The sequence below is a fragment of the Actinoplanes sp. G11-F43 genome (assembly GCF_050589265.1).
Classification (GTDB): Bacteria; Actinomycetota; Actinomycetes; order Mycobacteriales; family Micromonosporaceae; genus Actinoplanes.
Map to the genome: position 1 here is coordinate 255781 of NZ_JBNZCE010000015.1, position 56791 is coordinate 312571.

55 protein-coding genes and 1 other RNA gene (1 of these 56 cut by a window edge) are annotated in these 56791 nt (G+C 70.3%); 20 read left to right on the forward strand and 36 right to left on the reverse strand.

Going from position 1 to position 56791, the window contains the following annotated elements; translation table 11 throughout:
- Nucleotides 1–433: the start of a GspE/PulE family protein gene (locus ACQ0O7_RS17720; protein WP_430783196.1), read on the reverse strand. 1232 nt of this gene lie to the left of the window's left edge; only the first 433 of its 1665 coding nucleotides appear in the window; its start codon is at nt 431–433; the stop codon falls past the left edge of the window.
- 30 nt (nt 434–463) lie between these two features.
- The gene (locus ACQ0O7_RS17725; RefSeq protein ID WP_430783197.1) at nt 464–1480 is read right to left on the reverse strand and encodes a GlxA family transcriptional regulator; all 1017 of its coding nucleotides are present in this window, start codon (nt 1478–1480) and stop codon (nt 464–466) included.
- 53 nt (nt 1481–1533) lie between these two features.
- Here ACQ0O7_RS17725 and ACQ0O7_RS17730 point away from each other — a divergent pair, with 53 nt between their 5' ends.
- Nucleotides 1534–2799, forward strand: coding sequence for an MFS transporter (locus ACQ0O7_RS17730; RefSeq protein ID WP_430783198.1), 1266 nt, complete (start codon nt 1534–1536; stop codon nt 2797–2799).
- A gap of 117 nt (nt 2800–2916) precedes the next feature.
- On the opposite strand, the gene ACQ0O7_RS17735 is transcribed toward ACQ0O7_RS17730, so the two are convergent.
- From ACQ0O7_RS17735 to ACQ0O7_RS17770, 8 genes are all read right to left on the reverse strand, one after another.
- Nucleotides 2917–3336 (reverse strand): hypothetical protein, encoded by a 420-nt coding sequence (locus tag ACQ0O7_RS17735; protein ID WP_430783199.1) that lies wholly within the window; start codon nt 3334–3336, stop codon nt 2917–2919.
- 63 nt (nt 3337–3399) lie between these two features.
- A complete protein-coding gene (locus tag ACQ0O7_RS17740) occupies nt 3400–3879 on the reverse strand; it encodes a hypothetical protein (RefSeq protein ID WP_430783200.1) in 480 nt (159 codons plus the stop codon).
- Nucleotides 3876–5924, reverse strand: a complete 2049-nt coding sequence (locus ACQ0O7_RS17745) for a galactose oxidase-like domain-containing protein (protein WP_430783201.1) — start codon at nt 5922–5924, stop codon at nt 3876–3878. Before ACQ0O7_RS17745 ends, ACQ0O7_RS17740 begins: the two co-directional genes overlap by 4 nt.
- Nucleotides 5921–7102, reverse strand: coding sequence for a glycosyltransferase (locus ACQ0O7_RS17750; RefSeq protein ID WP_430783202.1), 1182 nt, complete (start codon nt 7100–7102; stop codon nt 5921–5923). Before ACQ0O7_RS17750 ends, ACQ0O7_RS17745 begins: the two co-directional genes overlap by 4 nt.
- Entirely contained in the window at nt 7099–8649 is a 1551-nt protein-coding gene (locus tag ACQ0O7_RS17755) for an ArnT family glycosyltransferase (protein ID WP_430783203.1), read from the reverse strand. The genes ACQ0O7_RS17750 and ACQ0O7_RS17755 overlap by 4 nt, the downstream gene beginning before the upstream one ends.
- Nucleotides 8646–9911 (reverse strand): glycosyltransferase, encoded by a 1266-nt coding sequence (locus tag ACQ0O7_RS17760; RefSeq protein WP_430783204.1) that lies wholly within the window; start codon nt 9909–9911, stop codon nt 8646–8648. The genes ACQ0O7_RS17755 and ACQ0O7_RS17760 overlap by 4 nt, the downstream gene beginning before the upstream one ends.
- A gap of 353 nt (nt 9912–10264) precedes the next feature.
- Complete coding sequence (locus ACQ0O7_RS17765; protein WP_430783205.1) at nt 10265–10879, reverse strand: LytR C-terminal domain-containing protein; 615 nt, start codon at nt 10877–10879, stop codon at nt 10265–10267.
- A complete protein-coding gene (locus ACQ0O7_RS17770; RefSeq protein WP_430783206.1) occupies nt 10860–11369 on the reverse strand; it encodes an RNA polymerase sigma factor in 510 nt (169 codons plus the stop codon). The genes ACQ0O7_RS17765 and ACQ0O7_RS17770 overlap by 20 nt, the downstream gene beginning before the upstream one ends.
- Before the next feature lie 145 nt (nt 11370–11514).
- Here ACQ0O7_RS17770 and ACQ0O7_RS17775 point away from each other — a divergent pair, with 145 nt between their 5' ends.
- The 3 genes from ACQ0O7_RS17775 to ACQ0O7_RS17785 all read left to right on the forward strand — a co-directional run bounded on the left by ACQ0O7_RS17775 (nt 11515) and on the right by ACQ0O7_RS17785 (nt 13566).
- The gene (locus tag ACQ0O7_RS17775) at nt 11515–12798 is read left to right on the forward strand and encodes a hypothetical protein (protein WP_430783207.1); all 1284 of its coding nucleotides are present in this window, start codon (nt 11515–11517) and stop codon (nt 12796–12798) included.
- Nucleotides 12799–12943: 145 nt separating this feature from the next.
- Nucleotides 12944–13195 (forward strand): type II toxin-antitoxin system Phd/YefM family antitoxin, encoded by a 252-nt coding sequence (locus ACQ0O7_RS17780; protein ID WP_430783208.1) that lies wholly within the window; start codon nt 12944–12946, stop codon nt 13193–13195.
- Nucleotides 13192–13566, forward strand: coding sequence for a type II toxin-antitoxin system VapC family toxin (locus ACQ0O7_RS17785; RefSeq protein WP_430783209.1), 375 nt, complete (start codon nt 13192–13194; stop codon nt 13564–13566). The genes ACQ0O7_RS17780 and ACQ0O7_RS17785 overlap by 4 nt, the downstream gene beginning before the upstream one ends.
- Nucleotides 13567–13737: 171 nt before the next feature.
- Here the strand turns inward: ACQ0O7_RS17785 and ssrA are convergent.
- The 8 genes from ssrA to ACQ0O7_RS17825 form a co-directional block, all read right to left on the reverse strand.
- Nucleotides 13738–14119, reverse strand: a transfer-messenger RNA (tmRNA) gene (gene ssrA / locus ACQ0O7_RS17790).
- Nucleotides 14120–14146: 27 nt separating this feature from the next.
- Entirely contained in the window at nt 14147–14851 is a 705-nt protein-coding gene (locus ACQ0O7_RS17795; RefSeq protein ID WP_430783210.1) for a cellulose binding domain-containing protein, read from the reverse strand.
- 59 nt (nt 14852–14910) lie between these two features.
- Complete coding sequence (gene smpB, locus ACQ0O7_RS17800) at nt 14911–15387, reverse strand: SsrA-binding protein SmpB (protein WP_430783211.1); 477 nt, start codon at nt 15385–15387, stop codon at nt 14911–14913.
- 22 nt (nt 15388–15409) lie between these two features.
- Complete coding sequence (locus ACQ0O7_RS17805; protein WP_430783212.1) at nt 15410–16633, reverse strand: M23 family metallopeptidase; 1224 nt, start codon at nt 16631–16633, stop codon at nt 15410–15412.
- Nucleotides 16634–16726: 93 nt separating this feature from the next.
- Nucleotides 16727–17602, reverse strand: a complete 876-nt coding sequence (ftsX, locus tag ACQ0O7_RS17810) for a permease-like cell division protein FtsX (RefSeq protein ID WP_430783213.1) — start codon at nt 17600–17602, stop codon at nt 16727–16729.
- A gap of 66 nt (nt 17603–17668) precedes the next feature.
- Entirely contained in the window at nt 17669–18349 is a 681-nt protein-coding gene (gene ftsE, locus ACQ0O7_RS17815; RefSeq protein ID WP_430783214.1) for a cell division ATP-binding protein FtsE, read from the reverse strand.
- 141 nt (nt 18350–18490) lie between these two features.
- The gene (prfB, locus tag ACQ0O7_RS17820) at nt 18491–19603 is read right to left on the reverse strand and encodes a peptide chain release factor 2 (protein ID WP_430783215.1); all 1113 of its coding nucleotides are present in this window, start codon (nt 19601–19603) and stop codon (nt 18491–18493) included.
- 50 nt (nt 19604–19653) lie between these two features.
- Nucleotides 19654–20169, reverse strand: a complete 516-nt coding sequence (locus ACQ0O7_RS17825) for a PadR family transcriptional regulator (RefSeq protein ID WP_430783216.1) — start codon at nt 20167–20169, stop codon at nt 19654–19656.
- A gap of 376 nt (nt 20170–20545) precedes the next feature.
- Between ACQ0O7_RS17825 and ACQ0O7_RS17830 the strand changes: the two genes are divergently transcribed.
- On the forward strand, nt 20546–21511 hold the full coding sequence (locus tag ACQ0O7_RS17830; RefSeq protein ID WP_430783217.1) for a hypothetical protein: 966 nt from the start codon (nt 20546–20548) through the stop codon (nt 21509–21511).
- Between the two features lie 32 nt (nt 21512–21543).
- Here ACQ0O7_RS17830 and ACQ0O7_RS17835 read toward each other — a convergent pair whose 3' ends face one another.
- Entirely contained in the window at nt 21544–22044 is a 501-nt protein-coding gene (locus ACQ0O7_RS17835) for a DUF6912 family protein (protein ID WP_430783322.1), read from the reverse strand.
- 172 nt (nt 22045–22216) lie between these two features.
- Between ACQ0O7_RS17835 and ACQ0O7_RS17840 the strand changes: the two genes are divergently transcribed.
- Entirely contained in the window at nt 22217–22447 is a 231-nt protein-coding gene (locus tag ACQ0O7_RS17840; RefSeq protein WP_430783218.1) for a helix-turn-helix transcriptional regulator, read from the forward strand.
- Nucleotides 22448–23105: 658 nt separating this feature from the next.
- Nucleotides 23106–23504 carry an Rv3235 family protein gene (locus ACQ0O7_RS17845; RefSeq protein WP_430783219.1) on the forward strand — a complete coding sequence of 133 codons (399 nt, stop codon included), beginning with the start codon at nt 23106–23108 and terminating at the stop codon, nt 23502–23504.
- Nucleotides 23505–23856: 352 nt separating this feature from the next.
- On the opposite strand, the gene secA is transcribed toward ACQ0O7_RS17845, so the two are convergent.
- A complete protein-coding gene (secA, locus tag ACQ0O7_RS17850; RefSeq protein ID WP_430783220.1) occupies nt 23857–26781 on the reverse strand; it encodes a preprotein translocase subunit SecA in 2925 nt (974 codons plus the stop codon).
- Between the two features lie 186 nt (nt 26782–26967).
- Between secA and ACQ0O7_RS17855 the strand changes: the two genes are divergently transcribed.
- Nucleotides 26968–27930: a GNAT family N-acetyltransferase gene (locus ACQ0O7_RS17855; protein WP_430783221.1), complete on the forward strand. Its 963-nt coding sequence runs from the start codon at nt 26968–26970 to the stop codon at nt 27928–27930.
- Here ACQ0O7_RS17855 and hpf read toward each other — a convergent pair.
- From hpf to nfi, 12 genes are all read right to left on the reverse strand, one after another.
- Nucleotides 27919–28539 (reverse strand): ribosome hibernation-promoting factor, HPF/YfiA family, encoded by a 621-nt coding sequence (gene hpf, locus ACQ0O7_RS17860; protein ID WP_430783323.1) that lies wholly within the window; start codon nt 28537–28539, stop codon nt 27919–27921. The two genes, ACQ0O7_RS17855 and hpf, sit on opposite strands and share 12 nt — an antisense overlap.
- 272 nt (nt 28540–28811) lie before the next feature.
- Complete coding sequence (locus tag ACQ0O7_RS17865; RefSeq protein WP_430783222.1) at nt 28812–29528, reverse strand: ComF family protein; 717 nt, start codon at nt 29526–29528, stop codon at nt 28812–28814.
- A 4-nt stretch (nt 29529–29532) separates the two neighbouring features.
- Complete coding sequence (locus tag ACQ0O7_RS17870) at nt 29533–31350, reverse strand: LpqB family beta-propeller domain-containing protein (RefSeq protein ID WP_430783223.1); 1818 nt, start codon at nt 31348–31350, stop codon at nt 29533–29535.
- 2 nt (nt 31351–31352) lie between these two features.
- Nucleotides 31353–33002, reverse strand: coding sequence for an MtrAB system histidine kinase MtrB (gene mtrB / locus ACQ0O7_RS17875; RefSeq protein WP_430783224.1), 1650 nt, complete (start codon nt 33000–33002; stop codon nt 31353–31355).
- A gap of 29 nt (nt 33003–33031) precedes the next feature.
- Nucleotides 33032–33721 carry an MtrAB system response regulator MtrA gene (gene mtrA / locus ACQ0O7_RS17880; RefSeq protein WP_014688036.1) on the reverse strand — a complete coding sequence of 230 codons (690 nt, stop codon included), beginning with the start codon at nt 33719–33721 and terminating at the stop codon, nt 33032–33034.
- Nucleotides 33722–33875: 154 nt separating this feature from the next.
- A complete protein-coding gene (locus tag ACQ0O7_RS17885; RefSeq protein WP_430783225.1) occupies nt 33876–34079 on the reverse strand; it encodes a DUF397 domain-containing protein in 204 nt (67 codons plus the stop codon).
- A 51-nt stretch (nt 34080–34130) separates the two neighbouring features.
- Nucleotides 34131–34979: a helix-turn-helix domain-containing protein gene (locus ACQ0O7_RS17890; RefSeq protein ID WP_430783226.1), complete on the reverse strand. Its 849-nt coding sequence runs from the start codon at nt 34977–34979 to the stop codon at nt 34131–34133.
- Nucleotides 34980–35532: 553 nt separating this feature from the next.
- On the reverse strand, nt 35533–36711 hold the full coding sequence (manA, locus tag ACQ0O7_RS17895; protein ID WP_430783227.1) for a mannose-6-phosphate isomerase, class I: 1179 nt from the start codon (nt 36709–36711) through the stop codon (nt 35533–35535).
- A 96-nt stretch (nt 36712–36807) separates the two neighbouring features.
- Entirely contained in the window at nt 36808–38031 is a 1224-nt protein-coding gene (locus ACQ0O7_RS17900) for an SIS domain-containing protein (protein WP_430783228.1), read from the reverse strand.
- Nucleotides 38031–38270, reverse strand: coding sequence for a Trm112 family protein (locus ACQ0O7_RS17905; RefSeq protein WP_430783229.1), 240 nt, complete (start codon nt 38268–38270; stop codon nt 38031–38033). The genes ACQ0O7_RS17900 and ACQ0O7_RS17905 overlap by 1 nt, the downstream gene beginning before the upstream one ends.
- 43 nt (nt 38271–38313) lie before the next feature.
- Nucleotides 38314–39693 carry a phosphomannomutase/phosphoglucomutase gene (locus ACQ0O7_RS17910; protein ID WP_430783230.1) on the reverse strand — a complete coding sequence of 460 codons (1380 nt, stop codon included), beginning with the start codon at nt 39691–39693 and terminating at the stop codon, nt 38314–38316.
- 85 nt (nt 39694–39778) lie between these two features.
- Nucleotides 39779–40432, reverse strand: a complete 654-nt coding sequence (gene nfi / locus ACQ0O7_RS17915; protein ID WP_430783231.1) for a deoxyribonuclease V — start codon at nt 40430–40432, stop codon at nt 39779–39781.
- A gap of 69 nt (nt 40433–40501) precedes the next feature.
- On the opposite strand from nfi, the gene ACQ0O7_RS17920 reads away from it, so the two are divergent.
- The 4 genes from ACQ0O7_RS17920 (at nt 40502) to ACQ0O7_RS17935 (ending at nt 44757) form a co-directional block, all read left to right on the forward strand.
- Nucleotides 40502–41755 (forward strand): GAF domain-containing protein, encoded by a 1254-nt coding sequence (locus ACQ0O7_RS17920; RefSeq protein WP_430783232.1) that lies wholly within the window; start codon nt 40502–40504, stop codon nt 41753–41755.
- Nucleotides 41756–41787: 32 nt separating this feature from the next.
- A complete protein-coding gene (gene exaC / locus ACQ0O7_RS17925; protein WP_430783233.1) occupies nt 41788–43311 on the forward strand; it encodes an acetaldehyde dehydrogenase ExaC in 1524 nt (507 codons plus the stop codon).
- A 62-nt stretch (nt 43312–43373) separates the two neighbouring features.
- Nucleotides 43374–43748, forward strand: coding sequence for a DUF779 domain-containing protein (locus ACQ0O7_RS17930; RefSeq protein ID WP_430783234.1), 375 nt, complete (start codon nt 43374–43376; stop codon nt 43746–43748).
- A 157-nt stretch (nt 43749–43905) separates the two neighbouring features.
- The gene (locus ACQ0O7_RS17935) at nt 43906–44757 is read left to right on the forward strand and encodes a polysaccharide deacetylase family protein (RefSeq protein WP_430783235.1); all 852 of its coding nucleotides are present in this window, start codon (nt 43906–43908) and stop codon (nt 44755–44757) included.
- 73 nt (nt 44758–44830) lie between these two features.
- Here the strand turns inward: ACQ0O7_RS17935 and ACQ0O7_RS17940 are convergent, their stop codons facing one another.
- Nucleotides 44831–45193, reverse strand: a complete 363-nt coding sequence (locus tag ACQ0O7_RS17940) for a DUF3499 domain-containing protein (protein WP_430783236.1) — start codon at nt 45191–45193, stop codon at nt 44831–44833.
- Between the two features lie 187 nt (nt 45194–45380).
- On the opposite strand from ACQ0O7_RS17940, the gene ACQ0O7_RS17945 reads away from it, so the two are divergent.
- Nucleotides 45381–45857 carry a metallopeptidase family protein gene (locus ACQ0O7_RS17945; protein ID WP_430783237.1) on the forward strand — a complete coding sequence of 159 codons (477 nt, stop codon included), beginning with the start codon at nt 45381–45383 and terminating at the stop codon, nt 45855–45857.
- A gap of 4 nt (nt 45858–45861) precedes the next feature.
- Here ACQ0O7_RS17945 and ACQ0O7_RS17950 read toward each other — a convergent pair whose 3' ends face one another.
- From ACQ0O7_RS17950 to ACQ0O7_RS17960, 3 genes are all read right to left on the reverse strand, one after another.
- Nucleotides 45862–46119, reverse strand: a complete 258-nt coding sequence (locus ACQ0O7_RS17950) for a WhiB family transcriptional regulator (protein WP_015619224.1) — start codon at nt 46117–46119, stop codon at nt 45862–45864.
- A 372-nt stretch (nt 46120–46491) separates the two neighbouring features.
- Complete coding sequence (locus tag ACQ0O7_RS17955) at nt 46492–48996, reverse strand: bifunctional FO biosynthesis protein CofGH (RefSeq protein WP_430783238.1); 2505 nt, start codon at nt 48994–48996, stop codon at nt 46492–46494.
- An 89-nt stretch (nt 48997–49085) separates the two neighbouring features.
- Nucleotides 49086–49931, reverse strand: coding sequence for a hypothetical protein (locus ACQ0O7_RS17960; RefSeq protein WP_430783239.1), 846 nt, complete (start codon nt 49929–49931; stop codon nt 49086–49088).
- Nucleotides 49932–50021: 90 nt separating this feature from the next.
- Here ACQ0O7_RS17960 and cofD point away from each other — a divergent pair, with 90 nt between their 5' ends.
- The 7 genes from cofD to ACQ0O7_RS17995 all read left to right on the forward strand — a co-directional run bounded on the left by cofD (nt 50022) and on the right by ACQ0O7_RS17995 (nt 56786).
- Nucleotides 50022–50972, forward strand: coding sequence for a 2-phospho-L-lactate transferase (gene cofD, locus ACQ0O7_RS17965; protein WP_430783240.1), 951 nt, complete (start codon nt 50022–50024; stop codon nt 50970–50972).
- Entirely contained in the window at nt 50969–51970 is a 1002-nt protein-coding gene (locus tag ACQ0O7_RS17970; RefSeq protein WP_430783241.1) for a coenzyme F420-0:L-glutamate ligase, read from the forward strand. Before cofD ends, ACQ0O7_RS17970 begins: the two co-directional genes overlap by 4 nt.
- Nucleotides 51967–52524 carry an NUDIX hydrolase gene (locus ACQ0O7_RS17975; RefSeq protein WP_430783242.1) on the forward strand — a complete coding sequence of 186 codons (558 nt, stop codon included), beginning with the start codon at nt 51967–51969 and terminating at the stop codon, nt 52522–52524. The genes ACQ0O7_RS17970 and ACQ0O7_RS17975 overlap by 4 nt, the downstream gene beginning before the upstream one ends.
- Nucleotides 52525–52593: 69 nt before the next feature.
- Nucleotides 52594–53169: a DUF4232 domain-containing protein gene (locus tag ACQ0O7_RS17980; protein WP_430783243.1), complete on the forward strand. Its 576-nt coding sequence runs from the start codon at nt 52594–52596 to the stop codon at nt 53167–53169.
- 1273 nt (nt 53170–54442) lie between these two features.
- Entirely contained in the window at nt 54443–55000 is a 558-nt protein-coding gene (locus tag ACQ0O7_RS17985; protein ID WP_430783244.1) for a hypothetical protein, read from the forward strand.
- A 1-nt stretch (nt 55001) separates the two neighbouring features.
- The gene (locus ACQ0O7_RS17990) at nt 55002–56438 is read left to right on the forward strand and encodes a dihydrolipoyl dehydrogenase family protein (protein WP_430783245.1); all 1437 of its coding nucleotides are present in this window, start codon (nt 55002–55004) and stop codon (nt 56436–56438) included.
- Between the two features lie 42 nt (nt 56439–56480).
- The gene (locus tag ACQ0O7_RS17995) at nt 56481–56786 is read left to right on the forward strand and encodes a hypothetical protein (protein ID WP_430783246.1); all 306 of its coding nucleotides are present in this window, start codon (nt 56481–56483) and stop codon (nt 56784–56786) included.
- Nucleotides 56787–56791 lie beyond the last annotated feature (5 nt).

Below are 56791 nucleotides of genomic sequence, written 5' to 3' on the forward strand. Positions count from 1 at the left end.
CGCCCTCCCGCTGGAGCTTCTCGATGATCCGGCGGACCTCGCTGCGGGCCACCACCACCGGGCGGACCGTCATGCCGGTGGCGGCCCGGACGTCGTCCAGCGCCACCACGTCGGCCGGGTCGGTCACCCCGACCACCAGCTCGCCCTCGTTGATCGCCAGACCCAGAACCCGATGCCTGAGTACGACCGGCAGCGGGATCCGCTTCAGCGCGGTCGGATCGGGGGTGAAGCCGACCAGGTCGAGGGTGTTGATCCCGAACGCGGCGGCGGCCGCCTTGGTCAGCTGTTCCTCGGTGACCACCTGGTCGTTGATCAGGACGGCACGCACCGACCGGCCGCTCTTCTGGGCCTCGGCGGCGGCCCGGTCGACCGCCTCGGGGTCCACCCCGATCTGTTTCAAGGCGTCGAGCAGCGGGCGGAAGGTCTGATCCATGGCTTCCTCAGCGGGGGCGGAAAAGAGGACTCAAAGGTCCATCGGAAGTTCCCGCGCGGAACTGAGCGCCGGAAGATCAGGACGAAAGGTCCGCCGGTACGCCGTAGGGGCCACGCCGATCGTCGCGTGCATGTGCTGGCGCAGTGCGGTCGCGCTGCCCAGCCCGGCCCGCCGGGCCACCGCTTCCACCGCCAGGTCGGTCGACTCCAGCAGGATCCGGGCGTGCTCCACCCGCTGCCGCAGCAGCCACTGCCGCGGGCTGAGCCCGGTCTCCTCCCGGAACCGGCGGGTGAACGTCCGCACACTCATCCGGGCGTGCCCGGCCATCGCCTCCAGGCTGACCGGCTCGGCCAGCCGGTCCAGCACCCACGCCCGGGTCGGCTCGGTGCCCGGCCCGGCCGCCGAGGGCACCGGCCGCTCGATGAACTGCGCCTGGCCGCCGTCCCGCCACGGCGGCACCACACAGCGGCGGGCCGCCCGGTTCGCCACCCCGGCGCCGTGATCGGTGCGGATGATGTGCAGGCAGAGGTCCACCCCGGCGCCCACCCCGGCCGAGGTCAGCACGTCCCCGTCGTCGACGAACAGCACGTCGAAGTCCCACGCTACCCGCGGATACAGACCGCCGATCCGGTCCGCCCAGGCCCAGTGGGTGGCGGCCGGGCGGCCGTCCAGCAGACCGGCGGCGGCCAGCACCGACGCCCCGGTGCAGATCGAGACGATCCGGGCGCCGCGGGCGGCGGCGGCCAGCAGCGCGGACCGGACGTCGCCGGGCAGGGTGCCGTCGGTGACCGGTCCACCCGCGTGGATCCCGGGAACGATCACGGTGTCCGCGATCGCCAGCTCGGACAGCTCATGATCGGGGACCACGGTGAATCCGACCTCGGTGGTGACCGGCCCGCTGCCGCAGACCCGGACGTCATAGAGCCTGGTCAGGGCCGCGTCGCGGGCGGAGAGGAACACCTGGGTGGCGGTGCCGAGATCGAACGGGACCAGACCGTCGAGCACCAGGACGGCGACCACATGCGTCATGGCCCGATTCTTGCGCATGATGGCCTCCCGGCCACTCGTCCCGGGCGGTGAAAGGCAGCAGGATCTCCACCGTGAGACGACTCCATCCCGCCTGGGCCGTGGCCGCGGTGACCTTCGTGGCCCTGCTCGGCGCCGCCGGATTCCGGGCCACCCCCTCCGTCATGCTCCAGCCGCTGCACGACGAGTTCGGCTGGTCGCTCGGCACCATCTCCGCCGCCGTCTCGGTGAACCTGCTGCTCTACGGCCTGACCGCACCGTTCGCCGCGGCACTGATGGACCGCTTCGGGATCCGCCGGGTGGCGATGGGCGCGCTGCTGCTGGTCTCGGCCGGCTCCGGGCTCACCCTGCTGATGACCCGGAGCTGGCAGCTGATGCTCTGCTGGGGAGTGCTGGTCGGGCTGGGCACCGGCTCACTGGCGCTCGGTTTCGTGGCCACCATCGCCAACCGGTGGTTCGTCAGGCACCGCGGCGTCGTCATCGGCGTCCTCACCGCGGCCGGCGCCACCGGCAACCTGATCTTCCTGCCGGTGCTGTCCCGGATCGTCGAGTCGGACGGCTGGCGCACCGCCGCGATCACCGTGTCGGTGGCCGCACTGGCCGTCGTACCGCTGATCGCCTGGCGCCTCCGCGACCATCCGGCCGACCTGAACGTGCCCGCCCTCGGCGCCACCGAGATCGTGATGCCGGCGTCGCCGGCCGGAGGCGCCGCCGGCAACGCCCTGCGGGCCCTCCGCGACGCCGCCCGGACCCGGCCGTTCTGGCTGCTCGCCGGTGGTTTCGCGATCTGCGGCGCGACCACCAACGGGCTGGTCGGCACCCACTTCATCCCGGCCGCGCACGACCACGGCATGCCGCAGACCACGGCGGCCGGCCTGCTCGCCCTGGTCGGGCTCTTCGACATCGCCGGCACGATCGCCTCCGGCTGGCTGACCGACCGGGTGGACAGCCGCGTCCTGCTCGGCGCCTACTACGCCCTGCGCGGCCTGTCCCTGCTGGTGCTGCCGTCGCTGTTCGCCGCCACCGCCTACCCCAGCATGCTGATCTTCATCCTGTTCTACGGCCTGGACTGGGTGGCCACCGTGCCACCGACGGTGGTCCTCTGCCGCGAGTACTTCGGTGACCGGGGCCCGATCGTCTTCGGCTGGGTCTTCGCCTCCCACCAGTTCGGCGCGGCGGTCGCGGCCACCGGAGCCGGCCTGGTCCGCGACCAGCTGGGCACCTACACCATGGCCTGGTACGTCGCGGGCGGCCTGGCCATCCTGGGCGCCGTCCTCAGCCTGATGCTCTACGCCGCCAAACGTCTCCCGGCCCTGGAGGAACTCCGGGCCCCCGCCTGATCCCGGTGTTCGGGCCGACGCCCGGAGGAGTCAGGAGTCGTCGTGCTGGAATTCTTTCCGGTGAAACTCAACAACTCACGTTGCCATCGTCAAATCTGCTGAGTCTCGAACAACCCGTCAGGAGGCGACGGCCAGGAGTGCGGTGGCGAAGTCGTGGCCGCCGCAGTACTCCTGGTAGGTGACCGGGAAGCCGCGGGACAGCAGGGCGTCGCGCATCTCGCGGCAGGCGGTGAGCTGGGTGGGGGCGCCGCCCGGCCCGTCCATCGTCTCCAGCAGGCCGACGTCGAGGAAGAAGTGCGCGCCGCCGGGGCCGGAGCGGGCCACGTCGCGGATCAGGCGGCCGGGCTCACCGTCCTCCGGGGACGGCCACCAGAAGCTGCCGGAGTGGGCGATCACCGCCCGGAACGGGTCCGGCCGGGTGCGGGTCCACGGTGAGGGCGGGGCGTCCGGCAGTTCGAGCACCGATCCCCAGGTGTCGGCGTCGGTGGGGTCGGCGAGGAGGGCGGCGATCCGCGGGCTCGGCCCTGACTCCACCACAGCACTCGCCCGCACCTCTCGCGCTCGGATAGCTACCGAGCGCGCCAAGGGCGGGGGCGATGGTCAAGAGCAGGCGAAGCCGTTCCGGTCCGGGTCGAGGCGGTGCCGGTCGGCGCCGCGCACGGTGAGCGGGGTGTCCAGGAAGCCGCGTTCGCGCAGCCAGCCGCACCCGTCGGTGACGCCGGGCGGGAAGCGCCACGGTACGCATTGGGAGCGCGTCCCGTACGACCGGTCACAACCGTCCACGTTGACCGGCATCGACAGGGCGGCGGTCGGGGACGGCAACCGTGGCAGTGGGCTGGCACTGGACCGGCCGCCGAAGGTCGGCACGAACGGCGCCACAGTGGAGGTCGGCGGCGCGGCGGTGACCGTGGGACCGGTGGTGACGGCGACCGGGACGGCCAGTGGCCAGGTGCTGTCGGTGGGCCGCGGCGCCGGCGGTGGCGGTGCCGCCCGTGGTGGCGGGGTGGCCACCCGGTACAGCAGGACCAGCACCACCGCGGGCAGCGCGGCGACGGCCAGGATCAGCAGGGTCCGCCTCATCCCACGCGCACCCATTCGGCGACGGTCGGCACGCCGTTGGTGCCGAGCAGGAACAGCATGTACCAGCCGGGTGGCGCCAGGTTCGGGTTGCTGGTCAGGTTGAGCCCGATCTCGTCGCCGTCGACACTCATCGGCAGGTCCACGAAACGCTGGTTCGGGTCGCTGGAGTGGGTCACCGCAGCCGGCCGGATCAGGGCGGCCCGCAGGATCGGGCCGTCGACGGTGACGGTGTGGCTGGACCCGTACGCCCATGCGGTGTCCACCCCGCCGAGGATCTGCGGGCGGGCCCCGTGGAACAGGTACGGCGGCGTGTAGACCGAGATCCGCATGTCGAACGATCCGTCACCGGGGTTGTCGCCGACCGCCATCACCCGCCCGTCCGGCAGCAGGAACGCCGACGAGTGGTAGCCGCGCGGCACCGGGTCGACGGCCATCCCGGGGGTGAACGTGTTGGTGACCGGGTCGAACATCGAGGCCTCGAAGACCGGGTCGGCGCGGTTGTGCAGGGCCCCACCGGTCTCGAACACCCGCCCGTCCGGCAGGAGCACCGCGGACACGTACATCTTGGCGGCCGGTAGCGGCGGTCCCGGGGTGTGTGCCGGGGACGGCTGTCTGAGGTCGATGATGTCGGTGAGCGCGTTGGCGTCCGGGTTGGTGTCGATGTTGCCGCCGCCGAGGGTGAGCACCCGCTGGTCCTGGGCCGGGGGCAGCAGGACGCTCATCGACTGGTCGCGTTCGTCCTTGTTCTGCAGTCCGGGCACCGGGGTGATGGTCCCGGCCTGGTAGTCGTAGATGGACGAACCGGTGCCGGGCAGTCCGTTGCCGAAGACGTGGCTGCCGCTGTAGAACAGGCGCCCGTCCCGCATCAGGATCATCGACGGGTAGAGGCCCCAGAAACTCCACGTCTGGTTGGCCTCGCCGATGCCGAGCCAGCGTTCCTCGGAGTAGTCGAAGTACTGGGTGGCGACGGTGCCGGAGGAGTCCTCACCGAGGCCGCCGAGGGCGATCACGTCCCCGTTGCCCATGATCGTCGCCGAGGGGTACCAGGAGCCGCCGCTCATGTCGTTGACCCGCTCGTACGACATGGTCGCCGGGTCGAAGACGTACGAGTCCCGCAGTCCTTTGTAGCCGTGGCTGAGATCGGCGGCCGGGTAGTCCTTGTTCCCGCCCATGATCAGGACCCGTCCGTCGGGCAGTTGGACGTGCCCGGCGCAGAACAGGTCGGCCGGGGTGGGCACGTCGGTGAAGGTGCCGGTCCGCGGATGGTAGATCGCGGTGGTGAAGGCGCCGGCCTCGAACGTCTCCTCGCTGTTGCCGGAGCCGGCGACCAGCAGCACGTCCCCGTCGTGCAGCACCACCGCGTGGATGCCGCGTACCGGGGCCTCGAAGGGCATCACCTTCCAGGCACCCTTGGCGCAGGCCTCGCCGGCGCTGCAGGACAGATCCGGGGTGGGCTGGGTGGCGTCGACCATCGCGTAGTCGTCGGTCCGCAGCACCCCGGTGCCGTAGACGGTCACCCCCCAGACGACCTGTTCGGTGCCGGGCGGGACCGGTGGGGTGCGGACCGACACCTCGGTCCAGGCGGTGACCGGGGCGAGCGAGACCAGGTCGGTCCAGTAGACCCAGCCCTGGGCGACGTCCCGGCGGAACGCGGTCACCACCGTGTTCGGGGTGGTGCTGGTGTACCAGGCGGACAGGTCGTACTGGTGGCCGGGTGTGACGTTGGGCGCGCAGGACGGGTTCTCCAGCATCATCGCCTTACGGTCGCCACCGCCGGTCGCCGACACGGTGATCCGCATGGCGTTGGCGCCGGTCCGCCCGGGGTGATCGACATCGAAGGTGTACGTGTTGTCACCCCAGCCGGACCGCTCCCAGCAGAGCGGGAAGCCGGTGCTGTCCAGGGTCTCAAAACCCGCGTTGACCAGCAGGTTCACCGAGGCGGACGCGGGCCGGACCGGCGACAGCAGGACCAGGAGCAGGGTGAGCACCAGCGCCTGGGCGATGCCGCGCCGGTCGCGCCGGCTGATCCAGGGGCGGGGTGTCATATCGCGACGCGCCGTGGCCGGACCAGATAGATGACCCGGTCGAGGATGAGGAACCGGATCGCGAACGAGATCACCAGCGTGATCAGGTTGGCGGTCAGGACTCCGGCGCCCACCCCGTCCACCAGCAGCGCCAGCAACGGCACCCGCACCACCAGGTCGGCGTTGCCGAGCCCGAAGAACCGCAGGAAACGGCTGGTCAGGGTCCGGCGGTGCCGGTGGTTGCGGTAGAGCAGGCTGTCGATGAGCGCGAAGTTCCAGGTGACGGCGAGCATGTTGGCCAGCACCGCGGCCGGCGCGTAGTGCATGCCGAGGACCGAGACCATCAGCCAGAGCGCCAGCTGGTTCGGGATCAGGCCGGACAGCCCGATCAGCCCGAAACCGATCATCCGGCCGCGTTGTGCGCCGAAGCGCAGCAGGGACAGGTGTTTGAGGAACCGCAGCCCCTCCCGCAGAGTGGACTTGGACTCGCCTGCGTGCCGGGGCTGGAAGGCGTACGGGATCTCGACGATCCGCCCCGGCCGGTTCCGGATGATCAGTTCGAGCAGGATCTTGTAGCCGAGCGGGCGCAGCTCCCCCACGTCGAGCGAGCTGGCCCGGACCGCGAAGAGCCCGCTCATCGGGTCGCTGACCCGCAGCAGCGCGTTCCGGAAGACCACTTTGGTGGTCACGGTGGAGCCACCGGAGACCAGTCGGCGATAGCCGTTCTCCAGGCCGTCGTCGGTGCCGCCACCGGTCTTCCGGCTGCCCACCACCAGGTCGGCGCCGTCCCGCACGCCGGCCGCGACGAGTTGCGGCACGATCTCCGGCGGGTGTTGCAGGTCGGCGTCCATCACCACGATCCAGGCGCCGCGGGCCAGCCGCATGCCCTCCACCACGGCACCGCCGAGGCCACCGACCGGATCGGTGCGATGGTGCACGGTGACCGGAACGGGACAGTTGGCGGCCTCGGCCCGGATCACCTCCGGGGTGTCGTCGGTGCTGTCGTCGACGAAGACGATCTCGGTCTCGTCCGCCGGGAGCGCCGCGGCCAGCCGGCGCAGCAGCGTCGGGATGTTGTCGCGCTCGTTGAAGGTCGGCACCACGACGGTCTGCCGCAGCGAGACGTCGAGGGCGAGTTCACCGATCCGGCCGCGGAGCACGGCCCGTCGGGCCGGCTGGAGTTCAGTGGTGACCGTCATGGCGTGTTCTCCTTGTCGACCTTGCGGATCTCGATGCGGCCGTCCGGCGAACCGAAGGTGGCGACGACCGTGGAGTTGGTGAGCAGCGCGGCGACGGTGGGCAGCCCGGACGGGTCCTGCCGCAGCGCCGGGCTCGACACGACGTAGTCGACGTCACGCCAGCCGTTCGGCAGGCGCTCGGCGACGGCCGAGTCGAGATCCAGCTTGTAGAACCAGATCACCCGGTCGGGCTGGTAGCCGGCCTCGACGCAGTCCAGCCAGAGGACGTCGTCGACGACCACCGTGGTCTCGGCCCGGTCCGGAATCGCGGCGGACAGATAGGCCGCAGCCCGCTCGTACGGCAAATTGTCCTGATTTGTTAGGGCGCGCTCCGCGCCGACAAACCAGCGGGGTACGACGAACGACAGCGCCACCACCGCCACCACCGCCACGGCCACCGCCCGGCGTCGGTCCCGCCGCGGCTCCAGCCAAGTCACCGCGGTGGCGATCACCCCGGCCAGCGCCAGCGCGAAGAAGGGCAGCACCTGCACCACGTACATGGCCGGCATGTATCCGCCGGGACGCAGCGCGACAACCGTCAGGATCGCCGCCGCCACCCCGATCGGGCGCAACCGGCGGACCGCCAGCGCCAGCACCGTCGCCACCAGCCCGCCGACCAGGATCACCTGGTCGTAGTAGAGCCACGAGTGGAGCAGCGCGTTGGTGCCCGACGAGGTGTCGAAGACGCTGCCCGAGCCGGACCGGTTCATCAGCTGGAACTGCCAGGCCCCGATCAGCGACACGTGGTCCTCTCCGGGGAACAGCTCCCCGCGCAGCACCGCGTAGAGCGGATAGAAGCCGCCCACCAGGACCAGGCCGGTGACGAACGAGCCGACCGCCCACGGCCGGGTGCTGGTGCGGGCCGAGTTCTGCCAGAGCGCGAGCACCACCGCGGGCAGCACCAGCAGGATGGTCTCCTTGGACAGCACGGCGATCGCGGTGGCGGCGCCGGCCGCGGCGTAGTGCCACAGGTGCCGGCGGGTGGACAGGGCCAGGGCGAAGGCGCCGAGGATCCACGCGACGGCGAAGCTGTCCAGGTAGATCTGCCGGCCCATGGTCAGCAACAGCGGCGACAGCCCACAGGTGAGCAGGGCCAGCGACGCGCCCCAGCGCGGCATCCCGGACCGGCGGCCGACCAGGTAGATCAGCAGCAGGGTGGCGGCCTGCACGGGCAGCATCGCGATCCGGCCGGCGGCCACCGTGATCAGCCCGGGAGCGAGCAGGCTCGGCAGCCAGGCCAGCCCGGCCAGCTGGATCCAGCCGAGCGGCGGGTGGTCGTACCAGTAGGTGTAGTGCGCCAGGCCCCGGCCCTCCTGCACCGCCCAGGCCTGCGCGAGATAGGTGCCCTCGTCGTCGCTGGCGGTCGGGAAACCGTCGATGTTCCAGGACAGAAGGACCAGGACCAGACTGGTGAGTACGCCGGCGATCAGCCACTCCGGGACCTGTCCGCGGGGGCTCGGACGGGGTGCCGCGTCGATCCGGACCGGCACCGGCAGGGTGGTGGTCATGCGGTCACCTCCGCGACCGGCTCGCGCAGGTGCGCGCCGATGTGTGCGGTCAGTTCCCAGTTGCGCTGACCGGTGTACTCGCGCCAGATCGCCCGGAGCGCGGCGACCGACAGCACCACCCCGAACGGGAACAACCCGATGATCAGCCGGGCGTAGTCCTGGGCCCGGATCCGCAGCCCGTACTGGATGCCGAAGTCACGCAGGCCGATCACCTGGAACACCAGGTTGGCGGCCATCGGCAGGACCGGCAGGAAGGTGATCAGCGCGACCCCGACCGGCAGTTCGGCGACCAGCGCGACGCCGATCCCGAGCGGGATGGCCAGGCCGGCGAAGGCCTGCAGGAACGGCCCGGTGAGGGTGTACCGCGCGAGCATCCGCTGCCCGAAGGCGGGCAGCCGGCGCCACTCCCCCTTGCGGAGCACCTGGAGGAAGCCCTGGTTCCAGCGGGTGCGCTGCTTGAGCATCGCGGACAGCGAGTCCGGGGTCTCCTCCCGGGTGACGATCGTGGAGTCGTAGGCGACCACCACCTTGGCGCCCCGGCTGGACAGCCGGACCCCCAGGTCGCAGTCCTCGGCCAGGCAGGTGCCGTCCCAGCCGTTGGCCCGGCGCAGCACGTCGGTCCGGACGAACACGGTGTTTCCGCCGAGCGGGATGAATCCTTTGTCCGCGTGCAGGTGCAATCGGCTGCGGAACCAGAAGAAATACTCCAGGCAGTTGTGCAGGCTGTACCAGCTGGAATGGAAGTTGATCAGTTGTACGCCGCCCTGCACCACATCCGCCCCGGTCGCCCGGAATGCGTGATCGACATGTTCCAGCAGTTCCGGATGGACCTCGTCCTCAGCGTCGAAGACACCCACCACATCACCCCGGGCGTACGGCAGTGCGGTGTTCAGCGCCCGCGGCTTGTTCTTCACCTCGTTGTGGTCGGTGACCACCAGGATCCGCCCGGGAGAGGTGCCCGCCACCCGTGCGGCGACCTCGGCGGTCTCCGGGTCGTCGTGCCCGACGATGATGATGATCTCGTATCCCTCGTGCGTCGACTCCAGGAGCCGCCGCACCGTTCGCTCCAGCACCGCCTGCTCGTGCCGGGCCGGGACGAGCAGCGAGAACGTCAGATGCTGCTCACCGTCCGGCGCCGCGAACCGGGTCGCCGCAAGGGTCTCCGGGGTCCGCCAGGCGTGCATGGTCCACCACAGGGTCACTGCCGCGAAGACGAAGAGAATTACCGAGACGAGAACCACGATAATGGCGACCAACTTCAATGCCCCTCTTGATGCGGACCTCCATCTGCGCATCGATGCTATCGATGATTCACGGGTGTCCATCAAGAGTGGAGTCGGGTTCTTAACCGCCCATCAGGAATGCTTTTCGATGCGGAAACCCGACCGTAACCAGAGTCCACACAGGTGCGATTTGTACGTCCTAAACGGACAATGGCGATACCATTCTTGATCTTTCCGAACGGCCGAAAACGCCATTGACCAGCGACTGGACATTCGATCAATTATGCGGGCGTCACCGCATTGATTCCAGCGCGTTTCCGCCGGACATTTCCAAGGTGAACGGCAAACGTCCCGCACCACCGGGCGGCGATGCGGGACGTGGCCGGTAACGGTCAGCGGCACCCCGGTGGCGGCGCCGGGTTCCCGGCCATCACCAGGTTCCGGTTGATCTCGGTGGTGGTGGCGAGCCGGTCGAAGGCCGGGCCCAGCACCAGATCCACCGTCGCGTCCGGGCGCTCCGGTTCGAACCGCAGCGCCGGCGTCTCCGGCAGCAGGGCACTCGCCAGCGTGGCCATGCCGACCGACGCCGGACCGTACCGCAACTCGGTCTCCTTCACCGGTGACCCGGCGGCCGGATCGCCCACCACCGAGAACCGGCGGGTCCGCAGCTCGTCCGCCACCGCGGCAGCGCGCCCCTCGGCCGCTCCCCCGCCGAGAACCCGGATCCGGACGTCGGCCGGGCTGTCCGGCAGCTCGACCACGCAGTCGATCATGGGAGCCGCCGACGGCCCGGCGGGGGCGATCGCGGTGCCACCCGGCCGGGCGCCCGGCCAGGCCACCGCGACCCCGGCGGTCACCGCCACCACGGCGCCCGCCACCGAGGCCACCGCCCACTGCCGGCGGGCCCGCTGCCGCCCCCGGGCCCGGACCGCGGCGGCCGGCGCCACCTCCAGATTCCGCACGTCCGTCTCCAGTTCCCGAATCCGCTCATGCACGGGTCGTGACATCACTGATCTCCTGATCCTCCAGCAGGCGGCCCAGGGCGGCCCGCGCCCTGGAGAGCCGCGCCTTGATCGTCCCCACCGGCACGCCGAGCGTCGCGGCGACCTCCTGCACCGGCATGTCCAACAGGTAGTGCAGTGCGACGGCCTGCCGCTGCGCCGCCGGGATCCGCTGCAACGCGCCGACCACCGCCACCCGGTCCGGGGACGGCGCGCCGGTGGTCTCCGGCGAACCCAGCCGGGACCGGGCGGCCAGCCACCGGCGCAGACCACGCCACCGGTTGAGCATCAGCCGCCAGGCGACCGTACGAACCCAGGCCTCCGGATCCTCGTACGCGCTCACCCGGCCCCAGTGCTGCCAGGCCCGCGCGAAGGCCTCCTGCGCGATGTCCTGCGCCTCGCTCCGATCGCCGCAGGCCGCGTAGAGGTAGAGCACCACCCTCCGCACCGCCGCCGCGTAGAAGGCGTCGAAGTCGGCGCTGTCGCCGCCTGCCATGGTTCCGCTCCCGATCATTGACCGCACACCAGAGAACACACCGCGCCCGGCCACCGGGTTGCGTCCGGATCAACGGATTTTTGTGAACCGCATCCGTCCGATTAGGGTCCTGATCATCAATGTCGTCGATCTACGGGGAGCAACCTTGAGACGTATCGCCCTGGGAGCAGTCCTGCTCCTGGCCGGGGTTCTGCTGACGCCGGCCACACCGGCGATGGCCGCGGTCAGCTCGTCGCCGGTGGCCGCCGCCACCGTCGCGGACTTCAAGCTTCGCACCGACCCGGCCATCTGGCAGCAGTACGCCGCCGACATCGCGGGCGTGCAGAACGGCGGCGCGGTCCAGAACGTGACCGCCACCGATGTGGCGATCTCCGGCGAGCGCACCGGCCGCAACGGCCTCTGCCACGCCACCCCGTTCGTGACCTCGCTGGTCCCGGACGGATTCTGCTGGGACCACGCCGACGACACCAGCAACTCGTATAACCCCACCGACGGCGGCTGGACCCCGCAGGGCCTGACCTCCTCGCACGACTCCGACAACATCGACGGCACCATCAACGGCCGGCACCTCTACATGGCCAGCTGGCACTTCGGCATCAACGGCCCCGCGCAGGCCAACCTGCTCACCCGGGTCTCCATCGTGCACAACACGGCCACCAGCACCCAGTACGGGCACGTCCTGCTGGTCCGCCCGGCCGGTGACAGCTTCACGGCGGTCACCGGCAACCACGGCGACGGCCTCGTCTGGTACGGCAACCGGCTGTTCGTCGCCAACGGCCGCGAACTACAGGTGTACGACACCCGGCACATCTGGCGGATGACCGACCTGAACAGCTCCGTCGGGATCACCGAGGGCCGCTCCTCGGCGAAGGGGCACCGCTGGGTGATGCCGATGATCGGCCGGTACTGGACCGGGGCCACCCCCGACATCGCCTGCTCGGCACGGACCGGCACCACCCCGTGCCTGAACTCGCTGAGCCTGGACCGCTCCGGCGCCGACGGCCTGGTCTCCACCGAATACACCGCCACCGGCGCGGCGACCGGCGCCCGGGTCATCCGCTGGCCACTCAACCACATCCCGGCCCTGCCCCGAACCGACGACGGCTCCGACATCGGCACGGTCACCGCGGTCTCCGCCCTGACCACGAACACCACGGCCAACCAGGGCGCCGCCACCTACAACGGGGTGCTGTACCTGAGCGCCCAGTGCGAGACCAGCACCGACGTCCCGAACCCGACCAGCTCGGACTCATGGACCTGCATCTACAAGGGCAGCACCAGCGGCGGCACCCTGACCCGCTGGACCAGAGCCCCCCGCCTGACCCAGAACCTGTCGTTCTCCCAGTTCTCCAAGCGCCTGTGGGGAATCAACGAACGAATCAACACCGGTGACGGCGTACGCATGGTCTTCTCCCTGAAGACCAACTGACCCCGACCCAGCCGGAGGCTCGGCCCCAGTCCCCCAAAACGGACCAAAGCCGAGCCTCCCAGGCAACAAGACCAGCGACATATAACCGACCGGATCTCACCCAGCACTCCGACACCGGGCTAACCTCTTAGCTAAGGAGGTCGCCATGTCCGAGGCACCCGCGCAGTTCAACATCCATGACGCGAAAACGAACCTCTCGCGGATCATCGACCGCGTCGAGCACGGCGAAGAGATCATCATCAGCCGGGCCGGCACACCCGTCGCCAAGGTGATCCCGCTCAACCGCAGGGTCGACAGGGTCGGAAGAGGATCCCTCGCAGGTCAACTTGCTCTCGCGGACGACTGGGACTCCGCCGAGGTCAACGAGTCGATCGCACGAGATTTCGGCCTCGCATGAGCCTGCTCCTCGACACGCACGTCGTGCTGTGGTGGCTCATGGACGACTCCACGCTCGCCACCGATATCAAGGAGCGGCTCGATCATGAACCGGACGTCTACATCAGCCCGGTGACGGGCTGGGAAGTGGCCATCAAGCAGTCGCTCGGCAAACTGGAGAGTCCGGCCGATCTCGCTGAACGCATCCGCGACAGCGGCTTCCGGCACCTGAACATCACCGTCGAGCACGGCATCGTCGCAGGACGGCTCCCGCTGATCCATCGAGACCCGTTCGATCGGATGCTCATAGCCCAGGCAAAGGTGGAACACCTGACTCTGGTGACTCGCGACGCGCACATCCAGAAATACGACGTGCCCGTTCTACCCGCCTGACGCGCCACACCGAACAACCCCACCCACCGCGCCCACCACCAAGCCGGGGTGACCGCGACACGACCGCTCACCGTGCCCACCGGGATGCGGGGCTTCCGGGGGCTCGGCCCCCGGAGCGGAAAGCCGAAACGGCCCCCGGTTCGCGCTTTCCGCGAACCGGGGGCCGCCACACCGTGGAGGTGCCGGGAATCGAACCCGGGTCCTTCGTTGCTTTGTCAGGGCTTCTCCGAGCGCAGCTCACTATGTCCCTACTCGGCCCTCCGACTCACGTGAGCAAGTTCGGACGACGGGCCCAGTCACTGATTGATCTCGCCGTAAGGTCCCCGTGACCGGGACCCATTGGCCAGCCTCCTAGCTGATGCCGGCAGCTGGGACGGAGGCGCTCCCAGACCGACAGACCACGCTACTTGCCTCAGGCGGCGAGAGCGTACTGGTCAGCGTCAAACTTTTCGTTGGCGCTTATAAGTTTCCGACGACCGATTCTCGAGACGACGTCGGCTTCCTCGGCTCGCTTCCCCTGTCTCCACGTACGAAGTCGAAACCAGTCACCCCCATGTCTGCATTACACAGCACGGCAATCTTAGCTCACCTTGCAAGATCCGCCACCGACGGCACAGGACACCGGCTTGACCGGGTCGCGGGTCTCCTTGTCGGCCTGGAAACCGGCGGTGATCGACTGGCCGGCGGCGAGGGACCGCCCGCGCAGGGTGACCGTGTCGCCGCTGCGGCTGACGCTGGCGTTCCAGGCCCCGCGGACCTCGACGTCGGCGCTGGACGGGAAGGTCAGCGTGACGGTCCACTCGCGGGCCTCGGAGCCGCTGTTGGACACCCGGACGGCGGCGATGAACCCCTCCCGCCACGACGCGCTGGTGCCGTAGCTGGCGGCGAACGCGTCCGGTGCGGGCGTCGGGCTCGCCGAGCGGGACGGACTCGTACCGGCGCTGGGTCTGACCGCGCTCTTGGAGGGTTTGGGGCTGGCCGAGGCGGACGCGGAGGCCGACGGGGACCGGGACGCCGACGCGGACGCCGACGGCGATGGGGAGGCCGAGGCGGACGGTGAGACCGAGCCCGACTCCAGCACCGGCGCGCTGGGCGCCAGGGAGCCCTCGGCGGCCGCCTGGAGCACGCCGGTCGGCTGGATCAGCACCGGCTTGCCGGCGGTGTCCTCGTCACCGCCGCCACCGGCCCGGACCGCGATCCAGGCGACGAGGGCGAGCAGAACCGCGGCGGCGGAACCGAAGATGAGGCGGGCCAGAATGAACTGGCGGGTGGCATGCTTCGCCAACGGGTGGTTCTCCCTCGCGCAGCAGACTTTTCAATGGGTCCGGCGGGCGAGAATACCTGTCAGCCCATGCCTTTGGCACGCCGCCCCAGTGCCCGGTTGATCTCTTTCTGCGCGTCCCGGCTGGCGAGGTCGTTTCGCTTGTCGTACGACTTCTTGCCCTTCGCCACTCCGAGTTCAACCTTCGCGTACCCATTGTGAAAATAGACCGAGAGTGGCACCAGGGTGATGCCGTCGTCACGCAGCTTGCCGAGCATCTTGGCGATCTCGGCGCGGTTCAGCAGCAGTTTGCGGACCCGGCGCGGCTCGTGGTTGGTCCAGGTGCCCTGGGTGTACTCCGGGATGTGCATGCCGTGCAGGAAGATCTCGCCGTCCTTCTCGTGGCCGAACGCGTCGACCAGCGAGGCCCGCCCGGCACGCAGCGACTTCACCTCGGTGCCGGTGAGGACCATTCCGGCCTCGTACGTGTCCGAGATGGCGTAGTCGTGGTGCGCCTTCCGGTTGGAGACGACCACTTTGCGGCCCTGTTCGCGTGGCATGAGGACGAAGCCTACCCGGAATTCAGCAGAGGCAGCGGGGCAGGTAATTCAACGGATTCCTGGGTACGCCGCCGAAGCGCGTCTCGAAATGCAGATGCGCGCCGGTCGAGGCGCCGGTGCTGCCGACCCGTCCGATCACCTCGCCCCGCCGGACGTACTCGCCGGGCCGCACGTACATCCGGGACTGGTGGGCGTAACAGGTGGTGAACCCGTACCCACTCAATCGTCCGTGGTTGATGCACGTGTACTGACCGTAACCACCGTTCCAGCCGGCCTGGATCACCCGCCCGGACGCCGCGGCCCGGATCGGACTGCCGCCCCCGGCCGCGAAGTCGGTGCCGGCGTGTAGCTGCCAGACCCGGTAGTACGGGTCGTACCGGTGCCCGAAGTCGCTGCTCTTCCACCCGTGGACGGGCATCAGCAGGCGTCCGCCGGGGTAGTGGCTGCCGACTCCGGCGCGCTGTTCCCAGCCGCGCATCGCGCCCCGGACCCGCTGTTCGGCCCGGACCGCGGCCCGGTACTGGGCGAGCACGGTGGCCCGCTGGACCTGGGCGGATCGCAGTGCGACCCGGCGGGCGGTGACGACCCGGGCGAGCGCGTGCTGGGCCTCGACGGCGGCGGCGCGGGCCTGTTCGGCGGCGCGCAGCCGGGCCTGGGCGGTGCGTTCGGCGGCTTCGGCCTCGCGGCGGGCGAGGCCGGCCCGGTTCTGCGCGGTCCGGGCCACCCGCCGCGCGCCGACCAGGGTGTCGACCTCCTCCTGCTCCCGGGTCATCAGGTGTTCGACGAGCCCGAGCCGGTCGAGCAGGTCCTGCGGCCCGGTGGCTTCGACGAGCATGTTGATCCGGCCGAAGTTGCCGCCCATGTAGCTCTCGCTGGCGATCTGGTCGACCCGGTCGCGGGCGTCCTCGACGTGCCCGGCGGCGGTCCGGAAGTCGGCGCCGGCCCTGCGGTGCGCGGCCCGGGCGGTGTCGGCCGCACGGCGTGCGCTGGCCGCCTCGACCCGGGTGGCGACCACGATCCCCCGGCTGCGGGCCACCTTGTCGCGGGCGGCCGGCATGCCGGCGGTGGCCCGGGCGAGATTCTTGGCCGCCGTACGGGCGGTGGCGCTCGCGTTCTCCAGTAGCGCCTCGGCCCGCCGTACCGCTTTGGCGGCTTCGTCGGCGGCGGCCGGCCGCGGTGCGGTCAGGACGAGTCCGGCGATTCCGAGCAGGCAGAGGCAGGCGGCGATCAGTCGGCGATACCTCACGAAAGGTCACGTTACAGCGGTGTATCGCTACTAATGCCCCAAAACGCACGATGGCCGCGACCCAGTGGGTTGCGGCCATCGAGGCGTACGGCGTCAGACCTTGAGGTAGAAGCGCAGCGTGATCCATGCGGTCACGGCGCTGACCAGCGAACCCACACCGGCGAGCAGTGGCAGCATCAGCCACACGTTGCCGTTGGGGATCGGCGTCAGGATCGTGGTCAGGGCCTGCAACTTGTTGTCCAGCATGACCACCTTGCCGGCGAACAGGATGATGAAGCCCAGGATCGCGCCGATGATGCCGGCGACCACCGCCTCCAGGACGAACGGCGCTTGAATGAACCAGTTCGACGCACCGACCAGTTTCATCACCGCGACTTCTCGCCGTTTGCTGTAGGCGGCCACCTGAATGGTGTTACCGACCAGGAGCAGGGCGGCGAACGCCATGAAGATGGCGACACCGAGCGCGCCGAGCTGGATCGCGTTGAAGATCTCGAAGACCTTCTCCAGCAACTCGCGCTGGTCGATGATCTGCCGGATCCCGGGCAGTTCCTCGATCACCTTGGCGAACTGTTCGTACTTCTCCGGATCGCTGAGCTTGACCCGGTACGACTCCGGCAGGCTGTCCGCGTTGATCGCGTTGACGAAGTCCGGGGAGTCCGCCCAGAGCTTCTGGAAACGCTTGAGCGCGTCTTCCTTGCTCTCGTACTGCTTGTCGATGACCAGATTGCTGCTCTCGATCGCCTGATCGATCGTCGCCTTCTGCGCGTCGGTGACGTCGTCGTTCAGGAAGACCGAGACCTGGATGTTGCCGTAGTAGTAGTCCTTCATCTGGTCGACCTGCATGTACAGCAGGACGGAGGCGCCCAGCATGAACAACGAGACCGACATGGTGATGATCATGGCGATCGTCATCGTGACGTTTCGCCACAGGCCCACCAGGACCTCGTTGAGTACGTACTTCACGCGCATCGGGGGGATCCTTCCGGGACTCCGCGTGGCACTGCTTCAGAGTTTGTTTCGGGGGCGGAGCCGGGCTTATCCGTAGACACCGCGCGCCTGGTCCCGGACGATACGTCCGCTCTCGATCTCGATGACCCGGCGGCGCATCTGGTTGACGATGTTGGAGTCGTGGGTGACCATCACCACGGTGGTGCCGGTCCGGTTGATCCGGTCCAGCAGCCGCATGATCTCGACCGAGGTGTCCGGGTCGAGGTTACCCGTGGGCTCGTCGGCCAGCAGGATCAGCGGCCGGTTCACGAAGGCCCGGGCCACCGCGACACGCTGCTGCTCACCACCGGAGAGCTCGTTCGGGTAGCGGTGCTCCTTACCACCCAGACCGACCAGCTCGAGCACCTCGGGAACCACCCGGCGCGCCACGGCCTTGGTCTTGCCGATCACCTCGAGAGCGAACGCGACGTTCTCGTAGGCGGTGCGGTTCGGCAGCAGCCGGAAATCCTGGAACACACAACCGATGGAACGACGGAAGTGCGGCACCTTCCAGGCGCGCAGGGAGGTGACGTCCTTGGCGTTCACCACCACCTTGCCGCTGGTCGCCTGCACCTCTTTCAAGAGCAGCTTGACGATCGTCGACTTGCCGGAACCGGAGGGACCGATGAAGAAGACGAACTCACCCTTCTCGATCCCGACGCTGACATTGTCCAACGACGGCCGAGACGCCTTCGGGTACGTCTTCGTCACGTTCTCGAGCTGAATCACGGGACAGGAGTCTACGCGGTGTAACGAAATCGCCAACCCCGCCGGGGTCGGGAATATTCACGAGCTGCGGTAACGGCAGAAACGAGCGCAACCCCGCCTGACGGAACGTTCAGGAAGGGTTGCGCTCGGTCACTGTCGACCTCAGCCGGCGAGCTGATTCTGCTTACGCCAGCGGATGCCCGCCTCGATGAAGCCGTCCACATCGCCGTCGAAGACCGACGAAGGGTTGCCGACCTCGAACTCGGTGCGCAGATCTTTCACCATCTGGTACGGGTGCAGAACGTACGAACGCATCTGGTCGCCCCATGAACCGGTGGTGTCCAGCTTGAGGCCGGCCATCTTGGCCTCCTCCTCCTGGCGCTTGCGCTCCAGCAGCCGGGCCTGCAGCACCCGCATCGCGGCCGCCTTGTTCTGCAGCTGCGACTTCTCGTTCTGGCAGGACGCCACGATGCCGGTCGGGATGTGCGTCAGCCGGACCGCCGAGTCGGTGGTGTTGACGCTCTGCCCACCCGGGCCGGACGACCGGTAGACGTCGACCCGCAGCTCGTTCTCCGGGATCTCGATCGAGTCGGTCTGCTCCACCACCGGCATCACCTCGACACTGGCGAAGCTGGTCTGCCGGCGGCCCTGGTTGTCGAACGGGCTGATCCGCACCAGGCGGTGGGTGCCGGACTCGACGCCGAGCGTGCCGTACGCATACGGCACCTTGACCGTGAAGGTCGCCGACTTGAGGCCGGCCTCCTCCGCGTAGGAGGTGTCGTAGACCTCGGTCGGGTAGCCGTGCCGCTCCGCCCAGCGCATGTACATCCGCATCAGCATCTCGGCGAAGTCGGCCGCGTCCACCCCGCCGGCGCCGGCCCGGATCGACACCAGGGCCTCACGGGAGTCGTACTCCCCGGAGAGGAGGGTGCGAACCTCCATCTCCTCGATCGCCTTGGTCAGCGTGGCCAGCTCCGTGCCGACCTCGGCGACCGAGTCGGCGTCCCCCTCCGCCTCGGCCAGCTCCAGCAGCACACCGGCGTCGTCCAGACGGCCCCGCAGACGCTCCAGCTTGGAGATCTCCCCGGAGATGTACGCCAGACGGCTGTTGACCTCCTGCGCGCGGGCCTGGTCGTCCCAGAGGTCCGGTGCGGAGGCCTGCTCCTCGAGGTCCGCCTTGTCCCGGCGCAGCTTCTCGACGTCCAGGACGTTCTCGATGTTGCGCAGGGTCGCGTCGAGGGACTTCAGTTGCTCGGGAAAGTCGGCAGCGGTCACGACACTCAAGACTACGCCGCCCGGCCAGCAATCTGGCCGGGGCGGTCCGTTCAACCCGTCGGAGCGGCTTTGAGCCAGGTGAGTGCGGCCTTGTGATAGGCGACCGCGAACTCCAGCGCCGCCGCGCCGAACGGGTCGCCGTTCTTCTTCGCCTCCTTGGCCTGCTCCTTGGCCATCGTCATGGCCTCCGAGTGGTACTGATTCGCCGTGGTGTAGAGCGTCTGCAGCTGATCCCCGGAGTGCTGCTGGCCGAAGGCGACCCGCAGGGCCACCGGGTTGCGCAGCGCGTCGCGGCCCGGGGACTCGGCGAGCCAGCGGCTGAAGGCACGTTTCCCGGAAGCGGTGATGGCGTACGGCTGGCTGGACCGGGGCCCCGGCTTACCCAGCCGGACATAACCCATTTCGGCCAGTACGGGTAGTTCGCGGTAGACCTGGCTCCGCGTCATCGACCAGTAGGGCCCGAGGCGGCGTTCGGCAGCCGCCATCAGCTGACCGCCGGTCATCGCCCCCTCATGGAGGAGGCCGAGGAGGGCAGCCGCCGTCGGATTGATTTGGAAGTCGGGCATGCCTTCTAAGCTGCCACTTTGTCGCGCCGCCGTCCAGGATTTAGCCCGATCCGTCCAGTTTGCGCCTCCACAAACGACTGTCCCGCACAGACAGTCCGACAACGAGCGAGCAGATCGGGCGTTTCACCGCGAAAAACTGCGTTGACCAGGTAATATGGCGCAGATAAACGGTCAGACAAACCGTTGCGGGCAGGAAGTCTTGCAAACTTCGCGAAACGACCCGCAAAACGAGACAATCACCCTATCCGCAAATGGCGTCACGACCCGCTCGCGCCATAAAGATCAACTTGAGGCTTTTGTCCATCGTCGCGTTCCGGCGGCCACCCCGGCGGCGGCCGGTCGGGGGTGCGCAGCTTCGCCGGTTACCCTGACCTCCATGACAGACCGCCAGACCGCGCCCGAGACCGTCGAGGAGTCCCGGCTCACCGCCGTGCTGCTCACGGTGGCCGCCCTCGGCTGGGCCAGCGCGATGCTCTGGTCGGCCCGCGCCACCATCACCAGCCGGGCGGACGCCATCATGGAGGTCACCTCCACGGCGTACGCGCTGCCCGGTGCGGTCTCCGCCTGCCTGGCCGCCGGCGCGGCGGTGGCCCTGCTCGCCCTCACCCTGATCAGCGGCCGCCGGCCGCTCGGCGCCACCACCCGCTTCGCCGTCGCCACCGGAGCCGGCCTGCTGGTCGGCCTGGCCGCCGCGGCCACCATGATCACGATCAACACCGCCGGTTCGATGTACGCGATCGTCGGTGGCACCGTGGCCGCCGCCGCCACCATCGGCGGTGCGCTGGCCGGCCTGCGGATGCCGGCCGTCGTCGCCGGAGCCACCGCCGCGTCGGTCGGCGTCTTCCTGATCGGATTCGTGCTCAACCTGTTCCAGGAGCCGGTGCTGGAGATCTTCGGCGCCGGTGACACCGAGTCCTCCGCCAACGCGGCACAGTGGTTCTCCTACAGCCAGGCGGCACTGAGCGGCCTCGCGGCCGGCCTCATCGCGTACATGATGGTCCGCCGCGTCCGGCGCCGCACCGGCGGCGACCTGCGCTGGCCGATGTATGCGCTGGCCGGCGCCGGCCCCGGCATCCTGCTCGTGGTCGCCGAGCTGCTGTCCCGCACCGCCGGCGCCCAGGTGCTCGAACTGGCCGGCAAGGTCAGCGAGCTGGAGCAGGCGGTCCAGCAGATGCTCAGCACCGCCCGCCTCAACAACGGCCTGATCGTCCTCTTCGCCGGCACACTGACCGCGCTGTTCGCGGTCGGCCGCTCGATGACCCCGGCCGACGACGAGGACGAGACGGAGGACACGACCGCCCCGGACTCCCCGGCCGCCGCTCCGTCCTCGGCGTCCGACTGAGGCTTCCGCCCGCCCCGGCCCGGGGCCGTGGATCAGAGCAGTTCGTCCAGCTCGGAGACCGCGTACCACTCCAGCTCGTGATCCTCGGCACCGTCGACGGTGAACTGGGCGTCCGCGTCGCCGGCCAGGGCCTCCTCGACCGCGTCCACGGCGGCCGAGACCGCGTCGGTCGCGTCGGTGCCGTCGACGTGGATGCTGGCCAGCCCGGACAGCCCCGGCAGCGGCACCCGGACGGTGCTCGCCCCCAGCTCGACGTCCTCCCGGACCAGACCGGCCGCCGGTACGTCAGCCGACAGCACCACCCGGCGGCGCGGCGCGGCCGGATCGTGGCGCAACAGCTGGAGGGCGGCCTGGGCGGCACGGGTGAAGGCGACGTACTCCAGCTCCTCCTCGTCACCCTCCGCATACCACTCCCGCAGCCCCGGCGTCACCGCGTGCGCGACAGTGGTCCGATCGCCGAACTGCCCTCCGGCCCGCAGGGCGGCGAGCATCGGCAGCGTGGCCGGGATGTAGACCCGGACCTGGTCGGTGATCGGCACGGTCGTTTCCTCCTGCGTGTGGCACGGTCGGGCGAGCACAGTACACCGTCATCTCGGCCCGGGGACCCACCATTCCACCAGGAGTCTCCGGATCGTGGTGGCGCGGGTGCGGCATGGTTCCCCGGCGGCAAACGGTGGCAAACTGAGGCTGCCGAAAGGAGGGCCGATGCCGGAGCCCCGTTTCCTGCTGCTGTCCGACGTGGCCGCCGAGCTCAACGTCTCGGACTCGCAGGTCTACCACATGGTCCGTGGCGGCGAGTTGCCCGCGATCAAGATCGGCGGGCGCGGCCAGTGGCGTGTCGAGCGCGCCCAGCTGGAGAAATACATCCAGGAGAAGTATGCCGAAACCGCCGCCTGGGTCCGCGACAACCCGCTGACCGAGCGCGATCCGGAATGACCGGCGGGTGGCATTCGCCGCATTTCCCGGATCGATGAGCGGCGGTTGACCGGCCGCCCGGAGACCGAGCAGGATTCAGGCTGTCGAAAGCAAACGGAGGCAAACGCAAGGATTGGCGGTGGCGATGCGGTCGAGGGTCGAGATTGCACCCACCGGGCCCCGGCCGGCGATCCGCCTGCGCCCGGTTCCCCGGTATGAACCCCCCTTCGACGACGAACCGGCGGCTCTGGACTGGCCGTCCCCGGTCGTCCGCGACTGGCCACCCGCCCGGCGCCGCTCCACCCCACCACCGCCGACAGCACCACAGCCCGGGTCACCGTCCGGCCTGCCGCACACCGAGACACCATCGGGTCTGGCGCGGGCCGGGTCGCCGTCGGGCCTAGCGCAGGCCGGCGGGTCGCCGTCAGGGTCGGCGCGGGCCGGATTGCTGTCAGGGCCGGCAGAGGCCGGCGGGTCACCGTCAGGGCCGGCGCCGGACGAGACGCGGTCTGGATTCGCCCGGGCCGGGGCGCCGTCGGACCTGGAGCGGACTGAAGCGCCGTTCCGGCCCGCGCGGGCCGGAGCAGCGTCTGGGCCCGCACGGGCCGGAACAACCTCTGAGCCCACACGGACCGGAACAAGATCTGGGCCCACGCGGACCGGGCCGCCGCCGTTGGTGATGCCGCGTCCGGAGGTTCCGCCCGTCGCCGGGGCGTCCGGCGACGCCCGGCTCGCGGTCCGCCGGTTCGTGCGGATGTGTGTCGAGGTCCTCAACGGATTCCGGCCCGCCGCCCACCTGCGCAGGCTGGCCCTGCCCTCGGAGGCGGCCGATGTGGTCGCACAGGGTCTGGCCGGCGCCCGCCGGGTCACCGAGCTGCGCAAGGCCGCCCATCCGGGCCCACGCCGCCCGGCCCGCCCCGCACCGGTCGCCGTCCTCAAGGTGATGTTGTGCGAGCCCCGCACCGGCGCCGTCGAGGCAGCGGTGACCCTGGTGACCGGCGACCGCACCTGGGCGATGGCCTTCCGCCTGGAGTTGCACCAGCAGACCTGGACCGCCACCACCCTCCTGATCATCTGAGCGCCCGGCCCGGCACCGGGTTCCCCGATCGATTCCCGGGGCGGCCGGCAGCGATCTCAGCGGCGGCCGTCCCGGGCCCGGAGGTGCGACCGCCCGGGACGCGAATGGCGGCAGAGGGCGGGCGGAAACGGCACGCGGACAGCCGACGAGCCGTGGGCAGGACCGGAGCCGGTGGGGACGGGAACGCGGAACGGCCCGCGAGCCGTGGACACGACCGGAACCAGCGGGGACGGAAACGCGGAACGGCCCGCGAGCCGTGGACACGACCGGAACCAGCGGGGACAGGAACGCGGAACGGCCCGCGAGCCGCCGGTGGGACCGGGGTCGCGGGCCGTTCTGAAGTGGTGCCGGGTCAGGCGTTGCCGGGGGCTCCGTGGCAGCGCTTGTACTTCTTGCCCGAGCCGCAGTAGCACGGCGCGTTACGGGACGGGCCGTTCGACTCGGGCTGGTCGGCGGAGTGGCGGCCCCGGGTGCCGGCGCCGGTGTGGGCGGGGCTGGCCGGGACCGGGGAGCCGCCGGGGCCGATCTGGACCGGGCCCTGCTCCTGGCGGATCTGCGGGCGGCCCGCGCCGGCCTCGCCGTCGATGGTGGGGGCGGTGTACTGCAGGTTCTGCGGGCGGCCGGGACCGCCGAGACCCTTCGCGTGCACCTCGACGCCCGAGGTCGGCTCGACCGGCTCGTCGTCCGGCACCGGCTCGGCCTCGCCGTCGATGACCTTGGGCAGGGCGAACGCCTGCGACGGGTCGACGCTGACGGTGGGCGCCTCCTCGACCTGGACCTCCAGGTTGAAGACGAAACCGACCGCCTCCTCCTTGATGCCCTCCATCATCTGGTTGAACATGTCGAAGCCCTCGCGCTGGTACTCGACCACCGGGTCGCGCTGCGCGTAGGCCCGCAGGGAGATGCCCTCCTGCAGGTAGTCCATCTCGTAGAGGTGCTCACGCCACTTACGGTCGATGACCGCGAGCAGCACCTGACGCTCCAGCTCGCGGATCGCCTCGGAGCCGAGCTCCTCCTCGCGGGCCCGGTACGCCTTCAGCGCGTCCTCGGAGAGCAGCTTGATCAGGAAGTCCTGGTCGATGGTGCCCTTCTCGCCGTCGGACGCCTCGGTGGCCTCCTCGACGGTGATCCCGACCGGGTAGAGGCGGCGCAGGTTGACCCAGAGCTGCTCCAGGTCCCAGTCCTCGGCGAAGCCGTCGGCGGTGGCGGCGGTGACGATGTCCGAGATCACGTCCGAGATCATGTTGGTGATCTGGTCGTGCATGTCCTCGCCGTCGAGGACCCGCTTGCGCTCGGCGTAGATCACCGTGCGCTGCTTGTTCATGACCTCGTCGTACTTGAGGACGTTCTTGCGGATCTCCGCGTTCTGCGCCTCGATCTGGGTCTGCGCGTTGCGGATCTGCTTGCTCACCATCTTCGACTCGATGGGAACGTCCTCGGGGATGTTGAAGCGCTCCATCACCGCCTCGACGGCGCCGGCCCGGAACCGCTTCATCAGGTCGTCCTGCAGCGACAGGTAGAACCGGGACTCGCCCGGGTCGCCCTGCCGGCCGGAGCGGCCGCGGAGCTGGTTGTCGATGCGGCGGGAGTCGTGCCGCTCGGTGCCGAGCACGTAGAGGCCACCGGCGGCCTGCACGTCGGCGGCCTCCACCGAGGTGGCCTCCTTGACCTGCGGGAGGATCTCCTCGAGGGCCTTGGCGTACTCCTCGGGGCTCTCCACCGGGTCGAGTCCGCGCTGGTGCAGCTCGGCGGCGGCGGTGAACTCGGCGTTGCCGCCGAGCAGGATGTCCGTACCACGGCCGGCCATGTTGGTGGCGACGGTGACCGCGCCCTTCCGCCCGGCCTGGGCGATGATCGTCGCCTCCTGGGCGTGGTACTTCGCGTTCAGCACGCTGTGCGGGATGCCCTTGCGGCGCAGCAGCTGGGAGAGGATCTCCGAGTTCTCCACGGAGACGGTGCCGACCAGGACCGGCTGGCCGGTGGCGTGCCGCTCGGCGATGTCCTCGATGACGGCGTTGAACTTGGCCCGCTCGGTCTTGTAGATGACGTCCGGGTGGTCCACGCGGATCATCGGCCGGTGGGTCGGGATGGACACCACGCCGACCTTGTAGACGCTGTTGAACTCGCCGGCCTCGGTCTGCGCGGTACCGGTCATGCCGCCGAGCTTGTCGTACAGCCGGAAGTAGTTCTGCAGGGTGACGGTCGCCAGGGTCTGGTTCTCCTGCTTGACCTCCACCCCCTCCTTCGCCTCGATGGCCTGGTGCATGCCCTCGTTGTAGCGGCGGCCGTGCAGGATGCGGCCGGTGAACTCGTCGACGATCAGGACCTCGCCCTCGGGGCTGACGATGTAGTCCTTGTCGCGCTTGTAGAGCTCCTTGGCCTTGATCGCGTTGTTGAGGTAGCCGACGAGCGGGGTGTTCACCGACTCGTACAGGTTGTCGATGCCGATCCGGTCCTCGACCTTGCCGACGCCGCGCTCGGTGATGGCCACGGTGCGCTTGGCGACGTCCACCTCGTAGTCGCCCTCGCCGTCCTTGCCGGGCTGGAGCCGGTTGACGATCTGGGCGAACTCGCCGTACCACCGGGCGGAGTGCTCGGCCGGGCCGGAGATGATCAGCGGGGTCCGCGCCTCGTCGATGAGGATCGAGTCCACCTCGTCGACGATCGCGAAGTTGTGGCCGCGCTGCACCAGCTCGGTCTTCGACCAGGCCATGTTGTCACGCAGGTAGTCGAAGCCGAACTCGTTGTTCGTCCCGTACGTGATGTCGCACTCGTAGGCGGCGCGGTGCTCGGCGGCCGGCCGGTTCGGCAGGATCACGCCGACGGTCAGGCCGAGGAACCCGTGCACCCGGCCGACCCATTCGGCGTCGCGCTGGGCGAGGTAGTCGTTGACCGTGATGATGTGCACGCCCTTGCCGCTCAACGCGTTGAGGTAGGCCGGGAACACACCGGTCAGGGTCTTGCCCTCACCGGTCTTCATCTCCGGGATGTTGCCGAAGTGCAGGGCTGCGCCGCCCATCAGCTGGACGTCGTAGGCACGCTGGCCGAGCACCCGCTTGGCGCCCTCCCGGGCCACCGCGAACGCCTCGGGGAGCAGCGAGTCGAGTGACTCACCCTCCTCGTAGCGTTCCTTGAACTGCTGGGTGCATTCGCGCAACTCGTCGTCGGTGAGATCGACATAGTCGTCCTCGATCGAGTTGACCGCGTCCGCGATCGCCTTGAGCCGTCGCACCATGCGGCCTTCGCCGGCGCGAAGAATCTTTTCCAATATCGACACGGGTCAACGCTCCCCTAGACAGTCTGCCGAACCATCGTAGGCACCTTCGCCCCGGACCTGTGACCCTGGCCTCCGGGGAAACTCGCAAACAGGGCGAAAGACTCCCGGAAGTTCGCTGACAGCGCAGCCTTCGACTTGTTCGAAACGTGTTTGGCGGCCGGGCGCGTCCCGGAGAGGATGGGCCCTGTGGATCAGAACACCGAAGTACGGCCGGAGGACGCGGGTGACGGCGGAATCCACGTCCGGGACGGCGCGATCGTCGACCGGCGCACCGGCGGCGTCCTCGGCCGGATCGGACTGGAACACGGCCTGCTGACCGTCGAGGTGGTGCCGGAGGCCCGCGGGCGCGGGGTGGCGACCGCCGCGGTGCGCGCGTTCAGCCGGGCCGCGCTGACCCGGCGGGACCGGCTGGAGATGCGGATCGGCTGGGAGAACGTGGCGGCCCAGCGGGTCGCCCTGGCCGCCGGCTACACCCGCGAGTCGGTCCGCCGCGGCGATCCGGAGACGCTCGTCTACTCCCGGCTGAGCGGCGACCCGGAGGAGCCCGTCCCACGCCTGCTGCCCGACCTGCCCGGCGGCGAGCTGTCCGACGAGGTGATCGCACTGCGGCCGCTGCGGGCGACGGACATCGACTTCTACCGCCGGCTGCACGGCGATCCGGACGTGATCGCCACCACGGTGCCGCCGGTGCGCAAGAGCGCGGCGGAGATCCAGCGGCGCTGCGCGCGAGTCGAGGCGCACTGGCTGGCCGGCACCCGGGCCGACCTGGTCATCGTCGACCTGGCGAGCGGTGAGCCGGCCGGGGGCATCTGCCTGTTCTACACCGAGCCGGCACTGTCCCAGGCCATGATCGGGTACAGCACGCTCCCGGCGTACCGCGGAAAGGGTCTGACCACCCGGGCCGCGCAGCTGCTGGCGCTCTGGGTCTTCGCGGAGACGGACGTCGTCCGTCTCACCGCGGGCGTGCTGCCGACGAACGTCGGCTCGCAGCGGGTGCTGGAGAAGGCCGGCTTCACCCGCGAGGCGTATCAGCGGCTGCGGCTGCCCGGACCGGACGGCACCCGGCACGACAACCTCTGCTACGTGCTCCTCGCCGAAGACCTGCTCGCGCAGGCCTCCGGCGACGGTGAGCCGGGCCTACATGCCTAGGCTGAGGATGCCGTAGTCGTAACCACGGCGGCGGTAGACGACGCTGGGCCGCCCGCTCTCCTTGTCATGGAACAGGTAGAAGTCGTGGCCGACGAGCTCCATCTGGAAGAGGGCGTCGTCGACGGTCATCGGCTCGGCCGAGTGCTCCTTCTCCCGCACGATGCGCCACGGCTGATCCCCGTCGTGTTCCGTCGGATCCGCGTCGAGGACGGGCTCGGTCAGGGTCGCTGTCCGCCCGTTGGTCATCAGATCGGTGGGGAGGTTCGCGGTCGCGGCGGCCACCGACACCGGTGCGTGCCGTCCACGATGCACCCGGCGCCGGTCGGCGGAGCGGCGCAACCGGGCGTCCAGTTTGTTGATCGCGCAGTCCAGGGCTGCGTAGAAATCCTGCGCCTGGGCCTCGGCCCGAACGACCGGCCCCTTGGTCATGACCGTGATCTCGACACGCTGGCAGGTGTCGGACTGTCGCGGATTGCGTTCGTGGAAGAGCTCCACGTCGGCCCTCATCAGCTTCTGGTCGTAACGTTCGACCTTGCTCAGCTTCTCGGCGACATGCTCTCGATAGTGGTCGGGAACCTCTACGTTGCGGCCCTTGACGACAATGTCCACTCGTGACCTCCCCCAACGTTTGTGCTTGCGGGCGCCGATGCCCGGCGCAACCGCCAACTGGGTGATGAACGCCGCGTCGCGATCAGCCAACGAACGCGGCCTATGAGAGTGAGACGACTCCTTTCCGGTGCGGCGAATACGCTCCCGGTGGCGGGTAAGTTTGTCCGCTTACCCTCGTCACCTAGACGCTAACCTGCCTCTGCCCGCCAGTCACCCCTCGTTCGGGATACCGGAAGGCTGACCTTCGCCTCTATCGGCAGGTCCGGCCCAGGTCACAGGCGAATGCCCGGTCGAGATCTGCGCAACTGTGTCGCTGCGAGCACTGCGGCACCGGTGACCTGCATGTCCGCCTCCTCGAACCGGCGTGCCACCGCGGCCAGTGTGGCCCCGGTGGTGACGATGTCATCCGCCACCACAAGCGTGCCTCGTGATCCGGAGTCGCGCCGCAGATTGCCGATTCGGGGCGTCATTCGCAGCGAATTGACAGCTACGGTAGCCCGTTCGGATGTATCGAGTGACGTTGAGTCAGGGCGGGGAAGGGCACGGAGCGGTTGTACGACGTTCACCCGCCAGCCCGAGTCCTGTAATCGGCGGGCCGCGTGACCCACCAGCCGGGCCATGTGGTCGCCGAACCGTTCCCGCCGGGCCGCCGCGGTGGACGGCACCGGGACGAGGAACACCGGCCGGTCCCGGGGCGCGATCTCGGCGACCGCGCCGGCCAGCAGCACACCGAGCGGCCGGGCCAGCCGGTGCCGGCCCTTCTCCTTGTACGCCAGCAGCGCCCCGCGCAACGCCCCGGCATAGGTCCCCACCGCCACACAGGGCGGGAATCCGATCGGAGGCGGGCTCGGCAGCGCGGTCCGCGGGCGCAGCGACTCCAGCTCCGTCACACAGGCCGCGCACGCCCCACCGGTGAGGCGCACCCGCTCGGCCCCGCATCCCGCGCAGGCTCCCGGCAGCACCAGGTCGGCCAACTCGGCGAGGACCATCGGCTCAGTTCAGGAACAGCGGCGCGGACGGCACCAGACCGTCCCGCTGCTGCCCGGCCGGCCCGGCCAGGTCGGCCGCGGTGATCTCGACGTTGGTGGACAGCGCCTCCCAGGCGTCGGTGCCCGTGGAGTAGAGCACCGAACCGCCGTTCGGCCGGCTGGACGACGGGTTCGCCGGATAGGACGTCACGTAGTCCACCGACCTCTTGCCGATGTCCGACAGCACCGGCAGCTGCAACGCCCCGTCGATCGACACGTTCATGATCGCGACACGGCCGTTGTCGTAGCGCTCGCCGCCCACGGTGAGCCAGCCCTCGCCGCTGAAGTCGACGGCGGTGACCGTCTTGAACGGCGGGTCGAGCTGCTGGGTGCCGGTCAGGGCCAGCCCGTCACCGCTGATGGTGAGCACCGCCCGGTAGAGCCGGCCGCCGACGACGAGGGCCACCCGGTGCCCGTCCGGCGCGACCGTGACCGAGCTGATCTGCCCGCCCTCGCCCGGCCAGGCCACCTGCTGGGCCGGGCCGCCCTGGGCGCGGAACCGCCACAGGTTGCCGCCCGCGATGACCAGCCCGACCGCGCCGTCGACCCGGTTGTCCGGGGTGATCGCCCAGACCGGGTAGCCGATCCCGGCGGGCAGCCCGGTGACCTCCCGCAGCGCGATCGTCTCGCCGCCCGGCGCGCCGCCCACCCGGAGCCGCTCGGACTTGCCGGAGCCGGTGACCAGCGCGGCGTACATCAGCGTCCCGGACATGCTCAGCGCGGCCCGGGAGACGTCCTTGTTGTCGTCGGTGGAGAGCCCGGGGACGGTGTCGAGCGTCCCCCGGTCCGAATCGGGCACCCGCCGCTCGGCCAGCCGGCGGATGGTGCGGTCGTAGATCACGTACCGGTCGGGGGTGCTGACCAGACGGTTCGCCGGGTTGCTGTCCAGGTAGTCGACACCGGAGTAGCGGCGGGGCTCCTGGTGGCCGATCTTCAGGTCCAGGAACTCCGGCAGCAGGCGGCGCAGCGACCACTGCAGCTGGATCCGCAGCCGTTCCATCGCCGCCTCGGCGTCCTTGGTCGGCACGGCCTGCGCGCTCAGCGCGATCTCCAGCTGGTCGTTGCGGATCGCGGGCACGTTGCCCTGCAGTTTCGTCCCGTCCGGCAGGGCCTCGACGGCGTCCTCCAGCCACGTGGCCGGGCCGTTGATCAGCCAGCCCAGGATGATCGTCGGCTCCTGCTCGTCCGGCACGTCACTGAGCAGGTAGCGCACGTCCGGCACCAGGGCGGTGTGCTCGGTGTTCCAGAAGTAGATGGTCCGCTCTTCGTAGAAGTCGTCCAGCGCGGTGTCGGTGAGCAGCAGGAACGGCGGGGCGCTGGTCACGTACAGCCCGTCCCCGGTGACCTCGGCGATGGTCATCTCGTACTGACCCTCGGTGGTCTCGGTGGCCGGGTCCAGCGAGCCGTTCTTGGCCAGCGTGCCGATCAGCTCGTAGTAGATCGTCACCTGGTCCTGGTTGATCAGCGGATCGTCGGTCAGGCGGATCACCCGGGGCTGGGCCGGGGCGTTGAACTCGGTCCGCGCGGACGCCGACATGTACTCCCGGACCCGCTCCAGCGCGCCCTCGGCGTCGCCGGCCGCCGCCCGCAGGTAGTTGTTGACGAACAGCTGACGGTCGCTCGTCGAGTCGCGGGTGACCCGGGCCCGGGAGCTGCCGTCGCCGGAGGAGGTGCCGGTGGACGGGCCGGGCCCCAGCTCGGTCACCCCCGACTGGTCCGGGATGCCGCAGCCACCCAGCAGCAGCACGACCATGGTGACGCCGGCCAGCGAACGACGGAGCATCCTCAGCTCACCTCCGCGGTGCGGTCCCGGGGGATCAGCGGCAGCGGCGCGGCGACCAGCCGGTCACCGGCGCGCACCGGCAGTGTCAGACGGAACTGGGCGCCCTCGCCGGGCGAACCCCAGGCCTCCAGCCAGCCGCCGTGCAGCCGGGCGTCCTCGACGCTGATGGACAGGCCGAGGCCGGTCCCGCCGGTCTGCCGGGCCCGGGACGGGTCGGCCCGCCAGAACCGGTTGAACACCAGGCGCTCCTCGCCCGGTTTCAGCCCGATGCCGTGGTCGCGGACGGTGATCGCCACCGCCGCGCCGTCGGTCGCCATGGTGATCTGCACCGGCCGGGCCTCACCGTGCTCGACCGCGTTGCCGACCAGGTTACGCAGCACCCGCTCGACCCGCCGCGGATCGACCTCGGCGATCACCGGGGTGTCCGGCAGGTTCAGCTCCAGGGTGACCCCGACCCGGTCGGCGAGGCCGGTGAGCCGCTCGGCGACCCGTTCCACTATCGGCACCAGGTCGCTGTGCTCGGCGTCCAGGGCGGCGAACCCGGCGTCGAACCGGCTGATCTCCAGCAGGTCGGTGAGCAGCTCCTCGAACCGGTCCAGCTCGGCCTGCAGCAACTCGGCGCTGCGGGCCACCGCCGGATCGAACTCGTCGCGCTCGGAGAAGATCAGATCCGCCGCCATCCGTACGGTCGTCAACGGCGTCCGCAGCTCGTGCGACACGTCCGAGGTGAACCGCCGTTGCAGGCGCGACATCTCCTCCAGCCGGACGATCTGGCGCTGCAGGTTGGCGGCCATCTGGTTGAACGCGGCGGCCAGCAGGGCCAGGTCGTCCTCGCCGTCGACCTTCATCCGCTGGTCGAGCAGGCCGGCCGAGAGCCGCTGGGCGGTCCGCGCGGCGACCCGGACCGGGGTCACCACCAGCCGGGTGACCAGACCGGCCACCACCCCGAGCAGGATCACCAGGGCCAGGCCGGTGGCCAGCACGGTGGCCCGGATCAGGTTGGCGTCCTGGTCCTCACTGGTCAGCGGAACCATGTAGTACAGCTCGACGTGCCCGAACTTGGTCGGCACCGGGGAGCCGTACACCAGATACTTCGCGGTCTGGCCGTTGATCTCGGCGGTGCGGATCTGCCGGTTCAGGCCACCCCGGTCGCCGGAGACCGCGCTGATCATCTCCGGGGTGATCAGGTCACTGGTGTCGTTCTTCGGGACGGTGACCGCCGCGAGGTCCGGGTGGTGCTCGGCCCGGATCGAGATGATGGCGGTGCCGCGGACCGCGTTCTCCCCGTCGAACAGGTCGTTGACCACGTCGACGAGCGCGCTGGGCAACTCCGGGTCACGGGCCTGCGGGTAGAGGGTGAGCTGCTTGAGGGCGTACTCCACCTTCTTGGCCATGGCGGCCGAGGCGTCCTCCTCGGCCCGGCTCAGCAGGATCTCCGCGCTGCGGTCGGCGATGAAGCCGCCGAACGTGCCGACCAGCAGGCTGGAGGCGAGCAGGGTGAGGGTCACCACCCGCAGTTGCAGCGAGCGGCGCCAGGCCCGGCGGACCGGCGCCGAGTATCGCGTCAGGTGCCGGGCGAGGACACGCCAGTAGCGCCGCACCGGTCGGAGGGCACGGCGCACGGGCATGGGGAGCCAGGAGGGAGCACGCATCTCGCGGCAAGGTTAGCCGCTCCGGCGGCCTAGCCGGTGCCCGCCTTGTAGCCGACACCACGGACCGTCAGGATGATCTCCGGTCGCTCCGGGTCCGGTTCGATCTTGGCGCGCAGCCGCTGGACGTGCACGTTGACCAGACGGGTGTCGGCGGCGTGCCGGTACCCCCAGACCTGCTCCAGCAGCACCTCGCGGGTGAACACCTGACGCGGCTTGCGGGCCAGCGCGACGAGCAGGTCGAACTCCAGCGGGGTGAGCTTGACCTCCTCACCGTCGCGGGAGACGGTGTGCGCCGGCACGTCGATGGTGATCTGGTTGCCGGGCGGGCCGATGGTCAGCATCTCCGGCGCGGCGTCCTCGCCCCGCCGCAGCCGGGCCCGCATCCGGGCCACCAGTTCCTTCGGCTTGAACGGCTTGACCACGTAGTCGTCGGCGCCGGACTCCAGGCCCAGCACCACGTCGACGGTGTCGCTCTTGGCGGTCAGCATGACGATCGGGATCCCCGACTCGGCCCGGATCGCCCGCGCCACGTCGATGCCGCTCATCCCCGGCAGCATCAGGTCGAGCAGGACGATGTCCGGCCGGTTCTCCCGGAAGGCGGCCAGGGCGCGTTCACCGTCCGCCACGAACGAAGGCAGGAAACCCTCACTGCGCAGGACGATGCCGAGCATCTCGGCCAAAGCGGGATCGTCGTCGACGACCAGTACCCGGGCTCTCATGCGGTCCAATATTGCACTGTCATACCCGTCCTCGGGTTACCTGGGGGCCGATCTTGTCGGGGAGCCTACCCCCGAACAGCGGAAACAGCCCCCGCCGAGGGACGGGAGAACGGGCGGCCCCGGTCCGGGACCGCCCGTGGCGCGTAGCGCAGGATCACGCGCCGGGCCGGTCGAACTCCCCGGAACGGACGCCGGCGATGAAACCGGCCCAGTCTCCGTTGCCGAAGGTCAGCACCGGGCCGGTGACGTCCTTCGAGTCACGCACCAGCACCGCTGCCGGCACCTCGGCGACTTCGACACAGTGCCCGGCAGCGCCACTGCGACTGCTCTTGCGCCAGGTCAGCATGGTGTCCTGCATGATCGTCTCCTTCACGTGGAATGCACTTCCATTGAAACCACGGGGAGCGGATCACCGAGGCAGACGTTCCCTCGTCTCAGCGATGACCGTTCGGCTGTCTTCTGGCGACAAAGAGCGTTCCTGCAGGTCATCGAAGGCGTCTTGATAAACGTCGATCTCCTCCGGCTTCACCCTGAAGAGGCCGCCGGTCAGCCCTTCGATGTGCACCACCGGATTGCGGGTGCCGGCCGCGAACTCCAGCACCATGAACGACTCGCTCAGCCCGGCGTGCGCGCCCGCCTCGAACGGCAGGACGGTCAGCTCCACACCGGGCCGGCTGCTCGCCTCGAACAGCCGGCCGAGCTGCCGGCGCTGCACGTCCGGGCCGCCGATCTGGCGCAGCAGCACCCCCTCGTCGAGGACGATCCGCAGGATCGGCGGGGGCACCCGGGTCAGCGTCGACTGCCGGGCCATCCGCAGGGCGAGCCGGCGCTGGATGATCGCCGAGTCGTCGATGTCGGCGCCGGTCTCGATCACCGCGCGGGCGTACTCGTCGGTCTGCAGCAGCCCGGGGACGATCTGGGTCTCCCACTCCGAGATCCGCACCGCCTCGGCCTCCAGCGCGAGGTATTCGTCGTACGGATCCGGCACCGACGACCGGTACGGCGTCCACCAGGCCCGGGCCCTGCCTCGCCGGGCCAGGTCGCGCAGCCGCCCGCGGTCCTCGACCGCGACGCCGTAGAGGGTGAGCAGCCGGTCCAGGTCGGGCTCGGTGATCCCGGTGTGCGCCGTCTCGATCCGGCTGAGTTTCGACTCCGACCAGCCGAGAGCCGTCGCCACGTCGACCGCGCGGCGCTCACCGCGGAGCCGGCGCAGTTCGCCCCCGAGCTCCCGGCGTGCTGTCGACGTCGGCCTCGCCACGAGGCCCACCCTATCGACGCGGCGGGCCCTCATTGCAAGTTGCACAGGTGCCGATGCACTTGCAAGGCCTCGACCGGTGGAATCCATCAAAACAAGGGAACCCGCGATGGTGTACGCCCGGGGATAGCGAACGGGGCGACAGGCCTGAGCCCGCCGCCCCGTTCATCCCCCCGGTTTGGTACCGCGCGCGTCCGTGGGACCCCCCGATCACCAATGACGCTGCGTGCTCTTAGATTCACACTCCGCAACCACTATGTCAAGCAATTTCCAGAAATTTCGGATCTTTGCCTTCGATCCGCACCGCTCGAAGGACCCTCGCCCACCACCTGACGGACAGCACCCACCGGCATCGGGCGCCCCACCATTGACGGCAGCCGGCGGAAAGCACCCGGGTGCACCGTTCGAGAAATCGGCGAAGTCCACTGAATACACACTGTGGACACCACTGTTTCCGCAGCTCAGAAGGGCTTCGCAGAAAAGACTCCGCCGGGCCGGCCCGATTCGGGCCGGCCCGGCGGAAGCCGTTTTCGAAAATGGCGCGGATTCCCCGCGACTACGACGCGGCCCCGGGCACCGACGCCACGAACACCCGCCCGGTGCCGGCCACCTTGATCGCCCCGGCACCGGCCGGCACGTAGGCCGCCGTCCCGGGCGCCAGCTCGACCGGTGTGCCGTCCTCACTCTGCCCGGCGAAGACCGTCCCGGCCGCGCACAGCACGATCCGCGGCCCGCCGGCCGGCACCTCGATCGGCGGGCGGGTGCCGTCCAGCTCGATCCGGTGCAGCGCGAAGTCCGGCACCGGGACGTGCCACGTGTCCACCCCGGGGGCCACCGGGACGGCCGGCAGCAGCGGCTCGTCCAGCACCTCGAACCGCAGCACCCGCAACAGCTCGTCCACGTCCACCCGCTTCGGGGTGAGGCCGCCGCGGAGCACGTTGTCGCTGGCCGCCATCAGCTCCACGCCGAGCCCGTCCAGGTAGGCGTGCAGGTTGCCGGCCGGCATCCAGATCGCCTCGCCGGGCGCCAGCCGGACCAGGTTGAGCAGCAGCGCCACCAGCACGCCGGGGTCGCCCGGGTAGTGCGCGGCCAGCCGGACCGCGAGCTGGTGCGACTCGTCGCCGGGCAGCGCGGCGGTCACCACCTCGGCGATCAGCGCGTCCCGGTCCTCGGCCGGCCAGGTGAGCAGCAGGCGGACCGCCGCGCCGATGTCGCCGGCCCGCAGCACGTCCACCACCGGGTCCAGACGGGGCAGCCCGAATCCGGCGATCACGGTGGCGGCGGTGGCCGGGTCCCGGAAGCCGCAGAGCGCCTCGAACGGGGTGAGCGCCACCAGCATCTCCGGCTTGTGGTGGGCGTCGGTGTAGTTCTTCGGCAGGGCCGGGTCGGCCTCCTGCCGGGCGTAGGCGTCCCGGGCGTACTCGGCGTCCGGGTGGGCCTGCAGGGACAGCGGGGCGCCGGCGGCCAGGACCTTCATCAGGTACGGCAGGCGGGGCCCGAAGGTCTTCGCGGTGGCCGGGCCGAGTTGACCGTCCGGGTCGTCGGCGATCAGCCGGGTCAGCTCGACCGGGCCGTCCGGACCGGGCACGGTGGACGGGTCGCCGGGATGCGCCCCGAGCCACAGCTCCGCCTCCGGCCCCTCGGCGGGGGTGGGGCGGCCTTGGAGTTCGGCGATCGCGGTCCGCGACCCCCAGGCGTACGGCCGGATGACTCCGGTCAGCGGATACACGGTCATACCCGGCAAATTATCAGGCGATCATGCACCAGCCGGTTTCGCCGCCGAACCGGGCGGAAAAAGGCGCCGGAGATCACCGGCGCCTCTCCCCCGGTCCTACTGAAGGCCGTCCGGCAGCGGGTTGGACAGTTCCTTCATCTCGCTGATCGCCGGCACCGCCATCGGGTCCAGGCCGTGCGCCAGCGCCAGGTAGAGCGACGCGTAGTCGGGCACCGCGACCAGCGAGGCCAGCCGCTCCAGCGTCGAGCCGCCCTCCGCGGTCAGCACGTCGCAACGCACCCCGCGCCGCTCGGCGAGCGTCTGCACCGCGTCGGCCCGGCGCTCCTCCACGGCCACCGGCTCGTCCGCGTCGTCCTCCGGATTGAGACCACCGTCACGGAAGACCACCAGCCGCAGCCGGGTCGGCTTCTGCTCGTCCTCCTCCGGGTCGGCGAAGATGTCCCGGGTGCCCTCGGCCAGACCGCCGAAGACGCCGTCCAGCAGGCCCACCCGGCCCCGGCCGGCCTCGCCCAGGGCGCCGGCCATCACCGGATAGCGCGCGTTCGAGGCCAGGGTGTCGGCGAAGCGCCGGGCGGCCACCGTCGCCAGCGGGGACGACCCCCAGACGATCGGCACCGATCCGGCCAGCCCGAGGGCCAGCTCCTTCGCCGGGTTGACGAACGAGTCGGCGCCCGGCCGGCAGCGCTCGGCGTCGGCGTCGAGCCGGGTGGCGGTCTCGGCGACGTCCGCCTCGGCCAGTTTCGCGATGCCCAGCGCCCGGCCGGCGAAGAGCACCGGGATGGTCAGGCCCCAGAGCGTGGCCCGGGCCGGGGCCCGGCGGGGCACCCCGATGAACGGGGCGCGGGCCCGCTCGGCCAGCGCCTCCAGCTCGGAGCCGGGGTTGCCGATGGCGACCAGCCGGGCGCCGCGACGGTGCGCGGCCTCGGCCGCGGCCAGCGCCTCCGGGCTGCGGCCGGACGCGGAGACCGCGATCACCACGTCGGCCGCGCCGACCCAGCCGGGCACGCCGGCGCTGCGGTGGCCGATGATCGGCACCGGGCAGCGCGGACCGGCGACCGTGGACAGGATGCTGCCGGTCAGGCCGGCGGTGCCGATGCCGGCCACCACCACGGCGCGCGGGCGGCCCTCGTCGGCCAGCATGCTCAGGTCGACCTCGGCGGACAGCGCCGCCGACTCGCGCACCTGGGCGCCGGCCGAGGCGGTGGCCCGCAGCATGCCGCCCGGGTCGTTGCCGAGCATCGACTTCTCGTCGTTGAGCAACGACTCGTCGGCGACGCGGTGGCCGTTGACCCCGGGGGATCCGCTCAGTGGGCTGACCATCAGTTCTTCTCCTCCTCCGCGTCCGCGGAACCCATCGCCGTGGGCTCCCCGGGCGTGGCGCCCCCGGTCGCCGGCTCCCGGGCCTCGTCCAGGAGCAGGATCGGGATGTCGTCCCGGACCTCGAAGATCCGGCCGCACTCGGTGCACGTCAGCGTCTGCGCGCCGGCGTCGTAATCGAGGGGCGCGTGATGCGTGTCCGGGCAGGCCAGAATCTCCAGCAACTGCTGATCGAGCGCCACCGACGTACTCCTAATCGCCGCGAGAACTTGGGTCGTGGCGATCCTATCCGCGAACGATCGCGAGCACCTCGTCCCGCAGTTTCGCCATGCGGTCGGGGTCCGGGGCCTCCACGTTGAGACGCAGCAGCGGCTCCGTGTTGGACGCCCGCAGATTGAACCAGGCACCGTCGCCGACCTGGAAGGTCATGCCGTCCAGATCGTCCACCGCGGCGTCCGGGAACGCGGCCCGCACCTCGGCGATCTTCGCGCCCGCGTCGGCCACCGTGGAATTGATCTCACCGGAGGCGGTGTACCGCTCGTACTCGGCGGCGAACTCGGACAGCGGCAGATCCTGGCCACCGAACGCGGCCAGCACGTGCATCGCGGCGAGCATGCCGGTGTCGGCGAACCAGAAGTCGCGGAAGTAGTAGTGCGCCGAGTGCTCGCCGCCGAAGACCGCGTTGGTGGCGGCCATCTCGGCCTTGATGAACGAGTGGCCGACCCGGCTGCGGACCGGCTTCCCGCCGTTCTCGGTGATGATCTCCGGCACCGCGGCCGAGGTGATCAGGTTGTGGATGATCGTGCTGCCCGGGAATTTGGCCAGCTCACGGGCGGCGACCAGCGCGGTGATCGCGGACGGCGAGACCGGGTCACCCTTCTCGTCGATCACGAAGCAGCGGTCGGCGTCGCCGTCGAAGGCGAGCCCGATGTCGGCGCCCTGCTCCCGGACCGCCTGCTGCAGATCGACCAGGTTCTTCGGGTCGAGCGGGTTGGCCTCGTGGTTGGGGAACGATCCGTCCAGCTCGAAGAAGAGCGGCACGATGGTCAGCGGCAGGGCCGGCAGCACCTGGTCACCGAGCACGGCCGGGACGGTGTAGCCGCCCATGCCGTTGCCGGCGTCCACGATGACCTTGAGCGGGCGGATGCCGGAGAGGTCGACGAGCGAGCGCAGGTGGGCCGCGTAGTCGGCGAGCAGGTCCCGGGTCTCCACCCGGGACGGGCCGTCGGCCTCCGCGTTCAGGTCGGCGAGCAGCTGCTGGGCGCGCTGCCGGACGATGACCAGGCCGCTGTCCTGGCCGACCGGGCGGGCGCCGCCACGGCAGAGCTTGATCCCGTTGTACTGCGCGGGGTTGTGGCTGGCGGTGAACATCGCGCCGGGCAGGTTCAGCGAGCCGGAGGCGTAGTAGAGCTGGTCGGTCGAGGCGAGACCGATGTTGATCACCGCGCAGCCGGCCGCGTTGACCCCGCGGGCGAACGCGGCGACCAGGCCGGGCCCGGACTCGCGCATGTCGTGGCCGATCACGATCTGGTCCGGCTCGTCGCCGGACTCCCGCAACATCTCGACGAACGCCGTGCCGATCGCCCGGGCCACCGTCTCGTTGAACTGGTCCGGGACGGTCCCCCGCACGTCGTACGCCTTGATGATCTGCGACAGATCAGACACTGCTCACCCCTCAGGAAAAGTCCCCTTTGGCCCGAGGGTATCGGAGCACCTCGCGCCCCACGGTTTTAACCGCGCGGCCGGGCGGTTAACTCAGAAGATCGCGACAGGCACGGTCCGCGGCCCGCGTCGTCTCGGGCAGCCGGTAGCGCGGAGCCAGCCGCAACGTGAGCGCGCAGGCCCGCTCCAGGCCGATCCGGTGCCCCACCGAGACGAAGACCGGTTTGACCCCCGATTGGGTACGCACCACCGCGCCGACCGTCTCCCCCGCGTCGATCAGCGCCGACCGTGCGCCGCGCGGCTCGCCGACCGGATCCCAGTCTCCCACCAGCCGGGTCTTCCCGACGCCGAACGACGGCAGGTCGGTGAGCACGCCCAGATGGGCGGCGAGGCCGAAGCGGCGCGGGTGGGCCAGCCCGTGCCCGTCGCAGATCAGCACCTCGGGCCGGACGGTCAGCCGGTCCAGCGCGTCCATCAGCGCGGGCACCTCGCGGAAGGCGAACAGGCCCGGCACGTACGGGAAAGCGGGCCGGCCCTTGACCACGGCGGTGTCGGCGATCGTGAGGTCGGCGGTGTTGAGCACCACCACCGCGGCGGCCAGCCGCTGATCGTCCGGGGAGTAGGCGACGTCCAGCCCGGCGACGGTGGCGGGGGCTTCGGGCCCGGGTTCGTCGATCACCCGGGACCGCAGGCGGTCCTGCTCGGCGAGGGCTTCTTCTTCGGTACGGGGCCAGGGCTGCACGGATCGAAGAGTAGGGACTGTTGTCACCTGGCGTGACGCGGGTCACGATGGGGCCAGGAGGTGCTGCCGGTGAACCCGTGGCTTGCCCTGACTCCCGGAGACGATCCCGCCGAACGGATCCGGCAGATCGGCCGCGCCCATGAGCGGTTCCTGGCCGGCGAGCCGCACCCGGACCGGATGCGCACGGTGGTCGCCGACTCGTGGGCGCGGTCCGCCGCGTTCATCGGCGCCGACCACACCGCCCCGATCGACCTGGCCGACGACGACCTGGAGGCGTACCGGTCGGCGCACCCGCTGGCCCGGGTCATGCCGATCTTCCGGGATCTGCTCGGCGGGCTGGCCGAGGACGGCGACCACATGATGGCGGTCTGCGACGAGCACGGCCGGCTGCTCTGGGTGGAGGGCCACCCGGCCACCCTGCGTGGGGCCGCCTCGATGAACTTCGTGCCCGGCGCCCGCTGGGACGAGGCGCACGCCGGGACGAACGCGCCGGGCACCGCGCTCGCCGTCGACCACGCGCTGCAGATCTTCGCGACCGAGCATTTCAGCCACCCGGTGCAGCGGTGGACCTGCGCGGCGGCGCCGGTGCACGACCCGGGCACCGGCCGCCTGCTCGGGGCGATCGACGTGACCGGCGGCGATCACCTGGCCAACCCGCACAGCCTGGCCCTGGTGCGGGCCACCGCGCTGGCGGCGGAGGCGTACCTGCGCACGGTCGAACCGGTCGCCCGCGGACCGCATGTCGCGGCGCTCGGCCGGGACGAGGCACGCCTCGCGGTGGACGGCCGGCAGGTGCGGCTCGGCCGCCGGCACTCCGAGCTGCTGGCCCTGCTCACCGTGCATCCGGAGGGGCGCACCGGCGATCAGCTGGGTGTCGAGCTGTACGGCGACGACGTCAACCCGGTGACGATCCGGGCCGAACTGTCCCGCCTGCGCCGCTTCCTCGGCCCGGAGCTGCTCGACTCGCGGCCCTATCGGCTGCGCACCGCGCTGGAGACCGATTTCGGCACGGTGCTGCGGCTGCTGGACGGCGGGCGGGTCACCGAGGCGCTGGCCGCCTACGCCGGCCCGCTGCTGCCCGCCTCGGACGCGCCGGGCATCGTCCGGCTGCGCCGCTCGCTGGATCACCGGCTGCGCACCGCGCTCCTGATCTCCGGTGACCGGCGGCTGTTGCAGACCTGGCTGAACAGCCCGTGGGGTGGCGACGACCTGGACCTGTGGGAGGCGTACGCGACGCTGGCCCCGGCCGACTCGGTCGCCGCCCGCCGGGTGGCCACCCTGACCCACGAATACGCGTGCAACGTTGCTGCAACGTGCACGTAACTAAGGTCCCGCCGAAAAGGGAGGCGAGACCTGTGACCATTTACACCCCGCCCGGTTCCGACGGCGCGATCGTCAGCTACCAGTCCCGCTACGACCACTACATCGGCGGCGAGTACGTCCCGCCGGTCAAGGGCCGATATTTCACCAACCCGTCCCCGGTGACCGGTCAGGTCTTCACCGAGGTCGCCCGGGGCACCGCCGAGGACGTGGAGAAGGCCCTGGACGCCGCGCACGCCGCCGCCCCCGGCTGGGGCCGCACCTCGCCCGCCGAACGCGCGAACATCCTCAACCGGATCGCCGACCGGATGGAACAGAACCTGGAGAAGCTGGCCGTCGCCGAGGCGTGGGAGAACGGCAAACCGGTCCGGGAGACACTCGCGGCCGACATCCCGCTCGCCATCGACCACTTCCGGTACTTCGCCGGCGCCATCCGGGCCCAGGAGGGCAGCGCCGGTGAGCTGGACGAGGACACCGTCGCCTACCACTTCCACGAGCCGCTCGGCGTGGTCGCGCAGATCATCCCGTGGAACTTCCCGATCCTGATGGCGGTCTGGAAACTCGCCCCGGCGCTGGCCGCCGGCAACGCGGTGGTGCTCAAGCCGGCCGAGCAGACGCCGGCGTCGATCCACTACCTGATGTCGCTGATCGGCGACCTGATCCCGGCCGGGGTGCTGAACATCGTCAACGGCTTCGGGGTGGAGGCGGGCAAGCCGCTGGCCAGCTCGAACCGGGTGGCCAAGGTGGCGTTCACCGGCGAGACCACCACCGGCCGGCTGATCATGCAGTACGCCTCGGAGAACCTGATCCCGGTCACCCTGGAACTCGGCGGCAAGAGCCCGAACATCTTCTTCGAGGACGTGTCCCGGGCCGACGACGACTTCTTCGACAAGGCCCTGGAGGGCTTCGCGATGTTCGCCCTCAACCAGGGCGAGGTGTGCACCTGCCCGTCCCGGGCGCTGATCCAGCAGAGCCACTACTCGGACTTCCTGGCCGCCGGGGTGAAGCGGGTGGAGAACCTGAAGCAGGGCAACCCGCTGGACACCGACACCCAGGTCGGCGCGCAGGCCTCCAACGACCAGCTGGAGAAGATCCTGTCGTACCTCGACATCGGCCGGCAGGAGGGCGCGCGGGCCCTGGCCGGCGGCGCCAAGGCGGAGATGCCCGGTGATCTGGCCGGCGGCTACTACGTGCAGCCGACGATCTTCGAGGGCCGCAACGGCATGCGGATCTTCCAGGAGGAGATCTTCGGGCCGGTGGTCGCGGTCACCCCGTTCGGTGACTTCGACGACGCGATCAAAATCGCCAACCACACGTTGTACGGGCTGGGCGCCGGCGTCTGGACGCGGGACGGCAACCAGGCGTACCGCGCCGGGCGGGCGATCAAGGCCGGCCGGGTGTGGACCAACTGCTACCACCTCTACCCGGCACACGCCGCGTTCGGTGGTTACAAGCAGTCCGGCATCGGCCGGGAGAACCACCGGATGATGCTCGACCACTACCAGCAGACCAAGAATTTGCTGGTCAGCTACTCCCCGAAGGCGATGGGCTTCTTCTAGGCCATGACTGATCTCGATTGCCATGCCCTCCCGGCCCTCGCTTCGCTGCGGTGCGGTCGGCCATGGCGGTGACCAGGGTCGATGTGACTCCCGCGGCCGCCGATCTGATGCGGCAGCTGCGGGAGCGGCACGGGCCGTTGATGTTCCACCAGTCCGGCGGCTGCTGTGACGGCAGTTCGCCGATGTGCTACCTGGAGGGTGAGTTCCGTACCGGGCAGTCGGACGTGCTCTTGCAGTCTCTGGCGATCGAGGGGGTGCCGGAGCCCATCACGTTCTGGATGTCGGCCGCGCAGTTCGAACTCTGGAAGCACACGCACCTGACGGTGGACGTGGTCCCCGGCCGCGGCTCCGGCTTCTCGCTGGAGGCGCCCGAGGGCGTTCGATTCCTCATCCGTTCACGCCTGCTCACCTCATCTGAGCTGGCCGAACTCGGGTAGACCGGGTGGGGGCCGCGCGGCCCCCACCCGGTTAGACCTTTCGGACATTTACCCTCATGAGCCCACCCTATCGGCCGATCACGATCCGTGACGGCCAGACTGGGACTGGTCCGCCGGCACTATCGTCGGCGGTTCGTCACCGACCTGGGGAGGTCTTGTGTCTGGGCTGTCGCACACCCGGAGAGCCGTCGCGGTCAGCGCTCTGCTGCTGCTCATGACGAGTCTCGTCGGCCAGGCGACCGCCGCCACGATCACCGCCCAGCCGGCACCGGGAGCCGGGGTGACCGCGCCGCACTCGCTGATGCCCAGCGCTCCCGCACCATCCCCGTCCGGACGCGAGGGCCGGACCGAGAGCACCCGGGTGGACAAGCCGATCAAGCTGGTCAAGCCGAAGGGCCGGACCGGGCCGGCCGGCAGCGTGCTGCTCACCGGCAACAAGGGGGTCGCCCTCACCTTCGACGACGGGCCCGACCCCACCAACACGCCGAAGCTGCTCAAGATGCTCGCCAAGGAGCAGGTGAAGGCGACGTTCTGCCTGGTCGGCACCCAGGCGCGGCGGCATCCGGACCTGGTCGAGGCGATCGCCAAGGATGGGCACAGCTTCTGCAACCACTCCTGGAACCACGACCTCAAGCTCGGTAAACGGCCGAAGAGTGCGATCCGCGCCGACCTGGCCCGCACCAACGCCGCGATCCGCGCCGTCGTCCCGGACGCGAAGATCCGCTACATGCGGGCGCCGGGCGGCAACTTCACCCCGTCACTGGTGAAGGTCTCCGCCGAGCTGGGCATGCACTCGATCTACTGGAAGGTCGACCCGCGTGACTGGGAGCACAAGACCGGCGAGTCGTCGGCCGATCATCGCAAGCGCATCGTCCGGATCGTGAAGAAGCACACCAGGCCCGGCGCGATCATCCTCTCCCACGACTACAACCAGCCGGACACCATCGCGGCGTACCGCACCCTGCTGCCCTGGCTCCGGCACCGGTTCGACCTGGTCGCCCTGACCTGAACACGCGTGTGGTGATTCGTGGCTCGATGCGAGCCACGAATGGCCACCCGATCGGGGATCGCCGGCCGGGAGGTCAGTGCGGCGGCGGAATCACCCTCAGATGGCCCCGGCGGCCGGTCTGGTGGCCCTGGTGGTGATCCGTCTCGTCCGGCCGGGGTGGGGCGGGACGGGCGGCCTCACGGACGGCCTCGGCGAGAGCCACCAGGTCGTCGGGGGTGGGGGGTGGCGGCGCGAAGTCGCCGTCGTGACGCACGAGCTCCCAGCCCCGGGGGGCGGTCAGGCTGCGGGCATGCGTCTCGCACAGGTCGTACGTGTGCGGTTCGGCGAACGCGGCGAGCGGGCCGACCACCGCCGTCGAATCGCCATAGACGTAGGTCAGGGTGGCGACCGCCTGTCGGGGACAGCCGTTCCGGGAGCAGCGCCGTGGTGACCTCACGGCGGCAACTTATCTCCCCGTTCGCGATTCTGGGTCGTGTTGGCCCCGCGACACGCCGACGCATACCGCGTCACGATTCGGCGATGGTCGTTAGACACGCCACCACGTTGGGGCGAATTAACGGCACGGACACACGATGAGAACGGGCTGACCACGTCTGTCGCCCGGGTGGGGATACGCTGGCGGCGTGACCACCAGCCCCGAACGCCGCCGGACGGACGCCAAGGCGACGCGTAAACCCGGCCCCGGTCATCCCGCGCGCCGCGACCGGCACGGCCGTGGGCTGCGCGGCCGCCTGGTGCCCGCGACCGTGCCGCTGGCCCGCACCAAGGCGGAGATCTTCGACGACCTGGTGCTGGACACCGTCGAGAGCCTGGAGCGCCGCTATGCCAAGGAGCTGGCCGGCGTGGAGTTCGCGGTGGAGGACGTGCCACCGGAGCTGAACGTCTACGACTCGGACGTGCTCGAGGACGGCGAGGTGCCCCTGGCCCGGCTGCTGCCGGGACGACCGGGACGGCACGAGCTGCCGCCGCGGATCGTGCTCTACCGGCGCCCGCTGGAGTTCCGGGCGATGGATCGGGAGGACCTCGCCGACCTCGTCCACGACGTGATCATCGAGCAGGTTGCCAACCTGCTCGGGGTGGATCCGGACGAGCTGGCCTGACCCCTCAGGCCACCCGCCGCTTCAGCTTGCGACGTTCACGTTCGGACAGTCCACCCCAGATCCCGAAACGTTCGTCGTGCCCGAGCGCGTATTCCAGACACTCGGCTTTCACATCGCAGCGGCCGCAGATGCGCTTCGCCTCGCGCGTCGAACCACCCTTTTCAGGGAAGAAAGCTTCGGGATCGGTCTGCGAACACAGCGCCCTTTCCTGCCACTCGGGCGCGTCCCCGAGCAGGTCTACCCCTTCAACCTGCGCTTCCATCGGCGTGCCTCCATTTTTCCGCGCCGGCAAAAGCCAGCGCTGACCCCCCACGCACGCGGCGTGTTTTTGTGGGTTCGACGCCTTTGTGGCACATCGTCCCCACAACCCCACCAAAATTACACGCGTGTAAGACGTGCGTCGTCAAGCCGAACCTGCTAAATGGGCCCGTTTCCGCACCACTGGCGACAGCGACGGACAGGCCTGTTGCAGCCCTATCTGTCCAAGCCGTCGGAAGGTGACGCGAAAGCGGACCTGCACGTCCAATTTAACCCGTTTTGTAACCTGGGGGCAGGGGGTCCCCCGGACCGGGTAGACCGAATGGATCATGCCCAGCCCGAAGGAACCTCAATCACCGGATCAAAGGATTTCTCATCACCGTCGCCCGTAGACCGTCGTCCGCTCCACAGCGGGCCGCCCGGCGCTCGCCGCCAATTCCTTCAACTCGGCGACCGTCCGGGCCGAACCGTGCTCGGAGCCGGCCATCCGCGAGATGGTCTCCTCCATGAGCGTGCCGCCCAGATCGTTACAACCGCTGTTCAGCATGATCCGGGTGCCCTCGTCGCCGAGTTTCACCCATGAGCACTGAATGTTGTCCACCCGGCCGTGCAGCAGAACCCGCGCCATCGCGTGCACCACCCGGTTCTCCCTCCAGGTCGGACCCGGGCGAGCGATGCCGGCCAGATAGATCGGGGCGTTGGTGTGCACGAACGGCAGCGCCACGAACTCGGTCAGGCCACCGGTCCGGTCCTGGATGCCGGCCAGCACCCGGAAGTGACCCAGCCACTGCCGGGGGTGGTCAACGTGGCCGTACATCATGGTCGAACTGGACCGGATGCCGACCTCGTGCGCGGTGGTGACCACGTCGACCCAGGTCGAGGTGGGCAGCTTGCCCTTGGTCAGCACCCAGCGCACGTCGTCGTCGAGGATCTCGGCCGCGGTGCCCGGGATGGTGCCCAGCCCCGCCTCCCGCAGACCGGTCAGCCACTCCCGCAGCGACACCCCGGCCTTCGCCGAGGCGGTGACGATCTCCATCGGCGAGTACGCGTGGACGTGCATCCCCGGCACCCGCTCCTTCACCGCGCGGACCAGATCGGCGTACGCGGTGACCGGCATCTTGGGATCGATGCCGCCCTGCATGCAGACCTCGGACGCGCCGTCCCGCCAGGCCTCCTCGGCCCGGTCGGCGACCTGCTCGACCGACAGCCGGTACGCGTCGGCGTCCTTCTCCCGCTGGGCGAACGCGCAGAACCGGCACCCCACGTAACAGACGTTGGAGAAGTTGATGTTGCGGTTCACCACGTACGTGATGTCGTTGCCATTGACGTGTTTCCGCAGGTCGTCGGCGATTTTGGCGAGTTCGTCGAGGGCCGGGCCGTCGGCGTTGAACAACGCCATCGCCTTGTCCTCGTTCTTCTCCAGGAGAAGGGCCGCCGGATCCTCGGCGGCCAGCTTGAGCGCGGCCACCACGTCGGCGGGCATGCTCGCCGGAGCGCTCTTCACGTGTGCGGCGACCTCGTCCCAGTCACCGTAGACATGATCGAAGTCGGACCGCCGGTCCTCGGAACGGCCGTCGGTGTCGATGCTCCTGAACAGGTCGACCCGGCCGCCGCCGAACGCGTCGTCCGGCTCCTGCCAGGGCAGGCCGGCCGGCTTGGTGCCCTCACGGGCCAGACCGTCCTCAGTGGCGAGCGCGGCCACGTGGGTCTTGATCCGCGGGTCGAGCCAGCCCTCGTCGCCCCGGCGGACATACTCCGGATAGATGGTCAGACGCTCCCGGAGCTGGAATCCGGACTTTTCTGACTTTTCAGCGAGTAGGTCGATCTGCGGCCACGGGCGCTCCGGGTTCACGTGGTCCGGCGTCACCGGGGACACCCCGCCCCAGTCGTCGATCCCGGCCCGCAACAGCAGTGGGAACTCGTCGTCGATCAGGTTCGGCGGGGCCTGGATCCGGGCCCTCGGCCCCATGATGATCCGCGCCACCGCCACCGTCGCGGCCAGCTCACGCAGCTCCGCGTCGGGCATCCCGCGCATCGCGGTGTCCGGCTTGGCCCGGAAGTTCTGGACGATCACCTCCTGGATGTGCCCGAACTCGCGGGCCGCCCGGCGGATCGCGAACAGCGACTCGGCCCGCTCGGTGACCGTCTCGCCGATGCCGATCAGGATGCCGGTGGTGAACGGCACACCCACCCGGCCGGCGTCGTCGAGCACCCGCAGCCGGACCGCGGGCTCCTTGTCCGGCGAGCCGAAGTGCGGGCCGCCCTTCTCCGACCAGAGCCGGGTGGCGGTGGTCTCCAGCATCATGCCCATGCTCGGCGCGACCGGCTTGAGCCGCTGCAGCTCGGCCCAGGACATCACGCCGGGGTTGAGGTGCGGCAGCAGGCCGGTCTCCTCCAGCACCGCGATGGCACAGGCCCGCACATAGTCCAGGGTCGAGTCGTAACCCCGCTCGTCCAGCCACTGCCGGGCGGCCGGCCAGCGCTCCTCGGGCCGGTCGCCGAGGGTGAAGAGCGCCTCCTTGCAGCCCTGGGCGGCACCCTGCCGGGCGATCTCCAGGACCTCGTCGCGCTCCAGGAAGGCGGCCGGCAACTTGTGTGGCACGGTCGCGAAAGTGCAGTAGTGACACCGGTCCTGACAGAGCCGGGTCAGCGGGATGAAGACCTTCCGCGAGTACGTCACCACGCCTGGGCGCCCCGCCTCGCGCAGGCCCGCGTCACGGACGCCTCCGGCGATCGCCAGGAGATCGTCGAACTGGTCGCCGGTGGCCGCCAGGAGCGCGGTCGCCTCGTCCACGTCGATCGCTTTGCCGTCGGCGGCGCGGCGCAATGCGCGGCGGATGCTCGCCTCGGTCGGTACGGGTTCCACGTTGACCTCTGCCACGAAAGCAGCCTAGGCCGGAAACCTGCCGCCCGCCCCTACGGTTCCCGGCCCGGCGAGTGTCATGAAACACCCCCGGGCCGGGAACAAGATCACTGGCGGGGCGGGTCCTGGCCGGCCGGGCCGAATCCGGGGCGCTCCGGCGGAAGGACCGTGGTGCTGTCCGCCGGAGCGGGCGGCACGACCTGGGTCGCGGCCGGCGGTTCCGGGGTCGTCGGCGGCACCACCTGGGTCGCGGCGGGTGCTTCCGGCGGCGGCTGCGGCTGGCCCCAGACCGGCGGCACCGGCGGATACGCCCCGTACGGCGCCTGCTGGGCCTGGAACGGCTGGGTGGCCACCGGGGGCGCGTAGGGCTGGCCGGATCCCGGCGCGGCGCCCGGCTGGAACTGGGCGTACCCCGGGGGAACCGTGCCGTACTGCGGCTGCCCGTAGGGCTGGCCGTACACCCCGGGCTGCGGTTTCGGCTTCGGCACGGCGTACAGGCCGAGGTAGATCTGCACCACCGCGTAGGCCGGCACGGCCAGCACCGCCAGCCAGGCGACCCGGGTCAGCAGCGCGGTGAAGGCCAGCGCGGCGTTCTGCGCGGCGAGCCCGCTCACCCCGAACAACAGGCCGAAGATCACCCCGAAGAAGGACGCCACCGCGTACTCGGCGAGCGCGACCAGGGTGACCAGCCGGGCCTTCGGATGCCGCGGCAGCACCCAGTGCGCCAGCAGCACCGCGGCGATCGGGAAGAGCACCGTCTCCAGGTTCACGAAGGAGCCGAAGCCGTACCGGGTCTGGGTGGCGAAGTCCCGGCCCATCAGGTCGATGACGGCCGCGAACAGGAACACCGCCGGCGCGCCGGCCAGCGCGTAGACGGCCAGGTCGCGCAGGGGGCGCAGGAAGTGCCCGATGGGTTTCGCGGCGGCCGGTTCCGGCTGCGGTGGTGTGGTCACGGTTGCTCCAGGTGCGGTGATCGAGGTCGGCCCAGAGTAAACCGAGACCCGCCACCCGGGGTGGTGACGCGGGTGCGCGAGGATGAGGGAATGCGGATCGTGGTCCTGACCGGGGGCATCGGCGGTGCCCGTTTCCTACTCGGCGTGCGAGCGCACGCCCGCGCCATCGGCGCCGACGTGACGGCGATCGTCAATGTCGGCGACGACGTGCGCATGCACGGCCTGCAGATCTGTCCCGACCTGGACAGCGTGATGTACACGCTGGGCGGCGCCGCCGACCCGGAGCGCGGCTGGGGCCGGGTCGGCGAGACCTGGGTGGTCAAGGAGGAGCTGGCGAAGTACGGCGTGGAGCCCTCGTGGTTCGGCCTCGGTGACAAGGACACCGCCACCCACCTGGTGCGCACCACCATGCTGAACGCCGGATACCCCCTCTCCGCGGTCACCGCGGCCCTGTGCGAGCGCTGGCAGCCGGGCATCACCATGCTGCCGGCCACCGACGACCGCCTGGAGACCCACGTGGTCGCCGACGTCGAGGGCGAGCGGAAGGCGATCCACTTCCAGGAGTGGTGGGTGCGCTACCGCGGTGACGTCCCGACCCACCGGTTCGTCTTCCGGGGCGCCGAGTCGGCGAAACCGGCGGCCGGTGTGCTGGACGCGATCGCCGGCGCCGACGTGGTCCTGATCGCCCCGAGCAATCCGGTGGTCAGCATCGCCCCGATCCTGGCCGTGCCGGCGCTGCGGGAGGCGGTGACGTCCGGCCCGGCCCCGGTGATCGGGGTGTCGCCGATCATCGGGGGCGCACCGGTCCGCGGGATGGCCGACAAATGCCTGGCCACCCTGGACGTCGAGGTGAGCGCGGCGGCGGTCGGCCGGATGTACGGCCCGCGCGCCGACGGCGGCCTGCTGGACGGCTGGCTGGTCGACACGTCCGACGAGGGCGCGCAGGTCCCGGGCGTACGCACCCGGGCCGTGCCGTTGTGGATGAAGGACGAGAGCCTGTCCGCGCGGATGGTGGCCGACGCCCTGGAGCTGGCCCGATGACGCTGGAGATCCGGCCGGTGCACGGCATCGGCGACGTCACCGCGGGCGACGACCTGGCCGAACTGATCACCCGGGCCGCGCCGTGGCTGGCCGACGGCGACGTGCTGGTGGTCACCAGCAAGATCGTGTCCAAGGCGGAGGGCCGCCTGGTCGAGGTGCCCGCCGACGGCCCGGAGCGCGAGGAGGCCCGGCAGCGGGTGCTGGCCGATGAGACGGCCCGGGTGGTGGCCCGCCGCGGCCCCACCACGATCGTGCAGACCCACCACGGGTTCGTGATGGCCGCCGCCGGCATCGACGCCTCGAACGTCGACAAGACCCATCTGGTGCTGCTCCCGGCCGACCCGGACGCCTCCGCCCGCGCGCTGCGCGCCGGCCTCGCCGCCCGCGGCCTGACCGTCGCGGTGATCATCTCGGACACCATGGGCCGGGCCTGGCGCAACGGCCTGACCGACGTGGCCCTGGGCGCCGCCGGCATCGGCGCGCTGCTCGATCATCGGGGGCAGGTCGACCCGTACGGCAACGAGCTGAGCCTCACCCAGATGGCCGTGGTGGACGAGCTGTCCGCCGCCGCCGAGCTGGTCAAGGGCAAGACCGGCCGGGTACCGGTCGCGGTGGTCCGTGGTTACCGCCACGACGGCGGCGACGGCGACGGTCCCGGCGTGTCGGTCCTCATCCGCGACGCGGAAAGCGACATGTTCGGATTGGGTACGGCCGAGGCGCACGCCGCCGGTCTCCGGTCCGCGGCCGGTCTCGCCGACACGATGGCGCTCACCCCCACCGATCCGGCAGTCGTCCGGGCGGCCACCGCTGATCACCCCGGCGCCGTCGTCACCGCTGGAACTGTGCGGCTGACCCCGGCCACGGCCGCGCCCGCCGATCTGATCCGGCTCGGCGCCGACGCCCACCGCCTGCGCGCCGCCCTGGCCGCCGAAGGCGTCCCCACCACCATCGCGATCGACGACAGCGGCGCGACCCTCACCTTCGGAGGCCCGGCGTGACCGCCCTGTACGAGAACACCGTCGACGTGCTCACCACGTGGACCGCCACCTCCGACGACGCCGAACTGGCCCGCCGGCGGACGCTCAGCCTGCTGGCCGACGGCCCGGCCGCGATGACCCGGGCACACCGGGCCGGTCATGTCACGGCCAGCGCCCTGATCCTCGGCGGCGACCGGCGGATCCTGCTCTGCCTGCACGGCCGGCTCGACATGTGGATGCAACTCGGCGGCCACTGCGAGGACGGCGACCCCACCCTCGCCGCGGCGGCGCTGCGGGAAGCCACCGAGGAGTCCGGCATCCCGGGCCTGATCCTCGACCCCACCCCGATCGACATCGACATCCACGACGTCCGCTGCGGCGCTGGCGACGGTGGCCCCGCCGAGCCATCAGTCCACTATGACGTCCGATTCCTCCTACATGCCCCGGCCGGCAGCATCGAGCAGATCAGTGAAGAGTCCACAGATCTAGCGTGGTTCCACCCGGAAGCTCTACCGTCTCCCCTGGCCACCGGCACGATCCAGCAGATCGCTCCGGCCCTGGCCCGGCTACCGTGACCCGCTGACCCGTTCTCCCGTGGTGCGGCGTCCCCGCGGTAGCGCCGCGACACGGTGAGAGACGGAGCGATGCGCGACACCCCGAGGCGACTGAGGCGAGCCACCGCCGCCCTGGCCACCCTGCTGGTCCTGGCCGCGTGCGCCGACCCCGGGATCTCCCCGGCGGGCCCGGTGCGGGCGGCACCCGCCGACCTGGCCGCTCCCTGCCTGACGAGCAGCCTGAAAGCCACCGTGACCCTTCAGCCGGCCGCGACGGACTCCACCGTTCGTGTGGCCCTGGTCGCCCTGACCAACACGGCCACCGAGCCGTGCACCCTGAACGGCTGGCTGACGATCAGCCTGGTGAACGCGGCCGAGGACGTCGTCCCGGTGCCCACCATCAGATTGGACCAGCCCCGTCAGCCGTCGACGTTCCAGGTGGAGGCCGGGGGTTCGGCGTACACCGGCCTGAAGTGGATCTCCTGCGAGAAGACTGCGCCGAAGTGTGCGGTCGGGGCGAACCTCCGGTACAGCCTCGGCCTGAAGCCGGAGGGTCCGGTCGCCGCCCTGAAGGACTTCCCGCCGCCGCGCCGCTCCCGCCTGGCGATGACGGAACTCCGGATCGGCGTGCTGACCCCGGCCCCGGAGCAGGCCCTCACCTGGTGACGGCGCGTGCCTTCGCCTCGGCAGGCCGGGCCGACCGCGAACGTCCTTCCTCGGCAGATCGTGGGGATTCACTACCGTTTGAGTCTTCTTCTTGGCCGTGGCCCGCGCGCGGTCGGTTCTCCCCGCGCGGTCGATTCCCGCGCGGGTGTCCGCTCCGGCACCCACTTTGGCCGATCTTGGTGGATTTACCACCGTTTCAAGCCTTCTTCTCAGCTGCTGGCCCGCTCGCGGTCAATTCCTCGCGTGAGTGTCCGCCTTCCAGCCCCGCCCTGGCCGATCTTGGCGGATTTACCACCGTTTCGGGTCATCCCCTCAGCCGCTGGCCCGCTCGCGGTCAATTCCCCGCGTGAGTGTCCGCCCTCCGGCTCCACCCTGGCCAATCTTGGAGGATTTACCACCGTTTTCGGTGGTAAATCCGCCAAGATCGCTGCTGAGCGGGTCGCCCGCGCGGGGGATTGACCGCAAGTGATCAGGCAGTCGAGAGCAAGACTCTTTCGAGTCTTCTTCTTGGTGGAAGGGCCGGGTGTTGCGCCAAGTCCTCGGCTGGGTGACTGGGCTCCGCCCGGTGCGGGCACACCGTGGCCGGCCGTGCGCGGGTATGGACGCCCTGGGCCAGGTGGGGCGTCATCACGGCCCTCCGGCCGTGTTCCCACGTCGGTGTACTCGGCCTGACCAGCGCATACGAACCGTGAGCGTGTGCATCGGCCGGACCCGGCCGCCGGCGCTGACGGCTGACGGCTGACCGCTGACGGCTGACGGCTGACGGCTGACGGCTGACGGCTGACGGCCAGCGGCTGACGAGGGCGTAACCAACGCTCATTCTGCCCACGACGCGGGATAGAACGTTCCTTCTAGCAATGCGAAGCGAGATAGAACGTTCTTTCCAGCTTTGCGAGGCAAGACAGAACGTTCGTTCTAGCTCTGCGAAGCAGGACAGAACGTTCGTTCTAGCTCTGCGAAGCAGGACAGAACGTTCGCTCCAGCTTTGCGAAGCAGGACAGAACGTTCGCTCCAGCTTTGCGAAGCAGGACAGAACGTTCGCTCCAGCTTTGCGAAGCAGGACAGAACGTTCGTTCTTTCTGGAGGAGGGGCGCGCAGGCGGTCATGCTGCGCCGCATATCACGCTTAAAGCCCTAAAACGCCCGCTGGCGCCGGGGAGAACGTTCGTTCTGCTTTTGGTTTGCGAGATAGAACGTTCTGTCTTGACACGGGATGAGGGGAGCCGCCATCGTTGGACAAGACAGAACGTTCGTTCTACCTACCGAGGATGGCCATGACCACCGTTGCCGCACCCGGCATCTCCAACACGGCGGCCGCACTGCGGCGGCTCTACTTCGCCCGCTTCGGCTTCGCGATCACCTGGGCCGTCGTGATGTTCGCGATCGCCCGGGACGCCAGTCCGCTGGTCGTCGCGCTCTTCGTGCTCTACCCGCTCGTCGACGTGGCCGCGGCGGTCGTCGACCTGCGCGCGTCCCGGGCCACCGGGTCGCCGGTGCTGCTGTACGTCAACATCGCGGTCAGCTCGCTCGCCGCGATCGGACTGGGTGTGGCCGGCGCCTCCGGGGTTCCGGCGATGCTGCGGGTCTGGGGTGCCTGGGCGATCGTGGCCGGCCTGGTGCAGCTGATCGTCGCCGTTCCCCGGCGGGCGATGGGCGGCCAGTGGCCGATGATCTTCAGTGGTGGCATCTCGGTGTTCGCCGGCGCGTCGTTCGTGACGGCCGCCTCCGCGGCGGAGCCGATGCTGGCCAACGCGGTCGGTTACGCCGTACCGGGCGCGATCTTCTTCCTCGTCGCGGCCATCCGGCTCGGCCGCGCCGCGAAGGGCGCCTGAGATGACCGGCCGGGGGACGGATCACACGTACGACGTCGTCGTCATCGGTGCCGGAGCGGTCGGTGAGAACGTCGCCGACCGGGTGGTACGGGGTGGTCTGACCGTCGCCGTGATCGAGCGGGACCTGGTCGGCGGGGAATGCTCCTACTGGGCGTGCATGCCGACGAAGGCGCTGTTGCGCAGCGGCTCCGCACTGCGGGCGGCCCGCCGGCTGCCCGGCGCCCGGGAGGCGGTCACCGGCGGGTTGGACGCGGCGGCAGTGCTGGCCCGCCGGGACGGCTTCGCCTCGCACTGGACCGACGACGGTCAGGTGTCCTGGCTGGAGTCGGCCGGCATCACCCTGCACCGCGGCCGGGGCCGGATCACCGCCGACCGGGTCGTCGAGGTGACCGGCCCGGACGGCACGGTGACCACGCTGACCGCACGGCACGCGGTGGTCGTCGCGACCGGCAGCGGGGCACTGATCCCGGACGTTCCCGGACTTCGTGAGGCCGCCCCGTGGACCAGCCGGGACGCGGCCTCGGCACAGCGCGTGCCCGCCCGGCTGGCCGTGATCGGTGGTGGTGTGGTGGCGACCGAGATGGCGACCGCGTTCGCGAGCCTCGGATCCACGGTGACGGTGCTGGCCCGGGACGGGGTGCTGCCACGGGCGGAACCGTTCGCCGGCGAGCGGGTCACCGCCGCGCTGCGGGAGGCCGGGGTGACCGTCCGGGACGGCGCCGCGGCCGCCTCGGTGAGCCGGGACGCTGACGGCACCGTGCACGTCACGCTCACCGATGGCGGCACGGTCGAGGCCGACGAGTTGCTGGTCGCCGTCGGGCGTACGCCTGACACGTACCAGATCGGGTTGGAGATCGCCGGTCTTGAACCTGGTGACTGGCTCGCCGTGGACGACACCATGCGCATCGTCGGAGCGGCCGGTGGCTGGCTCTACGCGGCCGGCGATGTGAACCGGCGCGCGCTGCTCACCCACCAGGGCAAGTATCAGGCGCGGGCGGCCGGTGACGTCATCGTGGCCCGGGCGAACGGCGAGGACGTCCAGGACCAGCCGTGGGGCCGGCACGCCGCCACCGCCGACCGGACCGCCGTGCCGCAGGTCGTCTTCACCGATCCCGAGGTCGCGTCGGTCGGGCTGACCGCGGCCGAGGCCGAGGCCGCCGGGCTGCGGATCCGGGTCGTCGACTACGACCTGGGCGCGGTGGCGGGTTCCGCCCTGCACGCCGACGACTACCGGGGGCAGGCCCGGATGGTGGTCGACGAGGACCGGCGGGTGATCGCCGGCGTCACCCTGGTCGGCCCGGACGTCGCGGAACTGATCCACGCCGCGACGGTCGCGGTCGCCGGTGAGGTCCCGATCGACCGGCTGTGGCACGCGGTTCCCGCCTACCTCACCGTCAGCGAGATCTGGCTGCGCCTGCTTGAGGCGTACGGCCGCTGAAGTCGCCGTTTCCGCTCCACCCCACGATTGAGGAGAACCGTCATGCCCACCAAGATCACGCTGATCATCGACGATCCGGCCGACCCGGAGACCTTCGAGATGGCGTACGCCGGGGCGCTCGCCGCCGCGATCACACTCCCGAAGCTGCGCCGCACCGAGTCCGCCAAGGTGTGGCCGAAGGAGGACGGTACGGCCACCCCGGCGTACCGGACCCTCGATCTGTACTTCGACAGCTACGCGGACGCCTCCGCGGCTGTCACCACCCCGGCCGCCGGCGCCCTCTTCGGTGGGCTGGTGGAGACCGGGGTGCCGTTCAAGGGGCTGTTCTCGGACATCGAACAGGTGTGACGCCC

Coding starts and splice junctions, on each gene's coding strand:
- cofD (WP_430783240.1), top strand. CDS start 50,022: ATGCGGATCGTGGTCCTGACCGGGGGCATCGGCGGTGCCCGTTTCCTA.
- ACQ0O7_RS17745 (WP_430783201.1), bottom strand. CDS start 5,924: ATGACACCCCGCCCCTGGATCAGCCGGCGCGACCGGCGCGGCATCGCC.
- ACQ0O7_RS17985 (WP_430783244.1), top strand. CDS start 54,443: ATGACCACCGTTGCCGCACCCGGCATCTCCAACACGGCGGCCGCACTG.
- ACQ0O7_RS17845 (WP_430783219.1), top strand. CDS start 23,106: ATGCCGCGTCCGGAGGTTCCGCCCGTCGCCGGGGCGTCCGGCGACGCC.
- mtrA (WP_014688036.1), bottom strand. CDS start 33,721: ATGAGAGCCCGGGTACTGGTCGTCGACGACGATCCCGCTTTGGCCGAG.
- ACQ0O7_RS17825 (WP_430783216.1), bottom strand. CDS start 20,169: ATGCCCGACTTCCAAATCAATCCGACGGCGGCTGCCCTCCTCGGCCTC.
- ACQ0O7_RS17755 (WP_430783203.1), bottom strand. CDS start 8,649: ATGACCACCACCCTGCCGGTGCCGGTCCGGATCGACGCGGCACCCCGT.
- ACQ0O7_RS17780 (WP_430783208.1), top strand. CDS start 12,944: ATGTCCGAGGCACCCGCGCAGTTCAACATCCATGACGCGAAAACGAAC.
- ACQ0O7_RS17950 (WP_015619224.1), bottom strand. CDS start 46,119: ATGGAAGCGCAGGTTGAAGGGGTAGACCTGCTCGGGGACGCGCCCGAG.
- ACQ0O7_RS17990 (WP_430783245.1), top strand. CDS start 55,002: ATGACCGGCCGGGGGACGGATCACACGTACGACGTCGTCGTCATCGGT.
- ACQ0O7_RS17865 (WP_430783222.1), bottom strand. CDS start 29,528: ATGGTCCTCGCCGAGTTGGCCGACCTGGTGCTGCCGGGAGCCTGCGCG.
- ACQ0O7_RS17765 (WP_430783205.1), bottom strand. CDS start 10,879: ATGTCACGACCCGTGCATGAGCGGATTCGGGAACTGGAGACGGACGTG.
- ACQ0O7_RS17750 (WP_430783202.1), bottom strand. CDS start 7,102: ATGACGGTCACCACTGAACTCCAGCCGGCCCGACGGGCCGTGCTCCGC.
- manA (WP_430783227.1), bottom strand. CDS start 36,711: ATGACCGTGTATCCGCTGACCGGAGTCATCCGGCCGTACGCCTGGGGG.
- mtrB (WP_430783224.1), bottom strand. CDS start 33,002: ATGCGTGCTCCCTCCTGGCTCCCCATGCCCGTGCGCCGTGCCCTCCGA.
- ACQ0O7_RS17830 (WP_430783217.1), top strand. CDS start 20,546: ATGACAGACCGCCAGACCGCGCCCGAGACCGTCGAGGAGTCCCGGCTC.
- ACQ0O7_RS17900 (WP_430783228.1), bottom strand. CDS start 38,031: ATGGTCAGCCCACTGAGCGGATCCCCCGGGGTCAACGGCCACCGCGTC.
- ACQ0O7_RS17995 (WP_430783246.1), top strand. CDS start 56,481: ATGCCCACCAAGATCACGCTGATCATCGACGATCCGGCCGACCCGGAG.
- ACQ0O7_RS17885 (WP_430783225.1), bottom strand. CDS start 34,079: ATGCAGGACACCATGCTGACCTGGCGCAAGAGCAGTCGCAGTGGCGCT.
- ACQ0O7_RS17870 (WP_430783223.1), bottom strand. CDS start 31,350: ATGCTCCGTCGTTCGCTGGCCGGCGTCACCATGGTCGTGCTGCTGCTG.
- smpB (WP_430783211.1), bottom strand. CDS start 15,387: ATGCCACGCGAACAGGGCCGCAAAGTGGTCGTCTCCAACCGGAAGGCG.
- ACQ0O7_RS17785 (WP_430783209.1), top strand. CDS start 13,192: ATGAGCCTGCTCCTCGACACGCACGTCGTGCTGTGGTGGCTCATGGAC.
- ftsX (WP_430783213.1), bottom strand. CDS start 17,602: ATGCGCGTGAAGTACGTACTCAACGAGGTCCTGGTGGGCCTGTGGCGA.
- ACQ0O7_RS17970 (WP_430783241.1), top strand. CDS start 50,969: ATGACGCTGGAGATCCGGCCGGTGCACGGCATCGGCGACGTCACCGCG.
- ACQ0O7_RS17840 (WP_430783218.1), top strand. CDS start 22,217: ATGCCGGAGCCCCGTTTCCTGCTGCTGTCCGACGTGGCCGCCGAGCTC.
- ACQ0O7_RS17740 (WP_430783200.1), bottom strand. CDS start 3,879: ATGAGGCGGACCCTGCTGATCCTGGCCGTCGCCGCGCTGCCCGCGGTG.
- ACQ0O7_RS17770 (WP_430783206.1), bottom strand. CDS start 11,369: ATGGCAGGCGGCGACAGCGCCGACTTCGACGCCTTCTACGCGGCGGCG.
- ACQ0O7_RS17980 (WP_430783243.1), top strand. CDS start 52,594: ATGCGCGACACCCCGAGGCGACTGAGGCGAGCCACCGCCGCCCTGGCC.
- ACQ0O7_RS17725 (WP_430783197.1), bottom strand. CDS start 1,480: ATGCGCAAGAATCGGGCCATGACGCATGTGGTCGCCGTCCTGGTGCTC.
- ACQ0O7_RS17930 (WP_430783234.1), top strand. CDS start 43,374: ATGGCGGTGACCAGGGTCGATGTGACTCCCGCGGCCGCCGATCTGATG.